This window comes from Flavonifractor sp. HCP28S3_F3 (assembly GCF_052065355.1).
Lineage (GTDB): Bacteria > Bacillota > Clostridia > Oscillospirales > Oscillospiraceae > Flavonifractor.
The window spans coordinates 1-56,286 of record NZ_JBQHUF010000005.1; the positions used below are offsets into that span (position 1 = coordinate 1).

Below are 56,286 nucleotides of genomic sequence, written 5' to 3' on the forward strand. Positions count from 1 at the left end.
AGTGACTGCCGCTTGAATGGTAATCCCACGCTGCCGCTCCAAAAACATGGTGTCCGTCCTCGTTGTCCCTTTTTCGACGCTCCCCGGTTCTGAAATGGCTCCGCTGGCATACAGCAGGCTTTCTGTCAGTGTCGTCTTGCCCGCATCTACATGGGCAAGAATCCCGATATTGATAATGTTCATGTCTATCCTCCATACAAGGCCCAAAAGGGCGCAAAAATCCCCAGCGGCAAATACTTTTACCGCTGGGGATCATGACTTCGGATACATAGAAACGCATTCAGCTAACATGAGCCGTTATCCGTCACGATATTTGATAAAAAGGCAAAAGCATTCTTAAATTGGGTACAAAAACCAAGCCCCTGCAAGGGGCAATTATTTTTGTGCCCATTATCAAATTTTATTTAAGAATACCTTGCCGCATGTTGAATAGACTCCTCAAATCAGGATGACAGCAGTATAGCATAGCACACTCTAAAATGCAAGAAGTTTTTACCCGCTGTCCCAAATAAATCAGGAGGGCATTCACCGGGACACCCTCCGATTTGGGGCCTCATGCGCAAATAATTTCTGTGTCCACGATTTCCGCCGCACACGCCCGAATATTGTTAGTCCCTCTGCAACTCATACCACAGACCGTTGCCCTCGTCAAAGATGTACTTTTCCATGAAATTACCTCCATTTTTTGTGATTATCGTGCGCCTACCCTTATTTTTGACCTTGCACCCCATTTCTGCTCCTTTTCGACCTGTTCCTGCTGGTAAGCTGCCTCCAGTATCCTGTCCGCCTGTTCCGGGCCAATGGCCCGTCTGACCCGCTCATAGTCCCTGACTTGCCCTTTCAAGCCGTCCCTCTCGGCACAAACCTCATAAATCCTGGCTGACAGGGAGCCGTTCTTACTGACCTCACGATCATAGGCGCTCTGCAACCGCTCAAACTTGCTCTTGAGGTCGAAGTAGGCCCGGTAGACGGAGCGCAGCACCTTGACGATCTTCTCCCAAAGGGGCTTGGCCTTTTTCTCCCGGTAGGACTTGGCCGATTCCAGCGGCCCCGCCTCCGGCAGCGTCCGCTCCGGGTCGTCGGAGAAGTCCGCCGCCAGTTTCTCCATGCCCTTGAGCAAGGGCGCTACATCGTCCAGCTTAGCCCTGGCCTGGGCCGCTTTCTTCTCAGCTGATGCTGCCTCCTTATTCTTTTTGTCGGCCTCAACCTGGGCCAGCGCCGACACCTCTTGAAGCTGTGCAAGCCGTTCCTGCTCACGCTCCGTCTTGAACTGCGTAACAGTCAAATGTTCTTCGGAACTACCACGTTCCCCACGCTCTACATCGTCATAGCCAGCGGAGCGCATATGCTCAAAGAAATCATCTTGCAGGACACTGTACGACTTTCGTAGAACGGGTTTGCCCTTAGCTGTGCGTAACGGCTCCCCGGTAGTTTCGTCCAGAATGGGCTTGGACGCCCACTTCTTGCTCATGCTCACCTGCATGATCGTTTCCTTGACCTTGCCCACCAGGGACTTGTCCTTGCACCGCTTTGTCCAGCGTATCTCCTTCTCCACTACCGGGATATAAACCACATGGAGGTGGTAGTGGTACACGTCCTCCCCCAGCGCCTCGGACATGGCCCGGTTGCGCTCGTCAGCGTGCATGACCGCCGACAAAATATACTGCTCTCCGCCCACGATTTTGATTGCGGCTTTATAGGCTTCGGTGTAAAATTGTTTTGCGAAGTCATACCCGCCGTGATTGTAGAAGTAAGCGGAGTTTACATCAAAGACCAACTCACCGTATCGAAAGGCATCCTCCTTGATGCCACGGGTGGAGATCACGCCGTCGGCCTCCATTTGAGCAAACATCTCCCGATACCCGGCAGACGGGGTTTTGAAATGGACATTGAGCGGCGTCCGCTCCAGTACAATGTCCTGATTGACATAGGAATCCTTCTCACGCTCGTTGTGCTGCTGGGTGTTACCGATCTTGGTTTCGGTCAGCCTCATATTTCTTGCGTTGGTACGGTCAATACCGTCGCCTCTCGCCATAGGCAAAAATCCTCCTGTTTCAGATGTTGGGTTGTTGAAAGAGGACGGGGGTTCGGGGGAGGCACTTCCTGCAGGAAGTGTAATAACCCACTATGACACTTTCATCCCTTCGGTCTGCAAAGTGTCGTGGGCTCTCCGAGGGGGTGTGGGGGCTTTGCCCCCGGCAACTGCGGTTGCCTCCCCCAGCAGGGCCGCCCTTTGAAAAGGGCACCCTGCACCCCGCCTAAACTTTGCTGCTCCCCGTGACAGCCGTGACGACCGTGACGATGTTTCAGACACCGCCGCCACTCTCAAAAAAGCCGTCACAGCCGTCACGGTCGTCACGCCTGGGACGGTTCCAGCGTCAGGCTGATACTTCTCCCGGCGTGGCTCCTGCTGTTCTCATAGCGGATGTGGTAGTCTATCAGCAGCTTCCCGGCCCGGACGTTTAGCCGCATCGCCAGGGCGTTGGGCTTCATGTCGGTCTGGAGCGCCGCTACCAGCTCGGTGGCCGTACCACCCCAGGTCGGCTTCTCCGCCGTCACAAGGGCGGCTATGGCCTCCAGCACCGGGTCGGGCGGCTCTGTCCATGCCTCCGTTTCCGTACGCTCCAGCGTCCATATCAGCCGTTCCTTGTCCCTGGTAAGATAGAATCGCTGGTCTTGCTGGTCACGCCCGGCCACGTCCAGAACGGCGCTGCCGTCTGTCCGCTTCTCCTTTTGAAGAAGAAAGGCCCCGTCCGCCGCTCCCAGCAGACCGTTGGTGCCGGAGATCATATCGAATTTGTCATCTGCCTGTTGCTTTCGAGTGTGGTGTACCAGCAGGAGGCAGACGCCGCAATCATCGGCAAGGCGTTTCAGCTTACCCACCACCTCGTAATCGTTGGCGTAGCTGTACTTATCCCCACCAGCCTCCCGGATTTTCTGGAGGGTGTCAATGATAATCAGCTTGGTGTTCGGGTGTTCCCGGACGAACTTCTTTAGCTGTTCCTCCAGGCCAACGCCAAGCTGTTTGGCGTAGACCGCAAAGAGCAGATTGTCGGTGCCCTCTGTGCCGAACATTCGGTATAGCCGCCCCTGCAAGCGGCGGTGGTCGTCCTCCAACGCCAGATAGAGGACAGTCCCCTTGTGGACAGGGTAGCCCCACAGGGGGAGGCCCATGCTGACATGGTAGGCAAGCTGGGCCATCAGGAACGACTTGCCCACCTTGGGCGCTCCCGCAAAGAGGTACGTCCCAGGGTAGAGCAGACCGTCTATTACGGGCGGTCTGCTCTGGTAGATGTTCTGGTAAAGGTCGTTCATGGAAACTGTGTGGAGGTAGGCTGGGTCGTTCATGCGCCGCATATCCCGGAGCATTTCCTCTAAATCTTTCTCTTGGGGGTTGTTTTCAGCCGTTTCCTCTGCTATACTTTGGGTAGTTGTTTGAGAATTGGGCTGTTCCCCGTCTGCGCCAACAGACGGAACCGGGACAGTCCTTTTCGTTTCTCTGGAATCCATCAATCTATCAATCCTCCTTCATGCCGCCCAGCGTCACTGAGATAAGGTCAATGGTGGCGAGAAGTTCATCCCCCACGTCGCCCCCGGCCTCAATGCGCCGCAGTTCCCCCAGGACGGCGGCGAGTTGGTCACGCAGGGCCTTGTAGACCCTGGGATTGCCCTGCACCACCACGGCCCGGTCTAAGAGCCGCCGGGTGATGTAGTCCTGCTTCGTCAGGCCAGAGAGCCGCACAGCGGCGTCAATCTGCTTGTTTTCCTCCGGGGATACCCGGAAGGCCACGGTCTTGTTCCTCCAGCGGTTGTGAGTGTCCAAATTCTTAGCTGACATTACGCTCCCATCCTTTCAAAGTCCAATTTGTCTGCCATTTCCGTCTGCTTGGACGGAAACAGGTGGGCATAGCGATAGGTGATCTCGATACTCTCATGCCCCACACGGTCAGCAATCGCCACAGCGGAGAAGCCCATGTCAATCAGAAGTGAGATGTGCGAATGCCGGAGGTCGTGGATTCTGATACGCTTGACCCCTGCCGACTTCGCCCCTCTGTCCATCTCATGGTGGAGATAGCTTTTCGTGATGGTGAAAATGCGCTCCTTCTTCTTGATACCGTAGAGCATCCCCAGGTAATCCTTCATCTCGTCACAGAGGAAGTTGGGCATTTTAATGGTGCGGTTGCTTTTCTTCGTCTTTGGCGTGGTAATGACGTCCTTGCCGTGGAGCCGCTGATAGGACTTGCTGATTTTCACCGTCCCGGCCTCAAAGTCAAAGTCTGCCGGGGTCAGGGCCAGCAGTTCCCCCTCCCGAATACCACACCAGTAGAGCATTTCAAAGGCGTAGTAGGAAACGGGCTTGTCCATCATGGCATCTGCAAACTTCTGGTACTCCGCTTTCGTCCAGAACAGCATTTCCTTCCGTTCCTCTGACCCCATGTTCCCAGCCTTGGCGGCGGGATTGGAGCGCAGCTCATAGAAGCGGACAGCGTGATTGAAGATGGCGCTAAGCTGGTTGTGCAGGGTTTTGAGGTAGGTAGCCGAGTAGGGCTTGCGCTTCTCGTCCCGGTAGGCCAGCAACTCGTTCTGCCATGCGATCACGTCCTTGGTGGTGATCTCGCTAATCTTCCGCTTGCCAAAGTAGGGCAGAATTTTCTTCTGGATGATGTTCTCCTTGGTCAGCCAGGTGTTCTCCTTGAGCCGGGGTTTCATATCCTTGGTGTAAAGCTCGGTAAAGGCTTCAAAGGTCATATCCAGGTCGCCGGAGGTCTGCATCTGGAAACTGCGCTCCCACTCCTGGGCCTCCCGTTTGGTGGCAAAGCCACGCTTGCACTTCTGTTTGCGCTCCCCCGTCCAGTCCTGATACCGCACCATGACGTACCATGTTCCTCTTGCTTCGTCCTTAAAGACTGGCATTTAGTTCCCTTCCTTTCTGGCCCCGTAGAGCCGTTCGTTGAAATACTGGCGGTTGACCCGCCCTGCGATGGTGATGAAGCCCTTGTCCTTCAATTCTTCGTTGAGCTGCCGGATGAGTTTATAGGCGTAGGGCTTCGATACACCCAGCTCGTCCGCAACTTCTTCCGCCCGGATGAATCTGTTCTCCATATGGATTCCTCCTTTCTTTTGATTTAACGCTATTTGCTTAACGTAGTCCTATTATACTAACTCTATTCCGTTATGTCAAGACCTTCCAACGAGAAAATATAAACAAATTTATTTATTTTTCTCTTGACTGGTCTAAACATATCTGTTATACTTCAAGTGTCCCCATTACATAGATTGGAGTTGGCAGTTATGGCGATTGGTGAACGTATTCGTTTCTTCCGCAACATGAAGGGCATCACACAGAAGTATCTTGGCATGGTGGTGGGTTTCCCGGAACGCTCCGCCGATGTGCGTATGGCACAGTATGAAACCGGGAGCCGCACCCCCAAGGCCGACCTGACAAAGACCCTGGCTGACTTCTTTGATATTTCCCCTGATGCCCTGACCGTCCCTGACATAGATACCGACATCGGCCTGATGCACACCCTCTTTGCTTTGGAGGATATTCGGGGGCTGACTATTGGGGAGATTGACGGCGAGGTTTGTCTGCGTCTGGACAAATCCAAAGGCAAGACCTATGCCAATATGCTTGATATGCTGTCCGCCTGGGCGGAGCAGGCCAAGAAGCTGGAGGCCGGGGAGATCACCAGGGAGGACTATGACCGCTGGCGGTACAACTACCCCAAGTACGACACCACCCTGCGGTGGGCAAAAGTTCCCTCACAGGAATTGAGTGATTTCCTGGTGGATGCACTCAAAGATAGCCCCGATACTGATGAATAGACAGCAAAAGCCCTTACCGACGTTGCCATCGGTAAGGGCTTTCTAATATGGTTGTCCTCACTTATAAGCCGCAAAAGAACATTCTTTACCCGCAATCCACTGGGGATACAGAATGATACGGCCTATGGGGAGCGTTATCAAATCGTTATCAAAAGAGAGATATAAAACCGCAAAATCGTTGTGCCGCAACGGGTTCGGAGTTTCAAAAACTCACTCCCACTCGATGGTTGCGGGGGGCTTACTCGTGATGTCGTAGACGATGCGGTTGATGCCTTTCACCTCGTTGACGATACGGGTGGAGATGCGATCCAGCACATCGTAAGGAATACGAGCCCAATCAGCGGTCATGAAGTCGCTGGTAGTCACCGCACGGAGAGCCAGGGTGTAGTCGTAGGTGCGGCCATCGCCCATGACGCCCACAGAGCGGGTATTGGTGAGCACAGCGAAATACTGGTTGATGTTCTTGTCCTCACCGGCGGCGGCGATCTCCTCCCGGTAGATGGCGTCGGCCTCCCGCAGGGTGTCCAGCTTCTCCTTAGTCAGGTCGCCAATCACACGGATGGCCAGGCCGGGACCCGGGAAGGGCTGGCGCATGACCAGATACTCAGGCAGGCCCAGCTCACGGCCCAGCTGACGAACCTCGTCCTTGAACAGCAGCCGCAGAGGCTCGATGATCTCCTTGAAGTCCACATAGTCAGGCAGACCGCCCACGTTGTGGTGGCTCTTGATGACAGCTGCATCACCGGCGCCCGACTCGATCACGTCGGGATAGATGGTGCCCTGCACCAGGTAGTCCACCCGACCGATCTTCTTGGCCTCTTCCTCAAAGACCCGGATGAACTCTTCGCCGATGATCTTCCGCTTGCGCTCCGGCTCAGACTCGCCGGCCAGCTTCAGCAGAAACCGGGCCTCGGCATCCACCCGGACAAAGTTGATGTCCCAGCGGGCAAAGGCGGCCTCCACCTCGTCGCCCTCGTTGAGGCGCATGAGGCCGTGGTCCACAAACACGCAGGTAAGCTGCTTGCCAACCGCCTCGGCCAGCAGAGCGGCGGCCACGGAGGAGTCCACGCCGCCGGACAGGGCCAGCAGCACCTTACCGTCCCCTACCTTCTCCCGGATCTCCCGGATGGCGGTATTCTTATAATCTCCCATGGTCCAGTCGCCGGTGGCACCGCACACCTCATAGAGGAAGTTGCGGATCATATCCACGCCGTGCTCAGTGTGGTTCACCTCAGGGTGATACTGCACGCCATAGAATCCCCGCTTCTCGTCGGCAATAGCCACGTTGGGGCAGGCGTCAGTGTGGGCGGTCAGGGCAAAGCCCTCGGGCACCTTGGCCATGTAGTCCCCGTGGCTCATCCAGGAGATACCCTTCTCCGGCAGGCCCTTGAAGATCTTGCAGGCGGTATCATAATAGGTCTCGGTCTTGCCGTACTCTCGGGCAGTGTCCTCCTGTGCGGCAGTGACCTGGCCGCCCAGAGTATGGGCCATGAGCTGGCAGCCGTAGCAGATGCCCAGCACGGGCACGCCCAGCTCGAAAATGGCGGGATCCACGTGAGGGGCCTTCTCGTCATAGACGCTGTTGGGGCCGCCGGTGAAGATGAAGCCGATGGGCTCCATGGCCTTCAGCTGCTCCAGAGGGGTGGTATAGGGCTTGACCTCGCAGTACACCCCGCACTCCCGGACCCGGCGGGCAATGAGCTGGTTGTACTGCCCGCCGAAGTCCAGCACGATCACGGTCTGATGGGACATTCAGGTTCCTTCTTTCTGTGAAATCTATGGTTACTCGGATCAAAGTCAAAATTTTTACGGTTTAGGATATCACATTTTCCCCGAAAACGCAAGGTTTCCGAAAGAAAAGCCGCCGGACTCTCTGGTCCGGCGGCTCTGTTCAGGGCTGCATTTCCGTTCCGCCCCACTCTACGGCGGTAAAGCCTACCCGCTCCGGGGCAGTAAGGCTCTGAGGCTCCACCTCCACCGGCTCGTCCAGGCCCTGCCAGGCCATGAACACGCGAATGAGGGTATCCGGGGCCGGGTCAATGGTCAGCACAGCGCTCTCGGTGTAGGCCTCCTGCTGGAAGGAAATCAGGTTATAGGCGTTTCCCTCCATCTTGGGCAGCCAGTAGATGATAAATTCGTTGGCCTCTTTTTCCGTCAGTCCCAGGTCGGCCAGCGCTTCTTCCAAAAAAGCGGCGGTGTCCGCTCCCGCTACACAGAACCCAGTGGAGAAATCATACTCTGTGTCCGCCTCACCCTCCCAGAACAGGCAGTAGTACTGCCGCCCAGTGTCCGGGTCAGTGAGAGTACCATCCGGGGCTGCATCCACTGTCCAGCCATCCTCATAGGAGGGGTAGGTGGAAGTAAGCCGGACGTCATAGTCCAGCTTGACGTTTACCCGGGTCTCCTCCTTCGGGTAGAGGTAGATCACCGGCTTGGCCGCCGGAACTCCCCTCCCACCAGGATCACCGCCGCATCCGGCCAGTCCCGCAGCCAACAGGGTCGAAGCCAGCATCAGCAGCAGCCATTTTTTCATCGCGCTACCTCCGTACCTCCCCACTCCACGGCGGTAAAGCCTACCCGCTCCGGGGCAGTAAGGCTCTGAGGCTGCACCTCCACTGGCTCGTCCAGGCCCTGCCAGGCCATAAATACCCGAATTAGAGTATCCGGGGCCGGGTCGATGGTCAGCACAGCGCTGTCGGTGTAGGCCTCCTGCTGGAAGGAAATCAGGTTATAGGCGTTTCCCTCCATCTTGGGCAGCCAGTAGATGATAAATTCGTTGGCCTCTTTTTCCGTTAGGCCCAGGTCGGCCAGTGCCCCCTCCAGAAAAGCGGCGGTGTCCACTCCCGCTACACAGAACCCGGTGGAGAAATCATACTCTGTGTCTGTCATGCCCTCCCAGAACAGGCAGTAGTACTGCCGCCCAGTGTCCGGGTCAGTGAGGGTACCGTCCGGGGCCGCATCTACCGTCCAGCCGTCCTCATAGGAGGGGTAGGTGGAAGTAAGCCGGCCGTCATAGTCCAGCGTGACGTTCACCCGCATCTCCTCCTCTGGGTAGAGGTAGATCACCGGCTTCTCCGAGGTCGCTTCCATGATACACCCGGACAGTCCCACGGTCAGAAGGCCCGCCGCCAAGGCTATCGCCAACCATCTGCGCATAAAAACTCCTCCTTTCAAATTCTGTCCTACCTATTATAACAGACGAATTTGAAAGGAGGAAGTTCCCAATTTATTTAGATCTGGGTAATATCGATAGGCCGCAGGTCAGAGGAACGGCCCTGGGTACGGACGGTGAGCATAGCCCGGGCGGTATCAATGGCGGTGATACAGGCCACGGAGTGCTCCACGGTGGAGCGGCGGATGCGGAAACCGTCGGTATCGTGGCGGCGGCCCCGGGTGGGCGTGTTGATGACCAGGTCCACGGTGCCGGAGGCGATCATGTCCAGGATGTTGGGGTGAGCCTCAGAGACACGGGCCACCTTGCGGGCAGGGATGCCGGCGGCGTTGAGGGCGTCACAGGTGCCGCTGGTAGCCAGGATCTCGATGTCCATGTCGGCAAAGCCCTGAGCGATGCCGATGAGCTCGCCCTTGTCCTCGTCCTTGACGGTGACGATGATGCGTCCGCCGCTCTTGGGGGCCTTCATATTGGCGCCCTTGAAGGCCTTCAGCAGGGCCTGAGGGAAGGACTCAGCCAGACCCAGGCACTCGCCGGTGGACTTCATCTCAGGGCCAAGGCCGGTATCCACGTCGGTGAGCTTCTCGAAGGAGAAGACCGGCATTTTGACCGCGTAGTAGTCGGCTTCCTTATAGATGCCGGTACCGTAGCCCAGGTCCTTCAGCTTCTGGCCCAGCATGACCTTGGTAGCAAGGTCGATGATGGGTACGCCGGTGACCTTGGAGATATAGGGGATGGTCCGGGAGGAACGGGGGTTGACCTCAATGACATACACAGTGTCGTCATAGATGACGAACTGGATATTCACCAGACCCACCACACCCAGCGCCTTGGACAGGTCGTAGGTGTAGCGATAGATGGTATCCTTGTGCTTCTGCTCGATGTGGATGGGAGGATAGACGGAGATAGAGTCGCCGGAATGGACGCCGGCCCGTTCGATGTGCTCCATGATGCCGGGGATCAGCAGATCCTCCCCGTCGAACACGCCATCCACCTCAACCTCACGGCCCATGAGGTACTTGTCTACCAGGATGGGATGCTCCTGCTCCACCTGGTTGATAATGCGCATGAACTCGATGATGTTGCGGTCGTTGTAAGCGATCTCCATGCCCTGGCCGCCTAGCACGTAGGAGGGACGCACCAGCACAGGATAGCCCACCTCGTGGGCAGCCTCCAGAGCCTGCTCAGTGGTGAACACGGTCTTACCGGCGGCACGGGGGATGTTGCACTGGTTCAGGATCTCGTCAAACCGCTCCCGGTCCTCAGCGGCGTCCACGCCGTCAGCAGAGGTGCCCAGAATGGGCACGCCCATGTCGGTGAGGGCCTTGGCCAGCTTGATGGCGGTCTGGCCGCCGAACTGCACCACGGCGCCCCAGGGCTTCTCCAGCTCTACAACGGCCTCCACGTCCTCGGCGGTCAGAGGCTCAAAGTACAGCTTATCGGCCACGTCGAAGTCGGTGGACACGGTCTCGGGGTTGTTGTTGATGATGATGGTCTCATAACCCAGGCGCTTGAAGGCCCAGACAGAATGGACGGAGCAGTAGTCGAACTCGATGCCCTGGCCGATGCGGATGGGACCGGAGCCCAGCACCAGCACCTTCTTTCGAGGCTCGGCAGGCCCGCGGCGGTGGGGTTCGGCCGTATTGGCAGACAGATAAGGGGCCTCCGGGATATGGGGGGCCAGCTCACCCACGTCGGGCAGGTTCAGCTCCTCAGCCGCCTCGTTCTCCTCGTCGTAGGTGGAGTAATAATAGGGGGTCTGGGCCTCAAACTCAGCGGCGCAGGTGTCCACCATCTTGAAGGCGGGCACGATGCCGTAGCTCTCACGCAGAGTCTTGATCTCTCCCCGCTCCTTGCCGGACAGGGCGGCAATCCAGGCGTCGGAGAAGCCCATCTCCTTGGCCTGCCGCAGGGTATCGGCGTCCAGATGGCCGTGGTCCAGCCGGTCTTCCATGTCCACGATGGCCTGGAGCCGGTCCAGGAACCACAGGTCATACTTGGTGATCTTGTTGATCTTCTCGGGAGAGAAGCCGCGGCGGAGTGCCTCCGCCACTACAAACAGCCGCTGGTCGTCGATGTTCACCAGACGGTCCTCGATCTCCTCGGTATACAGCTCGTCCAGGCCGGGCAGGCGGAGGGACTTTACAGGCAGTTCCAGGGAACGGATGGCCTTCATCAGGGCACCCTCGAAGGAGTTGCCGATGGCCATGACCTCGCCGGTGGCCTTCATCTGGGTGCCCAGGGTGCGACTGGCGGTGGTGAACTTATCAAAGGGCAGACGGGGAATCTTGAGCACGCAGTAGTCCAGAGTGGGCTCAAAGCAGGCGGTGGTCTTGCCGGTCACCGCGTTGGGGATCTCGTCCAGGGTATAGCCCAGAGCAATCTTGGCCGCCACCTTGGCGATGGGGTAGCCGGTGGCCTTGGAGGCCAGAGCGGAAGAGCGGGACACACGGGGATTGACCTCGATAACCGCATACTCAAAGGAGTCGGGATTCAGAGCCAGCTGCACGTTACAGCCGCCCTCGATCTCCAGGGCGGAGATGATATCCAGAGAGGCCTTGCGGAGCATCTGGAACTCCTTGTTGGCCAGAGTCTGAGTAGGAGCCACCACGATGGAGTCGCCGGTATGGACGCCCACCGGGTCCACGTTCTCCATGGAGCAGATCTGGATCACGTTGCCTGCGCCGTCCCGCATGACCTCGAACTCGATCTCCTTCCAGCCGGAGATGCACCGCTCGATCAGGACCTGACCCACGCGGCTCAGGTGGATGCCACGGTCAGCGATCTCCCGCAGGGACATCTCATCATAGGCAATGCCGCCGCCGGTGCCGCCCAGGGTGTAGGCAGGGCGAACAATAACGGGATAGCCGATGGACCCGGCAAAGGCCACGGCATCCTCCACGCTCTCCACCACGTCGGAGGTGACACAGGGCTGGCCGATAGCCTCCATAGCGTCCTTGAAGCCCTGGCGGTCTTCCGCCTTACGGATGGACTCGGGGCTGGTGCCCAGCAGCTTGACGCCATACTGCTGCAGGATGCCCTGCTCATGCAGGTTCATGGCCAGGTTCAGGCCGGTCTGGCCGCCCAGGGTGGGCAGGATGGAGTCAGGCCGCTCCTTCTGGATGACCTGCTCCACGCTGGCGATGTTCAGCGGCTCGATATATACATGGTCTGCGATGTCCTTGTCGGTCATGATGGTGGCCGGGTTGGAGTTGACCAGCACCACCTCCACGCCTTCCTCTTTCAGAGCGCGGCAGGCCTGGGTACCGGCGTAGTCAAACTCGGCGGCCTGGCCGATGACGATGGGGCCGGAGCCCAGCACCAGCACTTTTTTGATATTCGGATTCTTAGGCATTACCGATCCCCTCCCTTCATGCTGTCCACAAAGCGGTCAAAGAGATATTCCGTGTCCATGGGTCCGGGAGAGGCCTCGGGGTGGAACTGGACGGTGAAGCAGTTGGGCCGCTTGTACTTCAGGCCCTCCACGCTGCCCTCGTTGACGTTGACGTGGGAAATCTCCGCCACAGCGGGGTCCACACTCTCGGCGGTGACCACATAGCCGTGGTTCTGGCTGGTGATAAAGGCCCGGCCGGCAGCCAGATCCTTTACCGGGTGGTTGCCGCCCCGGTGGCCGAAGCGCATCTTCCGGGTCTCGGCGCCGGTAGCCAGAGCCAGCAGCTGGTGGCCCAGACAGACGGCAAACAGAGGCATCTTGGACTCGTAGAGCTTGCGTACCTCTTTAATGATCTCCACGTTATCCGCGGGATCGCCGGGGCCGTTGGACAGCATCACGCCGTCAAAGCCGCCGGTGAGGATGGTCTCCGCAGGGGTGTGGGCGGGATAGACCGTCACCTGGCAGCCCCGCTTCTGGAGGCAGCGGATCATATTCTCCTTCACGCCGTAGTCCATCAGAGCCACCCGGAACTGCTGAGCGGTGAGGGCGGGATAGACCTGAGCCTCCTTGCGGGTCACCTTCTCCACGGTGCCCTCCACCCGGTAGGCGCGGATGCGCTCCAGGCACTCCTCTACATGAAAATGCTCCGCACAGGTGATCATGCCATTCATGGTCCCCTGACTGCGGAGTATTCTGGTCAACGCCCGGGTATCCACGCCCTCGATCCCGGTAATATCATACTGCTTCAAATATGCGTCCAGCTCACCCTCGCAGCGGAAATTGCTTCCACGACGGGACAGATGACGGACAATAAATGCCTCCGCCCAAGGACGGGAGGACTCGTTATCCTCGTGGTTCACGCCATAATTACCAATGAGGGGATAGCTCATCACAATACCCTGTCCTGCATAGGAGGGGTCGGTCAAAATCTCCTGGTAGCCGGTCATGGAGGTGTTGAACACCATCTCGCACACCCGGTCTGCCGAAGAGCCGATGCTGACGCCCTGGAACATTGCGCCGCTCTCCAAGATCAAGGTCGCTTTCATCTCCTGCATCACGCCTTTCCCTTAATTATCTTTTTGAGTATACCCGAAAAAAATTCCTCTGGCAACCGACTTTTTCCTCTTTTTGAAAAATCGGAAATTTGGACAAAAAACGAAAAATTTCCGTGGATTTTTCCGCTCTTCAAGCCCAGATAATCAAAAATATTTTGTTTCCAACCATATTTTTATTTAGGTATTTTTTCTCAAAATTCATTTGGGATTACCGAATAATCCTTCGCTGACAGGATATTGCTTTATGAAAAAAACTGTGCTACTTTAAGACTACACAGTGAAGTTTTGCCCCAGAAAGGAAAGGAGAAAATTCTATTATGAGACAAAGCAGACGATTTTTGGCGGCTGCATTGGCAACGGCAATACTCCTTACCGTTCCTGTCTTTGCGGCAAGCACGGACGGCTTTAAAAACTTTCAGCCGGTCAACACCTATACCTCCGGTACCTTCCGGGACGTACCCGCCTCCAGCTGGTACGCGGAGAGCGTAGGAGCGGCCTATGAGCTGGGCCTCATGCAGGGCACCGGCAAGGGAGAGTTTGAGCCAGGCATGACCATCACCCTGGCTGAGACGGTGGCTCTGGCTGCACGCATCCACAGCATCTATCATACCGGAGCGGCGGAATTTGCCCAAGGCTCCCCCTGGTACCAGGTCTATCTGGACTATGCCGGAGAAAACAGCATCTTCACCGCAGAAGCCGCTACTTCCCCAAAGGCCTACGCCCACCGGGATCAGTTCGCTGCCATTTTGGCCAGCGCACTGCCTGCGCAGGCGCTGGAGCCCATCAACACAGTGGACGACGGCATGATCCCAGACGTGCCGGAGGGAGCGGCCAACTATGACGACATCTACCTTCTCTACCGGGCAGGCGTGCTCACCGGCAGCGACGGAAAAGGCACCTTCCACCCGGACACCGCCATTGACCGAGCCAGCGTAGCCGCCCTGGTCACCCGGCTGGTGCAGCCTGACCTGCGGCAGGCCATCACTCTGGAACGGCAGGAGGGAGACGAACGGGTATCCCTGGATCAGGACAGCCTCACCCTCACTGTGGGGGACAGCGCCCGGCTCACCGCCACGGCGGAACCAAAGGAAACAGCCTTGACCTGGACCAGCTCGAACCCCACCGTAGCCACTGTAGACGGCAGCGGAACGGTCACCGCCCTGGCGGCGGGTACCGCTACCATTATGGTTCGAACCGAGACCGCTTCCGCCGCCTGCCTGGTCAGGGTTGAAAATGAGCTGATCCCCGCCACCGGCGTGGGCATCTCCATCCGTCAGCTGGATCTGGACACGGGTGAGTCCTTCCGCCTTACCGCCGCCCCCATCCCCGGCAACGCCAGTAACAACAGCGTATACTGGGAGATCACCTTCCCCTCCGGCGGGGTCCAGGCGGTCTCTCTCCAGATGAATGAGGACCAGTCCTGTACCGTCACCGGCCTGGAGCCGGGCACTGCCACGGTGCGGGCCGTCATTGCCGGAGCGGGGACGGAATCCTGCACCGTTACCATCCACGACCCGGCAGAGGACCGTCCTTCCGCCGGTCTGCCCTTCTCCAAGCCTTTCCAGGCCTATGGCAATTCTGCATGTCCCCAGGTAGACGGTGCCTGGGTGGTCTGCCTGGAGGACGAGGCTCAGAACGCCCTGTGCGTCGACAACCCCAGCCAGCCTCACATCCCGTTCATCCCCTACTATTATGCCTGGTACTTTGACGCCGGCATGGACGGCCCGGTGGGGGCGGATGTGAACTACTCCGCCTCTCGGCCGGACGTTCTGAAGGTGGACCGGGACTTTACCGAGGACCGCAGCGCCGCCTTTGTGGTCACCGCCCTGTCCCCCGGTCGGTGTACCGTCACTGCCGAGGCCGACGGGGGAATCGTCACCATGGACTTTCTTGTGCCCGACACCAGTCTGACAGTGGCAGAGGCCAGTATGGACCGGCAGTTTGGCGGCTATCTGAGCGACACGATTACTGCTGGCGGTGTGACTCTCCGGAGCCAGTTTACCTTTGCTCTGACGGACTATGCGGATGACTTCGCCACCTATACGGTGACCCTCACCACCGACGGCCAGGTTCAGGCACCCGTCCAGCTGGCCCGGCTGACCCTCCAGACGGAAGACACCACTCAGGAGGTGGGCATCCTCACCGTGGACACGGCGCATGACGGCGACGGCGCAGTTCACACCTTCCAGGTGCAGGTGCCCCGTGGTATGAGCGGGACTTTGTGCCTTACAAAAGGATAACGGATCAAAAACAGAAGGGTCCGGCACCATGGTTCCGGCCCCGTCTGTTTTTTATGTCAATTCTATGATGACCAACAACCGCGGATTATAAAAACGGGGAACCCGGGTGCTCTCCCGGGCCAGTCCCCGGCTGACGATCAGAGTAGTGCCTTCCAGATCATATTCGCCGCCTGCGTACTGGGGAAAAATCCCCTGGTTGGGGGCAATGAGGCCGTTGATGAGGCCGGGCAGCCGCCACTGGCCTCCGTGAGCATGGCCCGCCAGCACCAGATCAAAGCCCCGGCCGGTATAGTCCTCTACCCGCTCAGGCCGGTGAGTGAGCAGGACGGAAAATACGTCCTCCTCCAGCGCTGCGGTGACAGTCTCCAGCTGCGCCTGCCAGGCCCGCTCCCCCACGTTGGGGTCATCGACCCCGCAGATCTGAATGGTCTGCCCTGCCGCTGTCACCAGCGCGGACTCCCCCTCCAGGATCACTGCGCCGCATTGGCGGAGCTCCGCCTTGATCTCGTCCACCCGGCCGCTCCAGAATTCATGGTTGCCGGTCACATAATAGACCGGCCACTGCTCCGCCAGCGCTTCCACGGTGGCCAGAGCCCGTTCCTCCGGCATGCGGGTTTCGTCGTCCACAATATCGCCGCTGAGGACCACTAGGTCAGGCTGCTGGGCTGCCACCGCGTCCAGCAGTTCCCGCTGGCCTTCTCCATAGTAGCAGCAGTGCAGATCGGTGAGCAGCGCCAGGCGAACCGGGCCGTCCACCTTCCCGCTCTCTATCGTATATTCCCGCACAGTCAGTTGGGAGTCCAGACCGGCCCACACCAGCAGGCTGGCCGCAATCCCGCCTGCCAGCAGCAGCGTTTTGCTTCTTTTTTTCAAGGAATGCTCCTTTCTTTCCGATCACAGCCGCATAATGGCGGCCTCCCAGGCCATACTGAATCAGTAAGCCCACGTTTGGGGAGGTCTGTTATGGTCATCGCCTTTCTGCGCACCATCATTCTGTATGCGTTCATCATTGCCGGTATCCGGCTCATGGGCAAACGGCAGGTAGGAGAACTGGAGCCCTCTGAGCTGGTGCTGGCCCTGCTTATCGCCGACCTGGCCGCCGTGCCAATGCAGGATTTCGGCATTCCCCTGCTCACTGGCCTCATTCCCATCCTTACCCTGCTGTGCATCACCATGGCCCTGTCGGTGCTCACCATGAAGAGCGTCCGGTTCCGGGCGGTCCTCTGCGGCCGGCCCAGCGTCATCGTGGAAAACGGAAAGCTGAGGCAGAGTGAAATGCGGAAAAACCGCTTTACCCTGGATGAGCTGATGGAGGAACTGCGGATGAAGGGGATCACCGATCTGACCACCGTAAAATACGCCATTCTGGAGACCAATGGACAGATCTCCGTCCTCCCCTACGCCGCCCAGCAGCCGGTCACCGCCCAGCAGATGGGCCTGAGGCCACAGGAACCGGGCCTGCCCATGGTCATCATCAACGACGGCCGGGTCATTACCCGCACCCTCCACAGCAGGGGGCTCAACGAGGAGTGGCTGGAAAAGCAGCTGCATCAGCATCACGTCCAGCGGACGGAGGATGTGTTTCTGCTGACGGTGGACGAAGAAAACACCGTCTATCTGGCAAAGAAGGAGGCGAGCAAGTGAAGCGCTTCTGGATCGCGCTGCTCCTTTTGGGGGCCATCTTTACCGGGACCCTGTTTCACATCCGTTCTCTCCACGGCTTCACCGATACCCTGTCCGCCCTGCTGGAACAGGCCGACGAGCTGGCGGCGGCAGAGCAGTGGGATCAGGCCAGGGACCTCACCGTCCAGGCTAAGGACACCTGGGGAGATCGGGACGTTTACCTCCACGTCCTCCTTCGCCACGCCGACACCGACAGCATTTACGCCGGATTCCGGGAGACCCTGGCTCTGCTGGACAGTCAGGAGTACGGCGAGTACGCCGCCGCCAACGCCCGGCTGGTCACCCAGATCCAGCTGCTCTATGAGGCGGAGCAGCTCACCTTAAAGAATATTTTTTAGCGGGAACGGCAGCCGTTCCCGCTTTTTTAATAGCCCCGCAGAGGCGCGGAGCCGTCGTCCTCACCCTTCTCGATGGAGAGGATTTTGGCATCGTAGCCGAAGCTGTCGTTGACCTGAATATGTACGGTCTCCCCCACCTTGCGGCCCAGCAGGGCTTTGCCTACCGGGGACTCCTTGCTGATCAGGCCGTGGAGGGCATCCTGCCGCATGGTGGTCACCACCTGGTAGGTCTCAGTGTCATCCTCATCCTCCAGATAGACCGTCACCTTGTCGTACAGGTTCACGCCGTCAGACACCGGCTCCTCCCGGAACACCCGGGCGGTGCGGATCATGTTCTCCAGATAGCGGATACGGCCCTCGTTGCGGTTCTTCTCCTGCTTGGCCGCCTTGTACTCAAAGTTCTCGCTCAGGTCCCCGAAGGCCCGGGCCTCCTTCACCGCCTCCAGCAGCTTGGGCCGGAGCTGGATCCGACGGTAGTCCAGCTCCTCTTTCATCATCTGAAGGTCCTTTTTTGTCAGTTCGTCGTGCATCAGGCATCTCTTTTCTTTACTTGGATTGATTGGGCCGGAATTTCCGGGGTTCCTCCCCCCGCAGGATCCGACCCAGTCCATGATAGTGACGGCTCACCATCAGCACCGTTAGTGCCAGGGTCAAAGCGCCTGCCTCCCAGCTATGGAAGAGGATGGACAGGGGCAGAAAGACGGTAGGGATAACCGCCGCTCCCAGAGGCAGCCAGCCGGTGATGACCGTCACGCCCAGGCCGGTGAGGCAGGCCGCCGTTCCCCACAGCGGAGAATAGAGGATCAGCCCCGCGCAGGTGACGGCCACGCCCTTACCGCCCCGAAACCGCTGCCAAAAGGGAAAATTGTGGCCCAGGACCGCCCCAAGGCAGGCCCACAGCAGGGCCAGCCGCCCCAGAGCGGCTCCGAACAGCAGCCAGGCCGCCAGGCAGGCCAAAGCGGTCTTTAAAATATCTCCCAGCAGCACCAGCAGCCCCCACCGCAGTCCCAGCTCATGGGACAGGTTGGCCATGCCCGGATTGCCGGTACCCAGCCGGGCGGCGCTTTCTCCGGTGCGCTGGCGTGCTACCAGCTCCCCGGTGAGAAAGCAGCCAAACATATATCCGATCACAAGGCAGATGATCCGTTCCACAGCAAGCACCTCTCGCTTCTGATATGGTGCCAGTTTGCCCCAAAACGGCGGTTTTAGCCCTCCTGGTCCTTCTTGTGGGCGGCCTGGCCCCGACGGATGGCCTCCCGCTCCCGGGCAAGCTCCTCCCGCAGCTGTAGGGAGTTCCACGTCCCGTTGGTGGGGGTGAGCACCGCCTTGAGGCCCACCCGAGGGATCTTGTTCCGCCGGAATCCCTGGAGGAAGCGGTCCAGCAGAGGGCCGGTGCAGTTGACCAACAGCAGCACCTCGTCAGTAAAGGGCTCCCCTGCCCAGGGGCTCTCCGGCGTCTTGCCCTCCACCAAGTCGTTCAGGGTCAGGCCATATTCGGCAGGCTCCACCAACCGGGCCCGCAGACCCAGCGGCAGGCACATGCGGCGGATCTTCGCGCCCTTTTCATTATTCAGATTATACAGTAATACCATAGGATGGTTCATAGAAAAATCCTCTTTTCCGTTCAGTGGTAACAGTCTATATTGTACCCGTCCGCTCCCCTGCCGTCAACAATTTCAGCCCGTCCTTGCAAAGGCCGGGTATTTTGTGGGATACTAAGGAAAAGGAGAGGATCGCATATGAAGATCGCCATTGTCACCGGCGCATCCTCCGGCCTGGGGCGCTCCTTTATCCGTGAGCTGGACAAACAGGGCGGACTGGACGAGATCTGGGGCGTGGCCCGCCGCCGGGAGCGGATGGAGGAGCTGGCCGGTGAACTGGCCACCCCTATGCGCCCGCTGGCCCTGGACCTGACCAAAATGGAGAGCGTGGAGACGCTGCGCGCCCTGCTGAAGGAGACGGGGGCCGACGTGCGGGTGCTGGTCAACTCCGCCGGCTTCGGCAAGTTCGGCACCTACGCCGACATGACCCTCCAGGAGACGGCAGACATGATCGACCTGAACAGCCGGGCCGCCGTACTCCTCACCGCCGCCGTCATCCCCCATATGAGCCGGGGAGCTCGCATTCTGGAGATCTGCTCCTCCGCCGCCTTCCAGCCTCTGCCCGGCTTCAACGTCTATGCCGCCACCAAGGCTTTCCTGCTGCACTACAGCCGGGCCCTGCGGTGGGAGGTAGCGCCCAGAGGCATCAAGGTGACGGCGGTATGTCCCGGCTGGATCAAGACGGAATTTATGGATGTGGCCAAGGACACCAAGAACGGCCGCACCGTCCGCAGCTACCCCTTCGCCCTCAGGCCGGAGACGGTGGCCCGGCGGGCTCTGCGGGACAGCCAGGTGCTGGCCGTCACCACCTGCGGCCTGCCCGCCCTGGTACAGCGGACCGCCAGCAAGTTACTCCCACACTGCTTCATCATGGCCTGTTGGGAGAGTCTGCGCCGGATCTGAACACTATAATACAAGGGACGCTCCGTCTGTTGGAGCGTCCCTTATATTATTATTTACTTTTGGATCGCACCGGTATTCAGGTAGTCCGTGATGCCCTGGGTGATACCCTCGGCCAGCTTCTGCTGGTAGGCATCCGACTTGAGCCGCTCCAGCTCCTCTACGTTGGACATAAAGCCGCACTCCACCAGCACCGCCGCCATGTTGGTCTCCCGCAGTACCACAAAGTTGGCCGATGCAATGCCCCGGTCAATGGCTCCGGTGGCCGCGCACACTGCGCTCTGTACCGCCTGGGCAAAATTCTTACTTCTGGTACTGGTGGGATAGTAATATGTGTACAGCCCCTGGAAGGTGGGTACAGTGCCCGAGGCGTTGATGTGGATACTGACGAAAAGGTCGGCATTCACCGAATTGGCCAGTTCACTGCGCTCATACAGATCGCCCGCCGTCTCCCCCGTCCGGGTCATCACTACGTTGTAGCCCGCCTTCTCCAGCTCGGTCTTCAGCTTATTGGAGATAGCCAGGGTCAGATCCTTTTCGTAAATCTTGGTGCCGCTGGCGTCGGGATACACCGCGCCCAGTGTGGTACCGTCATGGCCCGGGTCCACCACGATGGTGTACTTGTTGGGGTTCAGATTATAGTCCGGGGTCTCCGGCTCCTCCGGCGCCGTCAGGACGGCGCGGATGGCATTGGCACCCGATGTCACGCTGACATTTTCCGCATAGCTGGCGCCGCTTTTCAGATCCAGCACCACCCGGAGCGTATGGGGATAGCTGTAGCCCAGATCATCATCATGCTGGAGATAGCGGATTGACGAGATCGTCTCGCTGTCGGCGGCAATGGTCACCGTATTCTCTACCGCCTCGGCACAGTACGCGCCCAGCACGTCGATCACCACCCGGTCACCCAGGTCGATGACCCGGTACTCCGGCGTATGGTCGGTGGTGATGGTCACCACCTGGGTACTGGCGGAGAAGGAAATATCGGTAACCACACCCTTATCCGCATTGGCGGGAGGCACCGGGGTGGGACTGGGGGTGGGGTCAGGCGTAGGAGTGGGAGTCGGGGTAGGCGTAGGGGTGGGCGGTGTAGGAGACGTGATGACGGCGGTAAAGGTGGCGCCGTCCCAGGCTACCTCCGCCCCCAGCTGCTCGGAGACGAACCGAAGGGGCACCATGGTGCTCTCCTTCCCATCCCACTTTACCACTCCGGCGGGCACACCGTCGGGCAGTTCCACGCTCTGGCCATTCACCAGCGCGGTGGCCGAACCCAGGGTGAGTACGATGGTGCTCTCCTCCCGCATCAAAATCGCCTGCCGGGTCTCAGGCACCCAGGTCACAGTGGCTCCCAGAGCCTCGGCAATGAGCCGCACCGGCACCAGAGTACGTCCGTTCTTCCCTTCCGGATACTGCACCAGAGCAGGCACATCCTCCGGGGTGAGGGCCGCACCGTCCAGAGTCATATTGACCCGGTCGGTCTCCACCAGTTCACCATAACGTCCGGTGGTTTCATCATAAAAATAAACGGAAAGGGTACCAGCAGGCCCGGCGGCCACAATAGGTACCATTCCGATCAGCAATACGATCACTAAAAGCAGGGAAATGGCCTTTTTCATAGCAGAACTCCTCGGCAAAATATGAATTTATTCTACCGTATTCCCGCCAAACCGTCAAGGCGGCCGGGCAAAAAAGTTGACATAAATTTTTGGTCATTCTTATTTGCAAGTCCACGCAAAACGGCTTGCACTTATGTCAAAATCTTGGTATGATAGATGTAATTTGAATCACAACGGAGGGATACCCATGCTGAAGATCACAACGGAGGGCGTATACTACAAAAACGGCGCCTTTCTGCCCGCCCAGGACGGACCCGCAGCCGGCCTGCCCGCCCCGGAAGAGGCCAAAAAAGGCACCATGGCCTACGCCATCCTGCAAGCCCACAACACCAGCGGTTCCATGGACAGCCTGGCCATCAAATTTGACGCCATGGCCTCCCATGACATTACATATGTGGGCATCATCCAGACCGCCCGTGCCTCCGGCATGAAGGAGTTCCCGCTGCCCTATGTGCTGACCAACTGCCACAACTCCCTGTGCGCCGTGGGCGGCACCATCAACGAGGATGACCACGTGTTCGGCCTGTCCGCCGCCAAGAAGTACGGCGGCGAGTTCGTCCCCGCCCACCAGAGCGTCATCCATTCCTACATGCGGGAGCGGTATGCCGCCCCGGGCAAGATGATCCTGGGCTCCGACTCCCACACCCGCTACGGCGCCTACGGCACCATGGCCATCGGCGAGGGCGGCCCCGAGCTGGCCCGTCAGCTGCTGGAGAAGACCTATAACATCTCCTATCCCAAGGTCATCGCCATCTACCTCACCGGCGCCCCCATCCCCGGCGTGGGTCCTCAGGACGTGGCACTGGAGCTCATCCGCTCCACCTTCAAGGACGGCATTGTGAAGAACGCCGTCATGGAGTTCTTCGGCCCCGGCGTGGCAAACCTCTCCATGGATTACCGTTCCGGCATCGACGTGATGACCACCGAGACCACCTGCCTGTCCTCTGTCTGGCCCGCCGACGACACCCTGAAGGATCACCTGGCGGTACTGGGCCGGGGCGGCGAGTTCAAGCCTCAGGCTCCCGCCGACGGCGCCTACTATGACGGAATCATCGAAGTGGAGCTGGACAAGATCCGGCCCATGATCGCCCTTCCCTTCCACCCCTCCAACGCCTACACCATCAAAGAGTTTAAGGAGAACATGGAAGACCTGCTCCACCAGGTGGACGAGGACACCATGCATCAGCTGAAGCTGAAGAGCAAGCCCGCCTCCCTGCTGGACAAGGTGGTGAACGGCCAGTTCCATGTGGATCAGGGCGTCATCGCCGGCTGCTCCGGCGGCACCTACCAGAATATCGTCCGGGCGGCTCAGATCCTGGACGGTCACGCCATCGGCGCCGACGAGTTCTGGCTGTCCGTCTACCCCACCAGCCAGCCCGTCAACCTGGAGCTGACCCGGAAGGGCTACATCACCTCCCTGATGGCCGCCGGCGCCTCTATCCGCTCCTGCTTCTGCGGTCCCTGCTTCGGCGCCGGCGACGTGCCCGCCAACGGGGCTTTCTCCATCCGTCACTCCACCCGGAACTTCCCCAACCGGGAGGGCTCCAAGCCCTCCGACGGCCAGGTATCCTACGTGGCTCTGATGGACGCCCGCTCCATCGCCGCCACCGCCCTCAATGGCGGCGTGCTCACCGGGGCCGACGAGCTGCCCAGCGCCCCCGTGGATCCCGCTGTGGAGCCCTTCGCCTATGATCCCACCCCCTACAAGGCCCGGGTGTACTTCGGCGTGGGCAAGGCCGATCCCAGCCAGGAGCTGGTGTTTGGCCCCAACATCGCCGACTGGCCGGAGCAGGTGGCCCTGCCAGAGAACCTGCTGCTCACCGTGTGCTCCGCTATCTATGACCCCGTCACCACCACCGATGAACTCATCCCCTCCGGTGAGACCTCTTCCTACCGCTCCAACCCCATCAAGCTGTCCGACTTCGCCCTGAGCCGGAAGGATCCCCAGTATGTCCCCCGCGCCAAGGAGATCCTGGCGGTGGAGAAGCTGCGCCGCACCAATCCCGAGGCCCCTGAAGTGAAGGACGCCCTCATGGGCCACGACGGAAAAGATACCGGCCTGGGCTCCCTGGTGATGGCCCTCAAGCCCGGCGACGGCTCCGCCCGTGAGCAAGCCGCCTCCTGCCAGCGTGTGCTGGGCGGTGTGGCTAACCTGGCCGCCGAGTACGCCACCAAGCGCTACCGCTCCAACGTGGTGAACTGGGGCATGCTGCCCTTCATCGCCGAGGGTGTGAAGGACTGGAACATCCAGCCCGGCGACAAGCTGTACATCCCCGGCGTCCGCTCCGCCGTGGACAGCGGCGCGGAGGATATCTCCGCTACCCTGATCCAGAACGGCACGGAAAAGGCCGTCACCCTGAAGCTGCCCGGTATGACCCGGGAAGAGCGGGATATCGTCCTGGCTGGCTGCCTGATCAACTACTACGCCAAGTGAGGATATCGGATATGGAAACCCATGAACTGTCCTGTGCGGACTGCGGCAGCAAAGCATGCTCCAGCGGAATGGGAACATTCCCCCCCTTCTGCACCACATCGGCACTCGAGCCCGGCGAACTGGACGAGGCGCTTTCTCTCTCCACGCAGGAGGAGAACCAGCGGGTTCTTCAGACTGCCGCACAGGTAGAGTATGAAGGCTACTGCAAGTGGACGCGGGTGGAGGAAATCATGCAATTTGCCCGCCGCATGGGCTTTCAGAAAATTGGAATCGCTACCTGTGTCGGTCTGTTGAAAGAAAGCCATGCACTGGCACGGATCCTTCGGGCAAACGGCTTCCAGGTATATTCCATAGCCTGTAAAGCCGGAATGACAGACAAGACCGCAATCGGAATCGATGAAGCATGTAAGCAGGTCGGGGCGAATATGTGCAATCCTATCCTGCAGGCCAAGCACCTCAACCGGCTTGGCACGGAGCTCAACATCGTCGTCGGTCTGTGCGTGGGACACGACAGCATGTTCTACAAATACGCGGAGGGCCTCACCACCACCCTGGTCACCAAGGACCGGGTCACCGGCCATAATCCGGCCGCCGTGCTCTACAACCTGGACAGCTATTACAAGCGTCTGCTGGACCCGCCCAAGTCTGAGGAAGCATAATTTTTCTCTCCCGCAATCATTGCCCCCTCTCAGGTGTGTATAGATCAGAAAGCACTGGAAGGAGGATCTGCCATGAAGCGTCTGCTCCGCACTCTTCCCTGTCTTCTGCTCTGCCTGCTCCTGCTGGGGAGCTCAGCCTCCGCCGACATGGGACCCAAACAGTCCGTCACTATCACGGTGACCAACGCCCCGGAGGGGGTGTACTATCTGGACCTGCTCCACCAGGCTGATTGGGACTACAGCAATGTGGATCTGGAGGAATATGACCCGGACCTGATCCAGGGGCTTCGGAGCTGGGAGGACGAGGGCTGGTATCCCGCCCTGGCTCACGGCACCAACCTACCCCTGTTCGGCGATCTGACGCCGGGGACGGACGGGACCCACACCTTTTCCTATGTGGGCCTGCCGGACACCTTCCGCATTGCGGTGTCCTCCGCCGATGGGGCTCAGGCCACGGAGGAGCCTTTCACCCGAACGGTGTTTCATACCGAGCTGGTGTACGACTACGCCACTAACACCGTCACCAAGTCCACCTCCACTGTGGGATATTACCTCACTCAGTTCCTCTCCACCTTCGTCCCTACGCTTGTGGTGGAGGGCATCCTGCTGTGGCTGTTCGGATTCCGCACCAGACGGAGCGTGGTGGTATGTTTCATCGTCAACCTGGCGACCCAGGCGGCCCTCCACATCCTGCTGGGCTCGGCCATCCTGGCTGTGGGTGCTCACTACCTGTACTACCTGATGCTGGTGCCGGTGGAGGTTCTGATCCTGCTGGCGGAGGCCATCGCCTACGGCCTGCTGCTGCGGGAGCATACGCCCCGCCGCCGGGTGGGATACGCCGTATGCGCCAACCTGACCAGCTACGCCGCCGGTTTCCTGCCTCTCTACTTCATCGCCCAGTTCCTTCTGGGCTGGTGGTAAAGAATTGTTTTACAGAACGGCCAAAATGCGTTATAATACGATACGCCGGGTAGGAATTACCCGGCGTATCGTATTTTTAATTAGACAAGGGGATCTCTATGAAAAAACTGCTCGCGGCGGCCTGTACCCTGGGCCTCCTGCTCTCCGCCTGCTCGTCGCCCGCCGCCTCCCAGCCTGAGGACGACGGCAAGCTCCATGTGCTTGCCACCACTTATCCAGTCTACCTGTTCACCACGGCGGTGGCCGAGGGAGTGGACAATGTGGAGGTCAGCCTGCTGGTCAACCAGCAGACCTCCTGCCTCCACGACTACACGCTCACCGTCAGCGATATGAAGGCCATTGAGGGTGCCGACGTCATCGTAATGAACGGTGCCGGGCTGGAGGACTTTATGGACGACGCCCTGGCCGCCTCCGACGCGCCGGTGATCGACTGCTCCGAGGGGATCGATCTGCTGCCCGCCCTGGGCCACGAGGGCCACGACCACGACACCGAGTATGACCCTCATATCTGGATGAACGAGGAATCCGCCGCCGTAATGATGAACAACATCGTCCATGGCCTGGGAGCGCTTGATGGGGCACATCTGGAGCAGTACAACGAAAACGGCAACGCCGCAATCGCGCTGCTGCCCGGCGACGATCCCCGGCTGGAGGAACTGGCCTGCCCCTATCTGATTACCTTCCATGACGGCTTCCAGTACTTCGCTCTGGACAATGGCCTCACCCTGCTGAAGGCTATTGAAGAGGAAGAGGGCTCCGAGGCTTCCGCCGCCGAGATCAAGGAGATCGTGGCGCTTATCGAGGAATACGATATCCCGGCCATCTTCACCGAGGTCAACGGCTCAGACGCCACCGCCCAGGCGATCTCCCGGGAAACTGGCTGTGAAGTATACCAGCTTGACATGATCATGAGCGGCGACGGTACGGGCATCCAGCCCTATGTGGACGCCATGGAGAAAAATATGGATACTATTCTGGAGGCTTTGGGATGAGCGTACACAAACACGGCGATTCCGGCCCGGGCTGCGCCGGTTCCTGCTGCCTGAAAGTAAATGACCTGGGGGTCAATTTCGGCAGCGAAGAGGTGCTCCACGACGTCTCCTTCCACCTGCACTGCGGGGAGATCGTGGCCCTCATTGGTCCCAACGGAGCGGGCAAAAGCTCCCTGTTCCGCACCATTCTGGGGCAGATCCCTCACACCGGCACCATCGAGTTCCAGCGGGCCGGAGGCGACAAGACCCGCCCCCTGATCGGCTATGTACCCCAGTCCCCCAGCTTTGACCGGGGTGACCCGGTAAGCGTGTTCGACTTTTTCTCCGCTGCCATCTCCAAGTGGCCGGTGTTCCTCCCCTCCCCCAAAAAGCTGCGAGAGCGGGTGGCGGGCTGTCTGGCTCGGGTCCACGGGGACGCTCTCATTGACAAGCGGATGGGGGCACTGTCCGGCGGTGAGCTCCAGCGGGTGCTGCTGGCCCTGGCTCTGGAGCCTCTGCCTCACATTCTGGTGCTGGACGAGCCTCTCTCCGGCGTGGACATCGACGGAGAAAAACAGCTGCTGGACATGCTGGACGAGATCCGCACCAGCTATGACCTGTCCATTCTCCTGTCCACCCACGACTTTGCCACTCTGGATCAGTACGCCGACAAGGTGCTGCTGCTCAAGCATCAGATTCTCAAGGTCGGCCCCCCTGCCGAGGTGCTCGCCTCGCCGGAGTTCCAGGAGGTCTTTCATCTGGATCTGCGGAAAGGAGGGCGGCAGTAGTGGAATGGTGGTATTCCCTGGTGGAGCTGCTGCCCTTTGATTGGGCGGCCCCCGGCTCCATGTATTTTATGAAAAACGCTCTGCTGGCGGTGCTGGTCATTTCTCCCCTGTTCGGCCTGCTGAGCACCATGGTGGTCACCAACCGGATGAGCTTCTTCTCCGACGCGCTGGGCCACTCCGCTTTTACCGGCATCGCCATCGGCACTCTGTGCGGTTTTGCCGACCCCATGTGGATGGCGGTGCTGCTGGCTGCTGTCTTTGCCCTGCTGTTCACCTATGTACGCCGGAAGTCCCACATGGCCAGCGATACGGTGATCGGAGTGTTCTCCTCCACCGCGGTGGCGCTGGGCATCTTCATCGCCACCCTGGACGGAGGCAGCTTTACCAAATTCAACAGCCTGCTCATTGGTGACATTCTCAGCGTGGAGCCCGCCAAGATCGGCCTGCTGGCAGTGATCCTGCTGGTGGTGGTGCTGCTGTGGCTGGCCTCTTTCAACGGCCTGATGCTCTCCTCCATCCACCCCGCTCTAGCTGACAGCCGGGGTGTGAAGGTGTTCTGGCAGGAGGCGATGTTCTCTATTGCCATCGCCGTGGTGGTCACCGTGTCCATGACCTGGGTGGGTCTGCTGGTCATCAACTCCCTGCTGGTCCTCCCCGCCGCCGCCGGGCGCAACCTGGCCCGGAACATGCGGCAATTCCATCTGTTCTCCATCTTGGCCGCTGTGGTGGCGGGTATCGCGGGACTGATGACTTCCTACCACATCGGCTCCTCCGCAGGCGCCTCCATCACCCTGTACCTGGCCCTGTGGTTCGCAATCACCTTCCTGTTCCGGCAGTCCAGAATGTAAAAGCACCGGCCCGGCGTTTCAAACGCCGGGCCGTATTTTTTTACCCGGGACTTGTTTTTTGGGCCTGCTTGTCCGTTATACTACCAGAAGAAAGGGGGTATGGGTCATGTTTCAGAGCGAAGATGCGCTGCTGCGGCGGATGGCTGCCGGCGACGAGGATGCGCTGGAGGAATTGGTAGACCGCTGGTACCCCCGAATCTACGCCTACGCCCTGCGAACCACCGGCCGGGAGCAGGACGCCCAGGACGTGACCCAGGAGACCTTTCTGGCCCTGCTCCGCCACCGGAAGTCCTTTGTCCGGAAAAACTTCCAGAGCTGGCTGTTCACCATCGCCCACCACAAATGCGTGGACCTCTTCCGGCTCCAGGGCCGGCTGGCCGCCGCGCCGGAGGAGTTGGAGCGGCTGAGCGACCCCGACTCCAGCGGACAGGTGTTGGACCGGGCCGCGCTGGAGCAGGCGCTGGAGCGGCTGCCGCCCCTCCAGCGGGAGGCGGCGGTGCTCCACTACTTTCACGGCTTCACGCCCAGAGAGATCGCCGCCATGACGGACAGCCCCCTCTCCACCGTGCGCTGGCGGCTGACCGCCGCCCGGCGGGCCATGGCGGAGATGCTAAAGGAGGATGGATATGGATAGACAAGCGCAAACGGTCCGGTGGCTTAGGGCCTCCCTGCCCCGGAAAGCCCCCAGGATAAGGCTGGCTGAACTGTTGGGTCCCGCTCTGGCCGAACTTAGCCCCGGCCTGTTTCTGGGGGCTGTGGGACTGTCCCTGCTGGCCGGGCTGCTGGCAGGCAATCTGACTGTCCCCTTTACCGCCACCTTCTGTGCCGCTCCTCTGCCACTGTTCCTGCTCTATTTCCGCTATTTCTGGCGGAACGAGCCCCGGATGCGGGAGCTGGAGCGCACCTTCCGCTTCTCCTTCCATCAGATGTGTCTGGCCCGGTTCACAGTGCTCTTCAGCTGCACAGCGGCTGCCCTGCTGGCCCTGTGCCTCACCGCTGCCCGGAGCGGTGCCTCTGCCCTGGCCCTGGCCCTGTGCGGAGCCTCCTCCGCCGCCCTGCTGGGAGGCGCTCTGCTGCTGCTCTCCCTGGGGTTGCGCACCAGCGGCCTGGGCCTGATGGTCGGGACCCTGTGGATGGGCCTGTGTACTCCTCTGGTGGGGCTGCGTCTGGAGCGCTGGCTAGCCGCCCTGCCCCTGTGGGGATGGATGGTCCCCCTGGCCCTAGGGTGCCTGATGGGGAGCACAGCCCTGACTGGGCGTTGTCCCTCCCCGGGAACGGAGGACAGTTTATGGTGACACTGAACAGTGAGTGGCACAAGTTCCGCTCCGTCCGGGAACTGTGGGTGGGGCTGGGGTTTGCCCTGCTGCTGACCCTTTTGGACGCCTGCTCCAGCAGCCTTGGACTGGCCGCTCCCGTTGACTGGCTGTGGCTGGACGCGGCAAATTATCAGTTTGGCATGCTGCCCCTCCTTCTCCCCGTGGCCCTGATTCCCGGCCTGGCCAGCAGCTTCTGCGGAGAGCGCAGGGGGCCCTGGGGGCCCCTGCGCTGCACCAGCCGGGGATTGGCGGAGACCTTTTCCACCAAGGTCTTTCTGGCCCTGCTGCTGTCCGCAGGAGCCGCCGTCCTGCTGTGCGTGACAAACCTGGCGGTGATGACTGTCCGCTATGACCATGGGATCTCCCTGCTTTTGCGGAACGACTTTATCATGAGCAGTCCGGGACTGCGCCAGGGCACCACCATTCTGGAGGGCTGGCTCGCCCAGATGGGTTACTCGGTGCTGGGCGCCTGCTGCCTGTCCGGTCTGGTCCTTCTCCTCTCCTGCCTGCTGCGCCGCCCTCTCTCAGTCATGGCGGCCGCCCTGCTGCTCTATGGCCTGCCCGCCTGCGTCCACTATGGCCTGCTGCCGGGAAGTCTCGATGTGCTGAACACCGCCGCCTGGTCCTGGGTGGGGATGCTCAGCTATGACTGGCCCCGGACCGTGGGCGCCCCGCTGTGGGCCTTTCCGCTCTACATGCTGGCAGTGCTGGCGGCGGAGCTGGCCCTGGTCCGGCTGGCCTGGCGCCGCCGGGACACACACTGAGGAAGGAGGTCCCTATGGGTATCTTGTCTGCTGAATGGAAAAAATTCATTACCTTCCGGGAGGTATATGCGGCGCTTGTCCTTTCCGTAGTCATGGCGCTGTGGGGCATTCTCCCCCTGCAGGGTGATTTCTGGACCAACGTCTACAATTTCAATGCCGGTGTGGTGCCCGTGCTTATCCTCTTTCTCCAGGCGGCCGGTCTCTCCCGGCTGTTCTGCTGGGAGCGGTCCGGGCGGACCGACCCTCTGCTCCGGGTGGGGCGGTTCGGCCTGCGGGATACGTTTGGGGCAAAGCTGGCGCTGGGACTGGGCTATGGGGCGGCTGCCTCTCTCTTCCCCATCCTGCTGGGCTTCTGCCTCCACGCCCTGCGCTGCGGCGGCATACCAGCGTCCACCGGCGCGGGGGCCGTCTCAAGAATCCCCCTCTGGGAGACAGCGGGACCGCTGGCCCTATGGGGTTGGGAGCTGCTGTTCTCCCTGCTGGGCGGGCTGTGCGCCGCAGGGCTGGTGCTGCTCTGCTCCGCCCTGGCCCGCCGCCCGGTATCCGCCATGCTGGGCGCTGGCTTGTGCCTGGCCTTTCCTGCCGCACTGCGGATAGGGGTGGTAGCACTCTTCTCCCGTTTTCCTCTGCCTCAGGCGCTTATCGCCATTCTGGAAGGGCTCTACCGGCTCAGCGGATACGCCTGGTCCAGTATCCTGAGTTACGACGCCCAGCTATTAGGGGAAAACGGCGCTCTGCTCTGGCAGCCGATTCTGTACTGCCTGTGTCTGCTGGCAGCAGAGCTGACCCTGACCTGGGCGGCATGGACCAGGAGGGCGAGGACATGATGCGGGAACTGCGGCGGCTGTGGGCCGCGCCTTTCACCTGGCTGCTGGTCCTTGGCCCTACGGCTATGAGCGGCGTCCTGGCGCTGTTTCAGCGGCGTTACGGACCGGAGGCCTATTGGAACCTCATGGGCCAATTCTGGGACAAACTGGGGCTGGCTGCGGTGACCGCTCTGGTGCTCACCACATGCCTCTCCCTGATGTCCTGCGATAGAGCCTGCCGGACAGAGGATCTGATGCTCACCACCCGGCTGGGACGGAAAACGCTCTTCCTCCGCCGCCTGCTGGCCTGCGCCCTGGGGACGGCAGTTTTTTCCCTTGTCCTGGCGGGGGTAAATCTTCTGTGGGGGCTGGCATTGTCCCAGGGTCTCCCCCTCCCGGCGGGCTGGGCAGCCCCCTACCTGGGCCACACCCTGCTGGCTGCGGCAGGTGGAGCGCTCCTGGCTCTGGCCGCCTGCGGGCTGTGTGAGGCCTTCCGTTCCCTGCCTATCGCCTTTCTCCTGACTGCTGTGGTGCTGCTATTCAGTGCCCTGACAGCCGATATGAAAGGGGAACCGCTGGGCTGGTACATCCTGGCCAACGGCTTTTTCGCCAAGCTGATCCGGGGAAGAGCCCTCACAGGCTGGGCTTCCTACAGCCCGCCCTGGGGCGGCGAGTGGTGGCTCTGGGGACCCTGGCACCTGTGCCTCACCGCCCTGTGCGCGGGATGGGCCATCCGTAAAAGAAAGGAGCGCAATCAATGGTGACTTTACAGGTAGAACGGGTGAGCAAGCTGTACGGCGCCTTCGTTGCCCTGAAGGAGATCAACCTGGAGCTGGGCAGCGGAGTATACGGCCTGCTGGGCCCCAATGGAGCGGGCAAGACCACTCTCATGCGCATCATGACCGACCTGCTGATCCCCTCCCGTGGGCGGGTACTGTGGGACGGAAAGGACATTCATGCCATGGGGGCGGACTATCGGGATCTGCTGGGCTATCTGCCTCAGGATTTCGGGGTGTATCCCAACTTCACAGCGGAGAGCTTTCTGCACTATATCGCCCGGCTGAAGGGCCTGGACAAGGACACGGCCAGGCATAAGACCTCAGAGCTGCTGGAGCTGGTGGGGTTGTCTGACCGGCGGAAACGAAAGCTGGGTGGCTTCTCCGGCGGGGAGCGCCAGCGGGTAGGCATCGCCCAGGCCCTGCTCAATGATCCCCAGATCCTCATTCTGGACGAGCCCACCGCAGGGCTGGATCCCCAGGAGCGTATCCGTTTCCGGGGACTGCTCAACCACTTGGGCAAGGACCGTCTGGTGCTCCTTTCCACCCACATCGTCTCTGACGTAGAGAGCGCCGCCGACCAGGTCATCCTGCTGCGGCGGGGCGAGATCATCGGGCAGGACAGCCCCGGGGCGCTGCTGGGGCAGCTGGAGGGAAAGGTGTGGTCTGTGCCGGTCTCTCCCAGGGAACAGGAGGACCTGGCTGCCCGTTATCCCTGCAGCAATGTATCCCGTCAGGATGGAGTCACCTACATGCGGCTCATTGCCGACACTCCGCCTATTGCTTCGGCTAAACAGGTCCCGGCCAATCTGGAGGATCTGTATCTTTATCATTTTGGAGGGAAATAAAAAATGGCCGCCGAATGGCGGCCATTTTTCTGGCTTCAGATGGAAAACACATATTTGTCCAGCCGGTCAAAGGCCTCCTGGACACGGGAGAGGGGCAGCGCCAGATTCATGCGGATATGGCAGGGCCCATGGAATTTCGTGCCGTCCTGCCAGGCCACGCCTACATCCCAGCCCGCCTTCAGCACTTCCTGAATGGTCTTTCCGTGGGCAGCGCACCAATCGGTGCAGTCGACAAACAGCATGTAGGTGCCCTGGGGCTTGGCGACCTTGGCTCCATCAAAGTGCCGGGCAATATAATCGCAGGCGTAATTCACGTTGCCGGTAAGTACCTGCCGTAGCTCGTCCACCCACTCATGGCCCTCCGGCTGGTAAGCGCCCATCAGGGCATGCATGGACAGCACATTCATCTCATTGTAATGGCTCAGGGATGCCTCCTTATCGATCCGCTCCCGCAGCCAGCGGTTGTAGATGATGTGGTAGCTGCCCACCAGTCCGGCCAGGTTAAAGGTCTTGGAGGGCGCATACATGGCCACGGTGCGCTGGCGGGCGTCCTCGCTCACCGACTGGGTGGGAATATGCTTGTACCCCTCCAGGATCAGATCCGACCAGATCTCGTCAGAGATCACATAGACGTCATGCTTCCGGCACAGCTCCATAAATCGCTCTAGCTCCCAACGCTCCCACACCCGGCCGGTGGGATTGTGGGGAGAGCAGAGAATGGCGGCGTGGATCTGGTTTTCCGTGATCTTCCGCTCCATATCAGCAAAATCCATGCGCCAAACATTGTTCTCATCCAGCACCAGGGGACTGTGGACGATATGGTAGCCGTTGTTGGTCAGGCTGCTGGTGAAGCCTACATAGGTGGGAGAATGAACCAGCACATTATCACCCTTGGAGCACAGCACATTGAGGGCGGAGGTCACGCCGCCCAGCACACCGTTTGCATAGCCGATATGTTCCTTACTCAGACCGGTGACGCCATTGCACGTCTCATGCCAGCGGATGATGGCATCATAGTAATTGTCCATGGGAAAGAAATAGCCGAAGGCCGGGTGTTCGATCCGACGCATGATGGCCTGTGTCACGGTAGGCACAGTTGGAAAATTCATATCTGCCACCCACATGGGAATGGCATCAAAGCCCTCCTTGGGCGGCGCCGGCGCAAATCCCTGTCCGCTTCCCAGCCCGTCCACTGCCAGTGCGTCTTTGCCCCGGCGATCCATGACAGAGGTAAAATCGTATTTCATCTTAACCCGTCCTTTCCAGACAACTCCCCTGTTCGTATAAAAAGAAAAACCGGAAGCACCCTGCGATGCTTCCGGTTTTCTGGCAGCGGGAGAAGGATTCGAACCCTCACATACAGAGTCAGAGTCTGCTGTGCTACCCTTACACAATCCCGCTATTTCTTGGCCGCTCTCTTGAGCGCAGGTGTTATTATACGCAAAAGAGATCGAATTGTCAATAGGTTTTCCAAAATATTTTTAAAAATTTTCTTCCCCATATACAGGGCGTATAATATAGGGATTTTGGCGGACAGCCTGCAAAAATTCAGCGACTTCTATTTTAGCCCGGTCAGTTCAATAAAAAGCTTCACATAAAAAATGGTTTCCTCTTTCCCCGCTTTTCCCCCATTTTTCCCGCTACTCTTAATCTGGAATTTTATGCCGCAACTTAACATAATACATCCTCATAACCGCTTTTACAGATAGTTATTCACATTGTCCACACACTTTTCCACATGCCTATCCCCCTTTATTTTCAGTCATTTGTCCACTTATCCACTTTGTTTTCCACATCTATTTTCTTAAACTACACCCCCCTCCCCTCCCGCCACTCCGTATACATAATGCCTTTTTTCGCCCTCAATGCACCTTTTCTGTCTCTCTCCTTCAAATCAAAAAGGGCTGACTTTCGTCAGCCCTTTTTGATATCACGATTGGCATACGCGTTCAGGTCCATACCGGCCCGGTTCCCTGCCAGATACTCATAATAGCCCTGGCAGCCGATCATGGCTCCGTTGTCTCCGCACAGGGAGAGCTGAGGCAGATAGAGACGGATCCCATCCGCGGCACAGGCACGCTCCAGGTCGGCACGAATGCGGGAATTTGCCGCCACGCCGCCGGCCACCGCCAGCTTGCCGTAGCCTTTCATCCTGGCCGCCTCCATGGCACGGGGCACCAGAGAGTCGCTGACAGCTGCGGAGAAGGACGCCGCCAGATCCTTCAGGTCCAGCTGCTCTCCCTTCTGGGCGGCATTGTGGGCCAGATTGAGTACGGCAGTCTTCAGACCGGAGAAGGACATGTCCAGAGGCGCATCGGCCACATGAGCCCGGGGCAGTTCGTACCGTTTGTCGTTCCCGCCCTGAGCCAGCCGGTCCACCGGAGCGCCGCCGGGATAGCCCAGACCCAGCACCCGTGCCACTTTGTCAAAGCACTCCCCCGCCGCGTCATCCCGGGTAGCTCCCAGGATCTCCATGTCGGTATAATCCTTCACATCTACAATGAGGGTATTGCCTCCCGAGACGCACAGGCAGACAAAGGGCGGTTCCAGGTCGGGGTGGGAGATGTAGTTGGCGGCGATGTGCCCCCGGACATGGTGGACGGGCACCAGAGGCACATTCAGGCCGAAGGCGGCAGACTTGGCGAAGTTAACCCCCACCAGCAGGGCTCCGATCAGGCCGGGGGCATAGGTCACCGCCACAGCGTCAATGTCGGCCTTGGTGACCCCCGCCTCTGCAAGTGCCTGGTCCGCCAGGCCGGCGATAGCTTCGATGTGTTTCCGGGACGCGATCTCAGGCACTACGCCGCCGTAGATGGCGTGCATGTCCGCCTGGGAGGCGATGGCGTCGGACAAAACGGTGCGTCCGTCCTTTACCACGGCCACCGCCGTCTCGTCGCAGGAGGATTCAATGGCAAGTATGTTCATGGTTCATTCCTTCTTTCCGCAGTCAGGGGCCGGAATATGGATCATCCGGCGAAAGAGAAACGGGGGCATATGGCTTTTGTAAAGCCCCCGGTGAGCTGCCTGGAGGGTCTCCGGCTCCAGTGTACAGGATGCCGGCCATACCATCATGGCATAGCGCACCCCAAAGATCAACGTCTGGTAATCCAGCAGGCGAAAACCGGCTCGCTGATAGAAGGCCAGGCGCCGCCTGCGCTGTCGGTCCGCATCTGGCGGAATGCCTTCTGCCGGAGCCTCCGCCTCCACCAGCAGCGGGCAGTCCGGCCCGTATTTGTCTTTCAGCAATTCCAGCACCTGGGCCCCTCTCCCCTGCCCCCGGCTCTCCGGGTATACCGCCAGGTAGTCCAGCAGGGCACAGCGCCCCTCCTCCGTCCGCCACACAAAGGCATAGGCCAGCAGTTCATCTTCCTCATAAGCGCCCCAAGTATCATAGCGGCCCGTCTGGCACAGGCTCTCAATGGAAGACAGGGGCCGCCGCTCGCTGCGGGGAAAGTCACGCTTAATATAGGTGTGATATACCCGGCGGAGCTGCTCCGTGGTCAAAAGACGCAGCTCAGTCATGGTGCTCAAACTCCACGGTCATCAGCAAGGCGTCCTCATGTTCCTCCCGGTAGTAGTTCTTCCGGCGACCTACCTCCCGAAAACCCAGCTTCTCATACAGGCGGATGGCAGGGGTGTTGCTCTCCCGAACCTCCAGCGTGAGGAAAGCCAGGTGGGCCTGCCCCAACCGAAGATAGGACTTCAGGATCTCCTCCGCCACGCCCTGGCGGCGGAACTGAGGCGCCACGGCGATCTTTTCCAGGGTGCCCTCGTCCAAAATGGCCCGCACCTCACCGTAGCCCAGCACAGTGCCGTCCTCCCCCTCGGCTACCACCAGGGAGATCATATCGTTATACAGCTCCTGCTCCAGCAGAGTCGCCGACCAGGGGTGGGAAAAGCACGCCCGCTCGATGGCCTCCACCTGGCTCAGGTGGGATTTATCCATGGGAACCAATTTATAATTCATGTGGGTCATTCTCCTTCTTTCATCCAGGCAGGCGGCCCGGGCGGCGCTTCATCCGGTCCCAGGGGCACCTTCACATCGGTGCGCTCAGGGCCGTAAATAGCTCTGTGGAGGGCCATAACAGGGGTCAGGTCCTGAGGCAGGTATGGCAGAAAGGTGGTAAAGCGCATGCCGCAGGTGGCCATATCGTAGGCTGGCACAAAGCCGCACCGCTCATAAAAGGCCAGGCGGCGCTGCCGGATCGCATTTTCCGCCGGGTCGTCCCCTTCCACCGGGCGCTCGGCCTCAATGAGCAACAGGGACTTGCCTTCCAGCTGCTCCGCCAGCATCCGGACAATCCGACCACCCAGGCCGCCGTTCCGCCGGGCGGCGGTGACCCCCAGGTAATCCAGCAGGATGCAGCTTTTATCTGTGGGCTCCATCCACAAGGTGGCATAGCCCAGCAGCGTGTCCCCCTCGAAAAGGCCCCACACCTCGTACCGCCCGGCGGCCATCAGAGCCCGGATATCGGGCAGGGGCTTGCGCTCGTTGGGGGGAAACGCCTCGCTCAACTCCCGGACGTACCAATCCTCTAGGGCCTTTCCTGTGATGGGACACAGCTCCATAACATGCTCCTTTCAGCCCTTGGCCTCCGCCCAGCTGCGGCCCGCATGGGCCTCGGCAATCAGGGGCAGGGCCAGCTCCACGACCCGTTCCATCTCGGTCTCCAGCAGTTCCTTCACCCGGTCGGTCTCCTCCTCGGGGCACTCCACGATCAGCTCATCGTGGACCTGGAGCACCAGCTTGGCCGCCAGGCCTTCCTCCGCCAGCTTGTCCCGCACCCGGATCATAGCCAGTTTGATGATGTCGGCAGCGGTGCCCTGGATGGGCATATTCAGGGCCACCCGCTCCCCGAAGGAGCGCATATTGAAGTTGGAGGACTTCAGCTCAGGCAGCCAGCGGCGGCGGCCGAAGATGGTGGACACATAGCCGTCGGCCTTAGCCTGCTCCACCACCCGGGTCATATAGGCGTGGACGCCGGAGTACTTTTCAAAATACTTCTCCATATACTCCTTGGCCTCAGACCGGGTAACCCCGATATCCTGGGACAGGGAGAAGTCGGAGATGCCATAGACGATGCCGAAGTTCACCGCCTTGGCCCGGCGGCGCATCTCGTGGGTTACATCCTCAGGCGCCACCCCGAACACCTGGGAGGCAGTGACGGTGTGGATGTCCTCCCCGGAGCGGAAGGCGGCGATCATGTGCTCGTCGCCCGCGATGTGGGCCAGCAGCCGCAGTTCGATCTGGGAATAGTCGGCATCCACCAGCATCTTCCCCGCCGGGGCCACGAACATCTTCCGCAGCTCAGCCCCCAGCTCGGTGCGGACGGGAATGTTCTGCAGGTTGGGCTCGGTGGAACTGAGCCGTCCGGTGGCGGTGACGGTGTTCTGGAAGGAGGTGTGGATGCGCCCGTCGGGGGCGATGACCTTGGTGAGCCCGTCCACGTAGGTGGATTTCAGCTTGGCCAGCTGCCGGTAGTCCAGCACCGCCTCCACAATGGGGTGCTTGTTCCGCAGCTTCTCCAGTACCTCGGCATTGGTGGAGTAGCCGGTCTTGGTCTTCTTCACCGGGGGCAGGCCCAGCTTGTCAAAGAGGATGTGGCCGAACTGCTGGGTGGAGTTGATATTGAAGGTCTCTCCCGCCAGCTCGTAGATCAGGGACTCGTCGGCCTTGATGCGCTGGTCCAGCATCTCTCCAAAGGCGGTGAGGGCGCCCCGGTCCACCAGCATACCCAGGTGCTCCATCTCGGCCAGCACAGGGCACAGGGGCAGCTCTATCTCATAGTACAGCTTATCCATGCCCAGCTCGGTTAGGCGGGGAGCCATAGCCTCCTTCAGCGCCCCAATCAGGGCGCAGTGGGACAGGAAGGCACCCAGCACCGCCACCTGGTCGGCCAGAGGGGTAAAGGCATCCTTGGCCAGATAGGTGTCCTTGGCCTTGTCAAACTCGTGGTTGAACCATCGCATGCCCAGGGTCTCCAGCTCATAGCTGCCGTCGGTGGGCGAGAGCAGATAGGCGGCGATGGCGGTATCAAAGACGAAGCCGCCTCCCTGGATCCCCTCGTCCAGCAGCCGGGACAGGAGGGTCTTTACATCGTGGGTATTTTTCTTGATATCAGGGGCAAAGAGAGCCTTCAGAACGTCGTTATACCCCTCCAGCTGGTCGGCGCGGAGGATGGCAGCGTGGCTGTCGCTTTCGGTCTCCCAGTGCTCCACTACTACCACGTCCAGGGAGGGCAGGGCCAGCACATCCACGCTGTCCTTTGTCCGCCAGACCGCCAGCAGCTCCTCCGCCCGGGCCCGCTCGGTGACGTCCTCGCTGGTGCAGGTGCCGGTAAACTGCTCCTCCTGCTGCTGCACCTCACCCTGGGGGGCCTTCAGACCCAGCTTGTCAATCAACTTGTTAAATTCCAGCTTCAAAAACAGGTCGTACAGAGCGGCTTCATTTGGCTCCTGTCGCACATTGGCCTCGGGAGTAAAGGCGATGGGGGCGTCGGTGTGGATGGTGGCCAGGTCGTAGGACAGCTTGGCCTGCTCCGCACCCTCCGCCAGCTTCTTCAGCACGGCGGGCTTGGCCTCTATATGCTCCAGGTCTCCATAAATCGTCTCTACGCTCTGGTAGCGCTGGATCAGGTCCATGGCGGTCTTCTCCCCGATGCCCTTGACGCCGGGGATGTTGTCGCTGGAATCTCCCATCAGGGCTTTCAGGTCGATGATGTGGATGGGGTCAAATCCATAAACCTCCCGGAAGGAATCCGGGGTCATCTCCTTGGTGGTGGTCTGACCCATGCGGGTGGACACCAGCTTCACCCGAGTGGTATCGGTGACCAACTGGAGGGAATCCTTGTCACCGGTAACGATAACGGTGTCCCAGCCCGCCGCCGTGTCCTTCACGGAGATGGTACCGATCAGGTCGTCGGCCTCCCAGCCGTCCAACTCGTAGCGGGGGATATTCATAGCCTCCAGCACATTCTTCAGCACCGGTAGCTGGGCAGCCAGCTCGTCGGGCATGCCCTTCCGCTGGGCCTTGTAGCCCTCGTAGGCCAGGTGGCGGAAGGTAGGGGCCTTGCGGTCGAAGGTGACGCACAGAGCCTCCGGCTTCTCCTCGTCCAGCAGCTTGAGCAGGATGTTCACAAAGCCATAGACGGCGTTGGTGGGCTGGCCGTCCTTGGTGGTAAGCAGCCGGATTCCGTAAAAGGCCCGGTTGATAATGGAATTGCCGTCAATGACCATGAGTTTCATGGAAGATCCTCCCGTTCTGGAAATGCCCATAAGTAGTTATATTATACCACATAACGAGGAGATAGTCAAAAACCGGGCGGCCCTGCGGGGCCGCCCGGTCTGGCTTATTCTTCCGTGGTTGTGACGACAGATTCGGTGACCATGGATACCTCGCTCTCCCCCATTTCAGTGCCGGCGGGCACAATGCTGGTGACAGCCTCAGGCTTGCCTTCCTCATTCAGGGTGACCTTCACCTGGACGGAAGCGCCCTCGTCCTCATACTCCCACAAGTAGCTGCCCGTCTCATTCAGCTCGTCGGTAATATCGGTCTCCTGGCCGTCAATGGTCAGAATCACCCTGCCTTCCCGCTCCTCCAGGCTGACCTCAGGGTAGCTCAGGCCAATGACATATTCCCCGGTATCCAGAGTCATATCCTGGCGGTACTCGCCTATGGCGATGGAGGACCGAATGGTGGATACGATCCCCTCCAGCACCTCCGGATTGGCGGCGCTGACCGAGATCACCAGCAGGGCGCACAGGGCGGCGGCGACCAGGCCCACGCGCAGGGGGCGGCGGGCGGATTTTTTCTTGGCTTGCTCTGTCATGGAAATGACCTCCTGCAATTTTTCCTCGGAGAGATGCAGCTCAGCGCATCGCTCGCGGTACGCGTTCAGGTCGAACATATGGGTTCCCCTCCCCTTCTTCTTCCGATTCGGACAGTGTTTTCCGCAGCCGGTCCCGGGCCCGCTGCAGCCAGGTCTGGACGGTGGACGGCTTGACGCCCATGGCTGCGGCCGCCTCTTTGACGGAACAGCCCTCGTAATAGTAGAGATACACGCTCAGACGGTACTTGGCGTCCAGGGCCATCACCGCCTGAAAAACCTCGTCCCCCCGGGTATCTCCCGGCGGAGGCAGCTCGTCACGCTCTTCCAGCGGCACGGCGCGCCGCCGCCAGAAGGAGCGCAGCAGCTTCCGGCTCTCATTCACCGTCACCCGTAGCAGCCAGTGCTTGATATGCTCTTCGCTTTCAAAGCAGGCTTCCTGCTGGTACAGCTTCAGCAGCGCGGTCTGGACCACGTCCTCCGCGTCCGCCCGGTTCTTCAGCGCGTGATAGGCCACCCGGTAGAGCATGTCGCCATAGGTCCGGGCCGCTTGTTCAAATGTCTCATCCGTCATGGGAACTCCCTTTCTTCCTGATGGTCTGTGAAAGGCCTTTCACTAGGAATACCCGCCAACAGGTCAAAAAATCTCACCCGGAGTAAAAAAATTGCGGAGCGCTCCGGAGAGCACTCCGCATAGGTTAAGCTTCCGCTTTTTCCAGGCGTCGATACACCACCACATACATGGTGAGCAGGCAGGCCAGGCCGCCGATCACGTTGGAGATGGGCTCCGCCAGGAATACCCCGTTCACGTCCAAGCCCAGCATAGGCAGCAGCAGCGTCAGTGGGGCCACAATAAAGGCCTTGCGCAGTAGGGAGAAGAATACCGCCTGCTTGGAGCGGCCCAAGGCCACAAACACCGACTGTCCAATGAACTGGAACGACATGCAGAAGAAAGTGGCAAAGTAGATACGGAAAGCCGGGATACCAGCGGCGATCAGATCCGCTTCGTCATTAAAAATGCGGATCAAGAACTCAGGGAACAGCATCACTAGTGCCCACACCGCCAGAGAGTATCCGATTCCCAGGCAGGCGGTGAAGCGGATGCCCTGACGCACCCGGCGGTATTCCCCCGCACCGTAGTTGTAGCCCAGCACCGGCTGACAGCCGTTGGTGATGCCTTGGATGGGCATGGAGATCACCTCGCGGATGGAGTTGATCACCGTCATCACGCCCACATACAGTTCCCCACCCCAGGCCTGGAGGGTGGCGTTGCACAGTACCTGAACCAGGCTGTTGGTCATGGACATGGCAAAGCCCGACGTGCCCAGAGACAGAATCCGGCGCACTCGTCCGGCGTGCAGGACCATAGCGGACAACCGCAGCTTCAAAATAGCACGCCGTCCGGTGAGGAACTTGAGCACCCACACCGCCGAACAGGCCTGGGAGATCACCGTAGCCAGGGCCGCTCCCCGCACACCCATGCCCAGGCCAAAGATGAAAATGGGATCCAGCACGATGTTCACCACCGCACCTACCGTCACCGTTACCATACCCATCCTGCTGAAGCCCTGGGCGTTGATGAAGGGATTCATCCCCAGTCCGATCATTACAAAAACCGTGCCCAGGATGTAGATGGTCAGATAATCGTTGGCATAGGGAAAGGTCAGGTCACTGGCGCCGAACAAATACAGAATGGGCCGCCGGAAGATCAGGCACAGTGTAGTCAGGCTCAGTCCGAAGAGGATCAGCAGGGCAAAGGAGTTGCCCATGATCCGCTCCGCCTCGTCGTTCTCTCCCCTGCCCCGGTGGATGGAGCACAGGGGTGAGCCGCCCATGCCGCACAGGTTGGCAAACCCCATGAGAATGGAGATAATGGGCAGGCAGAGGCCCAATCCGGTGAGGGCCAGATGGCCCGGCAGGCGGCCCAGATACATTCGGTCTACTACATTATAAAGAATATTGATCAGCTGGGCCACCGTCATGGGGACCGCCATATGGACGATGTTGCGGGCCATACTGCCCTTTGAGAAGTCGTTGGTTGCTTGGGACTGCGTGGTGCTCACCTCATTTTCTTTCTTGCAAAGCCGCCGCTTTTGCCATATAGTAAAGAATAGTATTTTTATTATATAACAACGGGCATAGCCCCGCAAGCAGGAAAGGATGCGAGAAGCGTGGAACTGCTGAAACAGGCAGAGGCCATGGCGGAGGAGCTGCGCGGCTTCAAGGACGAGCTGCACCGCCGTCCGGAGCTGAGCTTTCAGGAAATACGGACCACGGCGCTGCTGAAACAGGCGCTGACCGATCTGGGTCTGGAGCTGATCGAACTGGGAATGGATACCGGAGCGGTGGCCCTGCTCCGGGGCGGAAAGCCGGGCGGTACGGTGGCTCTCCGGGCCGATATCGACGCCATTGCCCAGCAGGAGGCCCCCCATGAGGGGGTCGTATCCCAGGTAGGCGGAATCATGCACGGCTGCGGTCACGACTTCCACACCACCGGGCTGTATGGAGCCGCCAAGCTGCTGGCCGGGCGGCGGGAGACGCTGGCAGGCAATGTGGTCTTCCTGTTCCAGCCCGCCGAGGAGGTCACCCAGGGTGCCCAGGCCATGCTGGACCACGGCCTGTTGGACAAGCTGCCCGAGAGGCCCCGGTATCTGTTTGGCCTGCACAACCGGCCGGAGCTTCCCGCCGGCACCATCGCGGTGATGGAGGGGCCGGTGATGGCAGGCAAAAGCCACTTCACCCTGACTCTCCACGGAAAATCCGGCCATGGCGGCTCCCCCCACAAGTGCACCGATGTGATTGTGGCAGGGGCCGCGGTGGTAAACGCTCTCCAGACCGTGGTGAGCCGGGACACCGACCCGCTGGACAGCGTGGTGTGCTCTGTTCTCTCCATTCACGCTGGCACGCCAGACAATTTTGTGCCCGACACCCTGACCATGACGGGGAGCATCCGCTTCCATCAGGAGTGGGCCCACCAGAAAGCCTGCAAGCGCCTGGAAGAACTGACAGTGGGCGTGGCCGCCGCCTACGGCTGCACGGCGGAGGTCTCTTTCCACCCCGGCGTACCCGCCACCATCAATTCCCCAAAGCTCACCGCTCTGGCCCGAAAGGCCGCCCTGGCTCTGGTGGAACCGGACAAGGTGGTCTCGCCTCGGCCCGATATGGGCTCGGAGGATTTTGCCGTCTTTGGACAGCATATCCCCGCCTTCTTCTACTGGTTGGGCTCCGGCTTCCCCGGCCGGGACAACCCCTGCTGGCACAACGAGCATTTCCGCACCGACGACTCCGCCCTGCCTCTGGCCGCTGCTCTGCTGGCACAGTCTGCTCTGGTTGGACTGGAGGAGTTGGCGCAATAACATCTGACAGGAGGATACAGCTATGAGTCTGTACACCTATTTTACCCCCACAAAGGTGATCTTTGGAAAAGGGGCAGAGGATCAGGTGGGTTCTCTGATCCAGGGACAGGGCTGCAAAAAGGTCCTGCTCCACTACGGCGGCGGCAGCGCACGGCGCTCCGGCCTGCTGGACCGGATCGAACGCTCTTTGGAATGTTCCGGGATCTCTTACGTGTCTCTTGGGGGTGTGGTCCCCAATCCTCGGCTGAGCCTGGTATATGAGGGTATCCGCCTGGCCAAGGAAGAGGGCGTGGATTTCATCCTGGCCATCGGCGGCGGCAGCGTCATTGACTCTGCCAAGGCCATCGGTTATGGCGCGGCCAATGACGGGGACGTGTGGGATTTCTTTACCGGCGCCCGAAAGCCGTCGGCCTGCCTGCCCATCGGCGCGGTGCCTACCATCGCCGCCGCGGGCAGTGAAATGAGCTGGTCCTCCGTCATCACGGAGGAGACCCACGGCCTCAAGCGCTCCTGCAACAACGACCTCAGCCGCCCTGTCTTTGCGGTGATGGATCCGGAGCTGACCATGACCCTGCCCCCCTATCAGACTGCCTGCGGCTGCGCTGATATCCTGATGCACACCATGGAGCGCTACTTCAATCACAGCGACAATCTGGATCTGACAGATGGCATTGCCGAGGCTCTCCTGCGCACGGTGCTCCACCATTCCCTGGTGCTGCGGGATCATCCCGACAACTATGAGTCCCGGGCGGAGATCATGTGGGCGGGCAGTCTGTCCCACAACGGCCTCACCGGCTTCGGTACAGACGGCGGCGACTGGTCTACTCATAAGATGGAGCATGAGCTCAGCGGTATGTTCGACGTGGCTCACGGCGCCGGCCTCACCGCTGTTTGGGGCAGCTGGGCCCGCTATGTGTGCCGGGAACGGCTGGACCGCTTTGTCCAGTTCGCCCTGCGGGTCATGGATGTTGCACCCGCCGGTGACGACTACCAGACCGCCCTGGCCGGCATCGCGGCCATGGAGGAATTCTTCCGCTCTATCGGCATGCCCACCTCTCTGACGGAGCTGGGCGTCTCCCCCACTGACGCTCAGCTGGAAGAGATGGCCGAGAAATGCATCCAGGCGGTGGGCGGCAAAACCCTGGGTGTGGTCAAGCCGCTGGCCATGCAGGATGTGGCGGCCATCTATCGGGCGGCAAAATGACAACAAAAAGCACCGGATCTTTTGATCCGGTGCTTTTTTCTGTATCACACCCGAGTCCAGGTGGTACCTTCCTTGCTGTCTTTGATCTCCACGCCCATGGCCTTGAGCTGGTCACGGATGGCGTCGGCCTTGGCCCAGTCCTTAGCCTTCTTGGCCTCCAGGCGCTGGGCGATCAGAGCCTCGATCTCCTCAGCACCCTCCACGGGAGCGGACGCCTTCTCCCGGAGCGCGGCGGCCTTCTCCAGCAGGTCCAGCCCCAGCACCTGGTCAAAGCTGCCGATGAGGGCCCGCTTGGTGGCGTCGTTCACGTCAGCCTTCAGCACATCATACACGGCGGTGACACCCAGAGAGGTGTTCAGGTCATTGCCCACCGCCTCGATGAAGGCAGCCTTGTACTTGGCGGCAGCTTCCTCGTCCACGGCCCCAGGCTCGTCGGACAGGGCGGCGATACGGCTCACCAGCTTTTCATAGGCGGTTTTGGCGTTGTCCAGGTTCTCCCAAGAGAAGATCAGGCTCTTGCGGTAGTGGGACTGGAGGCAGAAGAAGCGGTAGACCAGAGGATCATACCCCTTCTCCTCCAGCAGGGAGACGGTGAGGAACTCGCCCTTGGACTTGCTCATCTTGCCGTTGGTGGTATTCAGGTGATGGACATGCATCCAATATTTGCACCAGGGGTGGCCCAGGTATGCCTCAGACTGAGCGATCTCGTTGGTGTGGTGGGGGAAGGCATTGTCAATGCCGCCGCAGTGGATATCCAGGTACTCCCCATTGTACTTCATGGAGATGCAGGAGCACTCGATATGCCAGCCAGGATAGCCCACACCCCAGGGGGAATCCCACTTCAGGGCCTGGTCTTCAAACTTGGACTTGGTGAACCACAGCACAAAGTCGTTCTTGTTGCGCTTGTTCAGGTCCTCCTCTACGCCTTCCCGGACGCCCACCGCCAGGTCGGCCTCGTCGTGGTCGTTGAACACATAGTACTGCTTCAGCTTGGAGGTATCAAAATACACGTTGCCGCCGGCAAAGTAGGCGTAGCCGGTGTCCATCAGCTTGGTAATGACCTTGATATAGGAGTCAATCATGCCGGTGGCGGGCTGCACCACGTCGGGGTACTTGATGTTCAGCTTCTTGCAGTCAGCAAAGAAGGCGTCGGTGTAGAACTGAGCGATCTCCAGCACGCTCTTGTGCTCCCGCTTGGCGCCCTTCACCATCTTATCCTCGCCGGTGTCGGCATCGGAGGCCAGGTGGCCCACGTCGGTGATGTTCATCACCCGGTTCACGTCATAGCCGTCATAGCGCAGGAACTTCTCCAGCACATCCTCCATGATATAGCTGCGCAGGTTGCCGATATGGGCAAAGTGATACACCGTGGGGCCGCAGGTGTACATGGATACCTTGCCGGGGGTGTGGGGCACAAACTCTTCCTTCTTATGGCTGGCAGAATTGTATAGTTTCATCTTAATCTGACTCCTTTTATTGATTTTGGTCTTCCATACTCTGGTCCATCAGCTTTTCCAGCCATTCCAGCCGGGAGCTGAGGGCCTGCAATTCCTTCTGAACCGGGTCGGTCACATGGATCTGATCCACCTGGCTGGTGTAGTCCACCTTTTCTCCCGCAATGCGCACCACACGGGCGGGCACGCCCACGGCGGTGGCCTCCGGCGGGATCTCCTGCAGCACCACGGCGTTGGCCGCAATGCGGGAATTGTCCCCCACCTTAAAGGGTCCCAAGACCTTGGCTCCCGCCGACACCATCACATTGTTTCCCAGTGTGGGGTGGCGCTTACCCTGATCTTTGCCGGTGCCGCCCAGGGTGACGCCGTGATAAATCAGGCAGTCATCCCCGATCTCCGCCGTCTCGCCGATCACGATGCCCATACCGTGGTCGATCACCAGCCGTCGGCCGATCTTGGCGCCGGGGTGGATCTCGATCCCCGTCCAGCAGCGGCTCCACTGGCTCACCAGGCGGGCCAGAAAAAACAACTTGTGACAGTACAGAAAATGAGCGATCCGGTGATAGATAACGGCGTGCACGCCGGGATACAGCAAAAAGATCTCCAGCCGGCTGCGGGCTGCCGGGTCGCGGGCCTGGTAGGCCCGAAGGGTCTCGCCAAGACGGGTCAAACAAACACCTCCCAGAAACAAAAACGCCTCTTATGCGTAAACGCATAAGAGGCGATCAGGTCGCGGTTCCACTCTCATTTCTCACTCGATGGCCGGTAACGGTGCCAACCGGAGGGCTTCCACATCCCCCGCGCTCCCGGACGCACGTTCTCCAGTTACCCCCTGGGACCGCTCTCAGCCGGTGACGTTCCCTCTCTGGCGGGTACTCGCTGGGTACTCTTTCCGTTCTTCGCGCTATTCAACTGTCTTAGTATATTATCATCTTCTCCGGGGTGTGTCAAGAAGGACTCAGACCTTGCTCCAGTCGATGACGTCCTTGTTGTTGATAAAGTACTCCACGCCGGAATAGATGGTGGTGGCGATGATCAGGAAAATGCAGATTCCGTCCAGCACAGGGTGGACGATCACCAGCATCAGGCAGATACACACCATGGTGGAGGCGGTCTTTACCTTCCCCGACCAGGCCGCGGCGATCACCCGGCCCCGCTCCACGGCAATGAGGCGCAGGCCCGTAACCGCAAACTCCCGCACAATGACGATGAGCAGCGCCCAGGCCGGGAACCGGCCGGACTCCACAAACCACACCAGCGCAGCCATTACCAGCATCTTGTCCGCCAGCGGGTCCATAAACTTTCCGAAGTCGGTGACCATATTGTAGTGGCGAGCAATATAGCCGTCCACAAAATCGGTGACGCTGGCCAGGATGAAGATGATCAGCGCGTAAAGCATGTGGAAAGGAACGTCCAGATAAAGCACCACCAGAAACACGGGAATCAAAATGACCCGCAGCATGGTTAGCTTATTGGCGGTATTCATGGTATGTCACTCCTCAATCTCTCCGGTCAGGTCGCCGTCCTGGGTACCGGTGATCCGCACGTTAACAAATGTGCCCGCGGGGATCACGCCCGCAGCCGTAAAGTAAATATGGTTGTCAATATCCGTGGAGTCCGCATAAGAACGCCCGGCATAGCAACCCATGTCAGGGTCAAAGCCTTCACAGAGAACCTCCAGGGTCTCCCCCAGCCGTGCCTCGTTCCACTCGTCCATCACCCGGCTCTGCAGCTCCACCAGCAGCTCTACACGGCGCTGGGCCACCTCTCCGGGCACCTGATCGGGCATAACGGCGGCAGGTGTTCCCTCCTCGGGTGAAAACTGGAAGATGCCAGGCCGCTCCAGCTTGGCTTCCCGCAGGAACTCGCACAGCTCCTCAAACTCCGCCTCACCCTCGCCGGGCAAGCCGCAGATCAGGGAGGTGCGCAGCACCACACCGGGAATGCGATCCCGGAGCTTGGCCAGCAGGGCCCGGATCTCACCGCCGGTAGAGCGGCGGTTCATAGCCTTCAGGATCCGGTCGTTGATATGCTGGAGGGGGATGTCGATATATTTGACGATCTTATGCTCATGGGCAATAACGTCAATGAGCTCGTCGCTGAGCAGGTCGGGATAGAGATAGTGCAGCCGGATCCAGTGGAAGGGCAGCTTGCACAGCTCTTTCAGCAGCTCAGCCAGCATGGGCTTCTTGTAGAGATCGATGCCGTAGCGGGTGATGTCCTGGGCGATGACGATAAGCTCCTGCACGCCATTCTCCGCCAGGCCCCGGGCCTCCTCGATCAGAGACTCCATGGTGCGGCTGCGGTAGCGGCCCCGGAGGTAGGGAATGATGCAGAAGGCACAGCGGTTGTCACAGCCCTCAGCGATCTTCAGATAGGCGGTATAGGGCGGTGTGGTCACCATCCGCTCCCCGTCCTCGTAGGTGTGGCTGATATCCCCAAACCGGCGGGGATGGCCGCCGGCGGCTACCTCCTCCACGGCGGAGACGATATCAGTATAACTGCCGGTACCCATGACGCCGTCAACCTCGGGCATCTCCTTTGTCAGCTCGTCCTGGTAGCGCTGAGACAGGCAGCCTGTCACCAGCAGCTTACCCAGCTTCCCCTGGTCCTTCAGCTCAGCCAGCTCCAGGATGTTCTGAATGGCCTCGCTCTTGGCAGAGTCAATAAAACCGCAGGTATTGAGCACTGCTACGTCAGCGCCCTCAGGGTCGCCGGTGACGGTGTGACCGGCAGCCTTTACCAGAGCCATCATCTGCTCGGTATTCACCAGATTCTTGGCACAGCCAAGCGAAATAAATGCAACCTTCAAGTAACTTTCTCCTTACACGATGGTATAGCGTCCGTCCCGGCGGGGAGGCAGCTTGCCCTCCTGATCCGGATAGCCCAGTGTGATGGCCGCCACAAACTCGCCCTTTCCCGGCGCAAACCGCTCCTGGAAAACAGGTCCGAACCCCATCCGCTGAGGCGCGGACAGCCAGCAGGAACCAATTCCCTTGTCCCAGGCCGCCAGCAGCACATTCTCAATGGCGGCGGAAACGGACTGCATGGCGCCGTCCCGGTCGGGGTAGTCCGGCTTGAGCATGAACACCAGCACGCACACCGGTGCGCCCCCCAGGGTGGCGAGGAATTTGTTGGTGATCCCGATCTGCTCGGGATTGCGGGCAAAGCGCTGTTTCAGCACGGGGGTGAATTTCTCCACCACACCGCCCATGATCTGCCGCACCTCTTCCATGGTGTCCGGGTTCTGGACCGCCACAAAATACCAGTGCTGCAGGTTGATGGCGGAAGGGGCATACAGCCCGGCCTCCAGGATCTCACGCAGGTCGGATTCGGGGATGGGATCGCTCTTGTAGCGGCGGATGCTGCGGCGGGTCAGCAGTACTTCGCGGGTGTCCATCAATAATCCTCCTCCATGGCCCCGCCGTACCGGCGCAGGCCGTCTTTGATATCCTCCCACCGAAAGCCCCGGCGAGCCAGAGCGTCGGCGGCGCGTTTATAGCTTTTGGGATCGGTGAGATCCGCCCCCCGGAGTTTCTTCTGTAAAAAGGCGTCGATGGCTTCGTCTGGGGCCTCCAGCCCCTCCAGAGCCTCGTCCCAATAGTCCCGGGGTACTCCCCGGCGGTAGAGTTCCTCCCGGATACGGCTGGGGCCGCAGCCCTTGGCGGCGTAATGCTCCGCCACCGTATGAGCATAGGCCTGGTCATTGAGATAGCCCAACTCCTCCAGCCGGTCGGCCGCCGCTTCGGCGGTCTCCCGGTCGGCCAGGGGCTCCTTCTCCTTGTTCCGGGGTCTGGCAGTGAGCTTGTCCACCAGTTCCTTCCTGGAAAGGGGCCGGGCGGAGAGGAGGTCTATGGCCTTCTCCCGCACCGCGGCGGCTTCGGCAGCCTTCTTGATCGCCTCCAGCTGCACTTCCGTCAATTCAAGATCAGAGCACAGGCCGAAGGCCACCACTTCATTTTCACTGATGCGCAGGATGGAACCGTCCTCCATGTGACAAAGCCACCGGCCTGTCACATGCTGGGACGGGACCAGCTTACTGATCCGCATCCGCGAAGTCCTCGGCGGAAATATCCACCGCGCGGCCGGCGGCGCGGGCGGCGGCACGGGCCTGGCTGCTCATCAGCTTGTAGGAGTTCTTGCGGATATCTGCCTCCAGCTTGTCGCACACCTCCGGGTTGTCCTTCAGATACTGCTTGGCAGCATCCCGGCCCTGACCCAGGCGGGTGTCACCCATGGCAAACCAAGAGCCGGACTTCTGCACCAGATCCAGCTTAGTGGCCAGATCCAGGATCTCGCCCACCTTGGAAATGCCTTCGCCGTACATGATATCGAACTCGGCCTCCTTGAAGGGAGGAGATACCTTGTTCTTCACCACCTTGGCCCGGGTGCGGTTGCCGATGATCTCCGAACCGTTCTTCAGAGACTCGATACGCCGCACGTCAATCCGAACGGAGGCGTAGAACTTCAGGGCACGGCCGCCGGTGGTCACCTCCGGGTTGCCGTACATGACGCCCACCTTCTCACGCAGCTGGTTGATGAAGATGACCACGCAGTTGGTCTTGGCGATGGAGCCGGCCAGCTTGCGCAGGGCCTGGCTCATGAGGCGGGCCAGCAGACCCACATGGGAATCGCCCATGTCGCCCTCGATCTCCGCCCGGGGAGTCAGCGCCGCTACCGAGTCCACCACCACCACGTCGATGGCACCGGAGCGGACCAGCGCCTCACAGATCTCCAGGCCCTGCTCGCCGGTATCGGGCTGAGAGATCAGCATGGAGTCGATGTCCACGCCCAGAGCCCGTGCATAGTAGGGATCCAGGGCATGCTCGGCGTCGATGAAGGCCACCTCGCCGCCCCGTTTCTGGGCTTCCGCCACAATGTGGAGAGCCAGGGTGGTCTTACCGGAGGACTCAGGGCCATAGATCTCAATAATACGTCCCTTGGGGACGCCGCCGATACCCAGGGCCAGGTCCAGAGACAGAGAGCCGGTGGGGATGGCCTCCACTACGATATCGGCGTTGTCGCCCAGGCGCATGATGGAGCCCTTGCCATAGGTCTTCTCGATCTGGGCCATGGCGGTCTCCAGCGCTTTTTTCTTATCAGAGGCGGGAGCGGCGCTCTCCACCACAGATTTCTTTTTATCTGCCATATTGTATATCTCCTCTCAAACGGCGTCAGTGATTCATGACGCCCTCTACCACCCGCCAGATTCCCTGGGTGTCCTGGGTGGTCTGGATCTGTTCAAATCCATTCATGGCCAGAATCTGTTCCACATCGGGGGCCTGGCCGATCCCCACCTCGAACACCAGGGAGCCTCCCAGACGGAGGGCCTTCCCCCACCGCTCCGCGATGGCACGGTAAAAGTCCAGTCCGTCGGCACCCCCGTCCAGAGCGGAGCGAGGCTCATAGTCCCGCACGCTGACGTCCAGTCCGGCTATATCCCCGGTGGGGATATACGGCGGATTGCAGGCGATCACGTCAAAGTCCCACAGAGCGGCGGCAGGCGGCTCCAGAGCGTCGGCATGGACACAGGTCACCCGGGCGTTCAAATCGCACCGGCGGATATTCTGCTTGCACAGCTTCAAAGCCGCCTCGCTGACGTCGGCCAGCACCACCCGGCACTCGGGCACATTGGAGGCCGCTGCCAGGCCCACGCAGCCGCTGCCGGCGCACAGGTCCAGTACCCGGGCTCCTTCACCGGCGGCACGGGCCAGCAGGATGGCCCGCTCAGCCAGCACCTCCGTATCCATGCGGGGGATCAGCACATCAGATGACACTTCCAGGGACAGGCCGTAGAACTCCCACTCCCCGATGATGTAGGCCACCGGCTCTCCGGCCAGGCGGCGTGCTACCAGCTCCCTCAGCTTCTCCTCCACCTGATCGGAGGCATAGAGGGCCATATCCCGGTAGAACTGCTCCCGGCTCTTGCCGGCGGCACAGCAGACCAGCTCCCTGGCCTCCAGCTGCGCCCCCTCCACCCCGGCCTGGCGCAGGCGCTGCCTGGTATCCAGGTAGAGGTTGTTGTAGGTGGTCGCCATGAAACCACACTCCTGTTTTCAATCTCTCTTTCTCTCACACACGCGGGGTTACCACTGATCCTTCCCTTCCTCCTGAGGAAGCACCAGTGTAAAGGCACGGATGCCTACTTCGATCATGCTGTCGTCCGGCTCAAAGGTGGTCCAGTTCTGGAGCCACAGGCCGGGAGCCGTCATCAGGCGGGTAAACCAGTTGTCGTACCGACCCACCAGGCGGTTGAATTCGTAGGTCAGGCTGACGATCAGCGGCAGCAGCAGCAGATGCAGTCCCATCCGGGCAAAGGTATTGGTCACGGATACGTAAGTAAACACCACACTGGAAAGCAGGATGCTCACTACGATGACCACGAACAGGAAGCTGGTGCCGCAGCGGGGATGATGCCGGGGTTGTTTACGCACATTCTCCACCGTCAGGGGCAGGCCGTGCTCATAGCAGAAAATGGTCTTGTGCTCCGCGCCGTGGTACTGGAACACCCGGTGGATGTCCTTGGTGTGGGAACAGAAGATCAGATACCCCACAAAAATCACAATGCGCACCACGCCCTCCAGCAGGTTGCGCACCCACATGGCCAGAGGCACCGCCCGTCCAAACAGCCCCACCAGGGCCGTAGGCAGCAGAATGAACAGCGCCACGGAAAAGAGGATACCCAGTACCACCGCGAAGGTGACCAGGGCGGAGGCCGCCTTCTCGCTGCCCAAGTGTTCGTCCAGCCAACGCTCAAATTTGGAGGGCTCCTCCGGCTCCTCCTCGTCCTCCGGCATAAAAGATGCGGAGTACATCAGTGCCTTCACCCCGTTGGCCATGGAGGAACAGAAATTGAACACGCCCCGGATAAAGGGCACGCCCAGCAGCGGGTGCTTGTCCTTGATCAGCACCCGCTCCTCTACCTGCTCCTCCAGCTCCCCGTCAGGCTTGCGGACTACCACGGCCTTCTTCTCCGGGCCCAGCATCATGATGCCCTCGATGAGTGCCTGGCCGCCGATCATGGTCTTATAGGGGGTCTGGCAGGCTTGTTTCGTCTCGTTCGACATGCAGTTTTTGTTCTCCTTGCTGTTGGAATCTGATATATCCTGTATATTGTACCAAACCCGCGCCCTGATTGCAAGGGGCGCGGGTTTGGTTTTTAGAACTTATGTTCTATTTATGTCTGAGAACGGATGGGCAGACGGATAGTGACGATACAGCCGCCGCCCTCCGCGTTGCCGATCTCCAGGGTACCCTCATGGCGGCCGATGATCTCGTCGCACACCGCCAGACCGATGCCGGAGCCTCTGGCCTTGGAGGAACCCTTATAGAATTTATATTTGACGTGGGGCAACTCGTCCTCGGGGATACCGGGACCATAGTCCCGGATGGTAATGACCACCTGGTCGCCCTCCCCCCGGATGGCGGTGTCGATCCGCTTGCCGGAGCCGCCGTGCTTGGCGGCATTGTCCAGCACGTTGCAGAACACCTGCCGCAGCCGCTCCGGATCGCCGGAAATGAGGGGGAACTCCTCCTCACAGTCGAAGTGGTTGAGTTCGATCCCCTCCCGGCGGAAGAACTCCCGGTAGGTGTATACCGCGTCCTCCAGTTCCGCCTTGATATCCATAGGCTCCACGGACAGTGTAAACCGGCCGTCCTGGATGCGGGAGAATTCCAGCAGCTCTTCCACCATGTTGGTCAAACGCCGGGCTTCGGACACAATAATGCCCATGCCCTTTTTTACATCGCCGCTGTCCCGCACTTCCCCGTTCATAATGGTCTCTGCCCAGCCGTTAATGGCAGTAAGAGGGGTGCGCAGCTCATGGGAGACGGAGGAGATGAACTCGTTCTTCATCTTCTCGCTCTGGCTGATTTTCAGCGACATATCGTTGATGGCATCGGTGAGATCACCGATTTCGTCATCAAACCGCTTCTCGATCTGCACACCGTAGGATCCGGCGGCAATGTGCTTGGCGGTCTCCGTAATGCTGGCTACCGGCTCCACAATGGAGCGGACAAAGTACAGGTTGGAAAAGTACACCATAGCCAGGATCCCCAGCCCAATGCCCAAGGACATGGCCACGATGAGAATGATCTGCCTATCCACGATGCGCAGAGAAGTGACGTAGCGCATGGCGCCTACCACTTCCCCATTCATGATCAGCGGGCTGGAGGCCGCCATGATGTGCTCCCCGGTGCTGGGGTCGGAGCCGGACCAGCACTTGGTCTTGCCCTGGCTCAGCGCCTCGGCGATGTCCGGCGTATTGGGTGCACGGAAGGCGGTCAGATCAGAGCTGGAAAAGCGGATCTGGCCGCTGGCGTCCAGAAACTCCACCTCCAGCTTATCTCCCGACTGGTCCCCCGCCACCAGAGAACGGGCGTATTCATAATAGCTGTCCTCCGACAGAAAGTAGCTGAAGCTCTGCACCGCGTTTTCCGCCTTCTGGGTCAGTGATTCGCTGAGGGTGGAATAATAGTAGCTCCCCATGGCGGCGGAAAAGGCCGACACCGCCAGCAGGACGATAAACAGCACCACACTGATGGAGTTCACCATCCAACGCTTGCGGATCCCGCGGATGCCTTTGATCTTCTTCATATGTTATCCTCTCACCACCTGGGTTTTTTGCGCATTTTTGGTCAAATCAGAAGCCCCACTTGTACCCGTAGCCCCAGACAGTCGTGATAAACGTGGGATTGGTGGGATCATCCTCGATCTTGATCCGCAGACGCCGGATATTCACGTCCACGATCTTCAGCTCACCGAAGTAGTCCCGGCCCCACACAGAGTCCAGGATCTCTTCCCGGGACAGCGCCTTACCCGGATTGTCCATAAACAGCTTGATGATGGAGTACTCCACCTGGGTCAGCTTGACCCGCTGTCCGTTCTTCTCCAGCGTCCGGTTGCGGGTATTGAGCAGGAAGGGCGGCTGACTGATCTCGCCGGAATCCACCGGGTCCCCGCCGCCGGTACGGCGGTACAGGGCGTCGATCCGGGCGGTCAGCTCCGCCGGAGAGAAGGGCTTGGTCACATAGTCGTCCGCTCCGGTCATCAGGCCGGTGACCTTGTCCATCTCCTGGGTGCGGGCGGTGAGCATGATGATACCGATCTTATTGTCCCCCGCCCGAATCCGGCGGCAGACCTCAAAGCCGTCCATATCGGGCAGCATGATATCCAGCAGCGCCACCTTGATGTCCGGATTGCGCTTGAGCTGGGCCAGCGCCTCCTCACCGGTCTCAGCCTCAATGGCTTCGTAGCCGGCACGCTTCAGATTGATGACCACAAAGCTGCGGATGTTGGCCTCATCCTCCAGCACGAGCACCTTTTTCATGTCCGCTTCCTCCCGCTTTCTATTAGTCGTAAGACCACTCGTTGGTGATCAGAGCAAAGTTCGCCTTCACGCCCTCCTCGTCCAGGCCGCAGTCCCAGTCGCACTGGAGCAGCCGGGCGGCATAAATCGTATCGCTGTCGGTATCGTCAGGCAGCAGCCGG

56 protein-coding genes and 1 tRNA gene (1 of these 57 only partly in view) are annotated in these 56,286 nt (G+C 60.1%); 19 read left to right on the forward strand and 38 right to left on the reverse strand.

Features of this window, described 5'->3' with window-relative positions; all coding sequences use genetic code 11:
- The 6 genes from ACTNB1_RS06225 to ACTNB1_RS06250 form a co-directional block, all read right to left on the reverse strand.
- The coding region (locus ACTNB1_RS06225; protein WP_441168399.1) for a GTP-binding protein at positions 1-183 on the reverse strand (183 nt) is incomplete at its 3' end.
- Between the two features lie 508 nt (positions 184-691).
- Positions 692-2,035: a plasmid recombination protein gene (locus tag ACTNB1_RS06230; RefSeq protein ID WP_036376036.1), complete on the reverse strand. Its 1,344-nt coding sequence runs from the start codon at positions 2,033-2,035 to the stop codon at positions 692-694.
- A 320-nt stretch (positions 2,036-2,355) separates the two neighbouring features.
- A complete protein-coding gene (locus tag ACTNB1_RS06235; RefSeq protein WP_031583915.1) occupies positions 2,356-3,510 on the reverse strand; it encodes a helicase RepA family protein in 1,155 nt (384 codons plus the stop codon).
- A gap of 7 nt (positions 3,511-3,517) precedes the next feature.
- Positions 3,518-3,838 carry a plasmid mobilization protein gene (locus tag ACTNB1_RS06240; RefSeq protein WP_019541684.1) on the reverse strand — a complete coding sequence of 107 codons (321 nt, stop codon included), beginning with the start codon at positions 3,836-3,838 and terminating at the stop codon, positions 3,518-3,520.
- The gene (locus tag ACTNB1_RS06245; RefSeq protein ID WP_019541685.1) at positions 3,838-4,914 is read right to left on the reverse strand and encodes a site-specific integrase; all 1,077 of its coding nucleotides are present in this window, start codon (positions 4,912-4,914) and stop codon (positions 3,838-3,840) included. Before ACTNB1_RS06245 ends, ACTNB1_RS06240 begins: the two co-directional genes overlap by 1 nt.
- A complete protein-coding gene (locus ACTNB1_RS06250; protein WP_016412724.1) occupies positions 4,915-5,103 on the reverse strand; it encodes a helix-turn-helix transcriptional regulator in 189 nt (62 codons plus the stop codon). It abuts the gene before it with no gap.
- A 189-nt stretch (positions 5,104-5,292) separates the two neighbouring features.
- On the opposite strand from ACTNB1_RS06250, the gene ACTNB1_RS06255 reads away from it, so the two are divergent.
- Positions 5,293-5,826: a helix-turn-helix domain-containing protein gene (locus ACTNB1_RS06255; RefSeq protein ID WP_019541686.1), complete on the forward strand. Its 534-nt coding sequence runs from the start codon at positions 5,293-5,295 to the stop codon at positions 5,824-5,826.
- Positions 5,827-6,036: 210 nt separating this feature from the next.
- Here the strand turns inward: ACTNB1_RS06255 and guaA are convergent, their stop codons facing one another.
- The 5 genes from guaA to ACTNB1_RS06280 all read right to left on the reverse strand — a co-directional run bounded on the left by guaA (position 6,037) and on the right by ACTNB1_RS06280 (position 13,438).
- Positions 6,037-7,578 (reverse strand): glutamine-hydrolyzing GMP synthase, encoded by a 1,542-nt coding sequence (gene guaA / locus ACTNB1_RS06260; protein WP_441168400.1) that lies wholly within the window; start codon positions 7,576-7,578, stop codon positions 6,037-6,039.
- Positions 7,579-7,717: 139 nt separating this feature from the next.
- The gene (locus ACTNB1_RS06265; RefSeq protein WP_441168401.1) at positions 7,718-8,359 is read right to left on the reverse strand and encodes a hypothetical protein; all 642 of its coding nucleotides are present in this window, start codon (positions 8,357-8,359) and stop codon (positions 7,718-7,720) included.
- Positions 8,356-8,982, reverse strand: a complete 627-nt coding sequence (locus tag ACTNB1_RS06270; protein ID WP_441168402.1) for a hypothetical protein — start codon at positions 8,980-8,982, stop codon at positions 8,356-8,358. The genes ACTNB1_RS06265 and ACTNB1_RS06270 overlap by 4 nt, the downstream gene beginning before the upstream one ends.
- Positions 8,983-9,056: 74 nt before the next feature.
- Complete coding sequence (gene carB / locus ACTNB1_RS06275; RefSeq protein WP_441168403.1) at positions 9,057-12,353, reverse strand: carbamoyl-phosphate synthase large subunit; 3,297 nt, start codon at positions 12,351-12,353, stop codon at positions 9,057-9,059.
- A complete protein-coding gene (locus ACTNB1_RS06280; protein ID WP_441168404.1) occupies positions 12,353-13,438 on the reverse strand; it encodes a carbamoyl phosphate synthase small subunit in 1,086 nt (361 codons plus the stop codon). Before ACTNB1_RS06280 ends, carB begins: the two co-directional genes overlap by 1 nt.
- 326 nt (positions 13,439-13,764) lie before the next feature.
- Between ACTNB1_RS06280 and ACTNB1_RS06285 the strand changes: the two genes are divergently transcribed.
- Positions 13,765-15,687 carry an Ig-like domain-containing protein gene (locus ACTNB1_RS06285; RefSeq protein WP_441168405.1) on the forward strand — a complete coding sequence of 641 codons (1,923 nt, stop codon included), beginning with the start codon at positions 13,765-13,767 and terminating at the stop codon, positions 15,685-15,687.
- 51 nt (positions 15,688-15,738) lie between these two features.
- Here the strand turns inward: ACTNB1_RS06285 and ACTNB1_RS06290 are convergent, their stop codons facing one another.
- Positions 15,739-16,560: a metallophosphoesterase gene (locus ACTNB1_RS06290; RefSeq protein ID WP_441168406.1), complete on the reverse strand. Its 822-nt coding sequence runs from the start codon at positions 16,558-16,560 to the stop codon at positions 15,739-15,741.
- Positions 16,561-16,650: 90 nt separating this feature from the next.
- Here ACTNB1_RS06290 and ACTNB1_RS06295 point away from each other — a divergent pair, with 90 nt between their 5' ends.
- The gene (locus ACTNB1_RS06295; RefSeq protein ID WP_441168407.1) at positions 16,651-17,331 is read left to right on the forward strand and encodes a DUF421 domain-containing protein; all 681 of its coding nucleotides are present in this window, start codon (positions 16,651-16,653) and stop codon (positions 17,329-17,331) included.
- A complete protein-coding gene (locus ACTNB1_RS06300) occupies positions 17,328-17,708 on the forward strand; it encodes a DUF4363 family protein (RefSeq protein WP_441168408.1) in 381 nt (126 codons plus the stop codon). The genes ACTNB1_RS06295 and ACTNB1_RS06300 overlap by 4 nt, the downstream gene beginning before the upstream one ends.
- Positions 17,709-17,734: 26 nt before the next feature.
- On the opposite strand, the gene ACTNB1_RS06305 is transcribed toward ACTNB1_RS06300, so the two are convergent.
- Genes ACTNB1_RS06305 through ACTNB1_RS06315 form a run of 3 tightly spaced genes read right to left on the reverse strand, consistent with a single transcriptional unit; the run spans position 17,735 to position 19,312 of the window.
- Positions 17,735-18,238 carry a GreA/GreB family elongation factor gene (locus tag ACTNB1_RS06305; RefSeq protein ID WP_441168409.1) on the reverse strand — a complete coding sequence of 168 codons (504 nt, stop codon included), beginning with the start codon at positions 18,236-18,238 and terminating at the stop codon, positions 17,735-17,737.
- Between the two features lie 16 nt (positions 18,239-18,254).
- Positions 18,255-18,860 (reverse strand): glycerol-3-phosphate acyltransferase, encoded by a 606-nt coding sequence (locus ACTNB1_RS06310; RefSeq protein ID WP_441168410.1) that lies wholly within the window; start codon positions 18,858-18,860, stop codon positions 18,255-18,257.
- Between the two features lie 53 nt (positions 18,861-18,913).
- Positions 18,914-19,312, reverse strand: coding sequence for a DUF3783 domain-containing protein (locus ACTNB1_RS06315; protein ID WP_441168411.1), 399 nt, complete (start codon positions 19,310-19,312; stop codon positions 18,914-18,916).
- A gap of 135 nt (positions 19,313-19,447) precedes the next feature.
- Between ACTNB1_RS06315 and ACTNB1_RS06320 the strand changes: the two genes are divergently transcribed.
- On the forward strand, positions 19,448-20,212 hold the full coding sequence (locus tag ACTNB1_RS06320) for an SDR family NAD(P)-dependent oxidoreductase (protein ID WP_441168412.1): 765 nt from the start codon (positions 19,448-19,450) through the stop codon (positions 20,210-20,212).
- Between the two features lie 53 nt (positions 20,213-20,265).
- Here ACTNB1_RS06320 and ACTNB1_RS06325 read toward each other — a convergent pair whose 3' ends face one another.
- On the reverse strand, positions 20,266-21,825 hold the full coding sequence (locus ACTNB1_RS06325) for an N-acetylmuramoyl-L-alanine amidase (RefSeq protein WP_441168413.1): 1,560 nt from the start codon (positions 21,823-21,825) through the stop codon (positions 20,266-20,268).
- A 187-nt stretch (positions 21,826-22,012) separates the two neighbouring features.
- On the opposite strand from ACTNB1_RS06325, the gene ACTNB1_RS06330 reads away from it, so the two are divergent.
- The 12 genes from ACTNB1_RS06330 (at position 22,013) to ACTNB1_RS06385 (ending at position 32,956) form a co-directional block, all read left to right on the forward strand.
- Positions 22,013-24,259, forward strand: coding sequence for a hydratase (locus tag ACTNB1_RS06330; protein ID WP_441168414.1), 2,247 nt, complete (start codon positions 22,013-22,015; stop codon positions 24,257-24,259).
- An 11-nt stretch (positions 24,260-24,270) separates the two neighbouring features.
- Positions 24,271-24,918 carry a DUF1847 domain-containing protein gene (locus ACTNB1_RS06335; RefSeq protein WP_441168415.1) on the forward strand — a complete coding sequence of 216 codons (648 nt, stop codon included), beginning with the start codon at positions 24,271-24,273 and terminating at the stop codon, positions 24,916-24,918.
- Positions 24,919-24,990: 72 nt separating this feature from the next.
- The gene (locus tag ACTNB1_RS06340; RefSeq protein WP_441168416.1) at positions 24,991-25,839 is read left to right on the forward strand and encodes a hypothetical protein; all 849 of its coding nucleotides are present in this window, start codon (positions 24,991-24,993) and stop codon (positions 25,837-25,839) included.
- Positions 25,840-25,937: 98 nt separating this feature from the next.
- Entirely contained in the window at positions 25,938-26,831 is an 894-nt protein-coding gene (locus ACTNB1_RS06345; RefSeq protein ID WP_441168417.1) for a metal ABC transporter substrate-binding protein, read from the forward strand.
- Positions 26,828-27,598 (forward strand): metal ABC transporter ATP-binding protein, encoded by a 771-nt coding sequence (locus ACTNB1_RS06350; RefSeq protein ID WP_441168418.1) that lies wholly within the window; start codon positions 26,828-26,830, stop codon positions 27,596-27,598. Before ACTNB1_RS06345 ends, ACTNB1_RS06350 begins: the two co-directional genes overlap by 4 nt.
- Positions 27,598-28,446, forward strand: coding sequence for a metal ABC transporter permease (locus ACTNB1_RS06355; RefSeq protein WP_441168419.1), 849 nt, complete (start codon positions 27,598-27,600; stop codon positions 28,444-28,446). The genes ACTNB1_RS06350 and ACTNB1_RS06355 overlap by 1 nt, the downstream gene beginning before the upstream one ends.
- Before the next feature lie 106 nt (positions 28,447-28,552).
- Positions 28,553-29,080 (forward strand): RNA polymerase sigma factor, encoded by a 528-nt coding sequence (locus ACTNB1_RS06360; protein ID WP_441168420.1) that lies wholly within the window; start codon positions 28,553-28,555, stop codon positions 29,078-29,080.
- The gene (locus ACTNB1_RS06365) at positions 29,073-29,741 is read left to right on the forward strand and encodes a hypothetical protein (RefSeq protein ID WP_441168421.1); all 669 of its coding nucleotides are present in this window, start codon (positions 29,073-29,075) and stop codon (positions 29,739-29,741) included. Before ACTNB1_RS06360 ends, ACTNB1_RS06365 begins: the two co-directional genes overlap by 8 nt.
- Positions 29,735-30,526, forward strand: coding sequence for a hypothetical protein (locus ACTNB1_RS06370; protein ID WP_441168422.1), 792 nt, complete (start codon positions 29,735-29,737; stop codon positions 30,524-30,526). Before ACTNB1_RS06365 ends, ACTNB1_RS06370 begins: the two co-directional genes overlap by 7 nt.
- A gap of 14 nt (positions 30,527-30,540) precedes the next feature.
- Complete coding sequence (locus tag ACTNB1_RS06375) at positions 30,541-31,353, forward strand: hypothetical protein (RefSeq protein ID WP_441168423.1); 813 nt, start codon at positions 30,541-30,543, stop codon at positions 31,351-31,353.
- Positions 31,350-32,096 carry a hypothetical protein gene (locus ACTNB1_RS06380; protein ID WP_441168424.1) on the forward strand — a complete coding sequence of 249 codons (747 nt, stop codon included), beginning with the start codon at positions 31,350-31,352 and terminating at the stop codon, positions 32,094-32,096. Before ACTNB1_RS06375 ends, ACTNB1_RS06380 begins: the two co-directional genes overlap by 4 nt.
- On the forward strand, positions 32,090-32,956 hold the full coding sequence (locus tag ACTNB1_RS06385) for an ABC transporter ATP-binding protein (RefSeq protein WP_441168425.1): 867 nt from the start codon (positions 32,090-32,092) through the stop codon (positions 32,954-32,956). Before ACTNB1_RS06380 ends, ACTNB1_RS06385 begins: the two co-directional genes overlap by 7 nt.
- Before the next feature lie 35 nt (positions 32,957-32,991).
- Here ACTNB1_RS06385 and ACTNB1_RS06390 read toward each other — a convergent pair whose 3' ends face one another.
- From ACTNB1_RS06390 to ACTNB1_RS06435, 10 genes are all read right to left on the reverse strand, one after another.
- A complete protein-coding gene (locus ACTNB1_RS06390; RefSeq protein ID WP_441168426.1) occupies positions 32,992-34,203 on the reverse strand; it encodes a MalY/PatB family protein in 1,212 nt (403 codons plus the stop codon).
- Between the two features lie 80 nt (positions 34,204-34,283).
- Positions 34,284-34,357: transfer RNA gene (locus ACTNB1_RS06395), tRNA-Gln, on the reverse strand.
- A gap of 513 nt (positions 34,358-34,870) precedes the next feature.
- Positions 34,871-35,881, reverse strand: coding sequence for a tRNA (adenosine(37)-N6)-threonylcarbamoyltransferase complex transferase subunit TsaD (gene tsaD / locus ACTNB1_RS06400; protein WP_441168427.1), 1,011 nt, complete (start codon positions 35,879-35,881; stop codon positions 34,871-34,873).
- A gap of 3 nt (positions 35,882-35,884) precedes the next feature.
- A complete protein-coding gene (locus ACTNB1_RS06405) occupies positions 35,885-36,478 on the reverse strand; it encodes a GNAT family N-acetyltransferase (protein WP_441168428.1) in 594 nt (197 codons plus the stop codon).
- Positions 36,471-36,923: a ribosomal protein S18-alanine N-acetyltransferase gene (rimI, locus tag ACTNB1_RS06410; RefSeq protein WP_441168429.1), complete on the reverse strand. Its 453-nt coding sequence runs from the start codon at positions 36,921-36,923 to the stop codon at positions 36,471-36,473. The genes ACTNB1_RS06405 and rimI overlap by 8 nt, the downstream gene beginning before the upstream one ends.
- A gap of 5 nt (positions 36,924-36,928) precedes the next feature.
- Entirely contained in the window at positions 36,929-37,525 is a 597-nt protein-coding gene (locus tag ACTNB1_RS06415) for a GNAT family N-acetyltransferase (protein ID WP_441168430.1), read from the reverse strand.
- Between the two features lie 12 nt (positions 37,526-37,537).
- A complete protein-coding gene (polA, locus tag ACTNB1_RS06420; RefSeq protein WP_441168431.1) occupies positions 37,538-40,201 on the reverse strand; it encodes a DNA polymerase I in 2,664 nt (887 codons plus the stop codon).
- Between the two features lie 104 nt (positions 40,202-40,305).
- Complete coding sequence (locus ACTNB1_RS06425) at positions 40,306-40,785, reverse strand: hypothetical protein (RefSeq protein ID WP_441168432.1); 480 nt, start codon at positions 40,783-40,785, stop codon at positions 40,306-40,308.
- A 40-nt stretch (positions 40,786-40,825) separates the two neighbouring features.
- On the reverse strand, positions 40,826-41,356 hold the full coding sequence (locus tag ACTNB1_RS06430; protein ID WP_441168433.1) for an RNA polymerase sigma factor: 531 nt from the start codon (positions 41,354-41,356) through the stop codon (positions 40,826-40,828).
- Positions 41,357-41,480: 124 nt separating this feature from the next.
- Positions 41,481-42,797, reverse strand: coding sequence for an MATE family efflux transporter (locus ACTNB1_RS06435; protein ID WP_441168588.1), 1,317 nt, complete (start codon positions 42,795-42,797; stop codon positions 41,481-41,483).
- Positions 42,798-42,953: 156 nt separating this feature from the next.
- On the opposite strand from ACTNB1_RS06435, the gene ACTNB1_RS06440 reads away from it, so the two are divergent.
- Together ACTNB1_RS06440 and ACTNB1_RS06445 are read left to right on the forward strand one after the other, a co-directional pair.
- Positions 42,954-44,138, forward strand: coding sequence for a M20 family metallopeptidase (locus ACTNB1_RS06440; protein WP_441168434.1), 1,185 nt, complete (start codon positions 42,954-42,956; stop codon positions 44,136-44,138).
- Positions 44,139-44,160: 22 nt separating this feature from the next.
- Entirely contained in the window at positions 44,161-45,342 is a 1,182-nt protein-coding gene (locus ACTNB1_RS06445; protein ID WP_441168435.1) for an iron-containing alcohol dehydrogenase, read from the forward strand.
- A gap of 44 nt (positions 45,343-45,386) precedes the next feature.
- On the opposite strand, the gene cysS is transcribed toward ACTNB1_RS06445, so the two are convergent.
- The 12 genes from cysS to ACTNB1_RS06505 form a co-directional block, all read right to left on the reverse strand.
- Positions 45,387-46,799 (reverse strand): cysteine--tRNA ligase, encoded by a 1,413-nt coding sequence (cysS, locus tag ACTNB1_RS06450; protein ID WP_441168436.1) that lies wholly within the window; start codon positions 46,797-46,799, stop codon positions 45,387-45,389.
- A 16-nt stretch (positions 46,800-46,815) separates the two neighbouring features.
- Positions 46,816-47,466 (reverse strand): serine O-acetyltransferase EpsC, encoded by a 651-nt coding sequence (gene epsC, locus ACTNB1_RS06455; RefSeq protein ID WP_441168437.1) that lies wholly within the window; start codon positions 47,464-47,466, stop codon positions 46,816-46,818.
- A gap of 288 nt (positions 47,467-47,754) precedes the next feature.
- Positions 47,755-48,282, reverse strand: coding sequence for a CDP-diacylglycerol--glycerol-3-phosphate 3-phosphatidyltransferase (gene pgsA / locus ACTNB1_RS06460; RefSeq protein WP_441168438.1), 528 nt, complete (start codon positions 48,280-48,282; stop codon positions 47,755-47,757).
- Positions 48,283-48,288: 6 nt separating this feature from the next.
- On the reverse strand, positions 48,289-49,608 hold the full coding sequence (rimO, locus tag ACTNB1_RS06465) for a 30S ribosomal protein S12 methylthiotransferase RimO (protein WP_441168439.1): 1,320 nt from the start codon (positions 49,606-49,608) through the stop codon (positions 48,289-48,291).
- 12 nt (positions 49,609-49,620) lie between these two features.
- Positions 49,621-50,196, reverse strand: a complete 576-nt coding sequence (locus ACTNB1_RS06470) for a nitroreductase family protein (RefSeq protein WP_441168440.1) — start codon at positions 50,194-50,196, stop codon at positions 49,621-49,623.
- On the reverse strand, positions 50,196-50,846 hold the full coding sequence (locus ACTNB1_RS06475) for a regulatory protein RecX (RefSeq protein ID WP_441168441.1): 651 nt from the start codon (positions 50,844-50,846) through the stop codon (positions 50,196-50,198). The genes ACTNB1_RS06470 and ACTNB1_RS06475 overlap by 1 nt, the downstream gene beginning before the upstream one ends.
- Positions 50,833-51,945 (reverse strand): recombinase RecA, encoded by a 1,113-nt coding sequence (recA, locus tag ACTNB1_RS06480; protein ID WP_441168442.1) that lies wholly within the window; start codon positions 51,943-51,945, stop codon positions 50,833-50,835. Before recA ends, ACTNB1_RS06475 begins: the two co-directional genes overlap by 14 nt.
- Before the next feature lie 25 nt (positions 51,946-51,970).
- Positions 51,971-52,834 (reverse strand): peptide chain release factor N(5)-glutamine methyltransferase, encoded by an 864-nt coding sequence (gene prmC, locus ACTNB1_RS06485; protein WP_441168443.1) that lies wholly within the window; start codon positions 52,832-52,834, stop codon positions 51,971-51,973.
- 48 nt (positions 52,835-52,882) lie between these two features.
- Positions 52,883-53,863 carry a DUF1385 domain-containing protein gene (locus tag ACTNB1_RS06490; protein WP_441168444.1) on the reverse strand — a complete coding sequence of 327 codons (981 nt, stop codon included), beginning with the start codon at positions 53,861-53,863 and terminating at the stop codon, positions 52,883-52,885.
- 110 nt (positions 53,864-53,973) lie between these two features.
- Positions 53,974-55,392 carry a sensor histidine kinase gene (locus tag ACTNB1_RS06495; protein ID WP_441168445.1) on the reverse strand — a complete coding sequence of 473 codons (1,419 nt, stop codon included), beginning with the start codon at positions 55,390-55,392 and terminating at the stop codon, positions 53,974-53,976.
- Between the two features lie 46 nt (positions 55,393-55,438).
- Positions 55,439-56,125 (reverse strand): response regulator transcription factor, encoded by a 687-nt coding sequence (locus tag ACTNB1_RS06500; RefSeq protein ID WP_130868673.1) that lies wholly within the window; start codon positions 56,123-56,125, stop codon positions 55,439-55,441.
- A 22-nt stretch (positions 56,126-56,147) separates the two neighbouring features.
- Positions 56,148-56,286, reverse strand: partial view of a hypothetical protein gene (locus ACTNB1_RS06505; protein ID WP_441168446.1) — the final stretch only. Its footprint extends 1,268 nt past the window's final position; 139 of the gene's 1,407 nt are visible here — the last part of the coding sequence; the start codon falls outside the window, past its right edge; the stop codon is at positions 56,148-56,150.

Bases quoted from the DNA above. Each gene is read 5' to 3' on its own strand.
- ACTNB1_RS06370 (WP_441168422.1), top strand. From the start codon at position 29,735: ATGGTGACACTGAACAGTGAGTGGCACAAGTTCCGCTCCGTCCGGGAA.
- ACTNB1_RS06285 (WP_441168405.1), top strand. From the start codon at position 13,765: ATGAGACAAAGCAGACGATTTTTGGCGGCTGCATTGGCAACGGCAATA.
- carB (WP_441168403.1), bottom strand. From the start codon at position 12,353: ATGCCTAAGAATCCGAATATCAAAAAAGTGCTGGTGCTGGGCTCCGGC.
- ACTNB1_RS06390 (WP_441168426.1), bottom strand. From the start codon at position 34,203: ATGAAATACGATTTTACCTCTGTCATGGATCGCCGGGGCAAAGACGCA.
- ACTNB1_RS06240 (WP_019541684.1), bottom strand. From the start codon at position 3,838: ATGTCAGCTAAGAATTTGGACACTCACAACCGCTGGAGGAACAAGACC.
- ACTNB1_RS06500 (WP_130868673.1), bottom strand. From the start codon at position 56,125: ATGAAAAAGGTGCTCGTGCTGGAGGATGAGGCCAACATCCGCAGCTTT.
- ACTNB1_RS06270 (WP_441168402.1), bottom strand. From the start codon at position 8,982: ATGCGCAGATGGTTGGCGATAGCCTTGGCGGCGGGCCTTCTGACCGTG.
- ACTNB1_RS06490 (WP_441168444.1), bottom strand. From the start codon at position 53,863: ATGTCGAACGAGACGAAACAAGCCTGCCAGACCCCCTATAAGACCATG.
- ACTNB1_RS06245 (WP_019541685.1), bottom strand. From the start codon at position 4,914: ATGCCAGTCTTTAAGGACGAAGCAAGAGGAACATGGTACGTCATGGTG.
- ACTNB1_RS06415 (WP_441168430.1), bottom strand. From the start codon at position 37,525: ATGGAGCTGTGTCCCATCACAGGAAAGGCCCTAGAGGATTGGTACGTC.
- ACTNB1_RS06265 (WP_441168401.1), bottom strand. From the start codon at position 8,359: ATGAAAAAATGGCTGCTGCTGATGCTGGCTTCGACCCTGTTGGCTGCG.
- polA (WP_441168431.1), bottom strand. From the start codon at position 40,201: ATGAAACTCATGGTCATTGACGGCAATTCCATTATCAACCGGGCCTTT.
- ACTNB1_RS06425 (WP_441168432.1), bottom strand. From the start codon at position 40,785: ATGACAGAGCAAGCCAAGAAAAAATCCGCCCGCCGCCCCCTGCGCGTG.
- ACTNB1_RS06255 (WP_019541686.1), top strand. From the start codon at position 5,293: ATGGCGATTGGTGAACGTATTCGTTTCTTCCGCAACATGAAGGGCATC.
- ACTNB1_RS06295 (WP_441168407.1), top strand. From the start codon at position 16,651: ATGGTCATCGCCTTTCTGCGCACCATCATTCTGTATGCGTTCATCATT.
- guaA (WP_441168400.1), bottom strand. From the start codon at position 7,578: ATGTCCCATCAGACCGTGATCGTGCTGGACTTCGGCGGGCAGTACAAC.
- ACTNB1_RS06330 (WP_441168414.1), top strand. From the start codon at position 22,013: ATGCTGAAGATCACAACGGAGGGCGTATACTACAAAAACGGCGCCTTT.
- ACTNB1_RS06280 (WP_441168404.1), bottom strand. From the start codon at position 13,438: ATGAAAGCGACCTTGATCTTGGAGAGCGGCGCAATGTTCCAGGGCGTC.
- ACTNB1_RS06385 (WP_441168425.1), top strand. From the start codon at position 32,090: ATGGTGACTTTACAGGTAGAACGGGTGAGCAAGCTGTACGGCGCCTTC.
- ACTNB1_RS06445 (WP_441168435.1), top strand. From the start codon at position 44,161: ATGAGTCTGTACACCTATTTTACCCCCACAAAGGTGATCTTTGGAAAA.
- ACTNB1_RS06495 (WP_441168445.1), bottom strand. From the start codon at position 55,392: ATGAAGAAGATCAAAGGCATCCGCGGGATCCGCAAGCGTTGGATGGTG.
- ACTNB1_RS06235 (WP_031583915.1), bottom strand. From the start codon at position 3,510: ATGGATTCCAGAGAAACGAAAAGGACTGTCCCGGTTCCGTCTGTTGGC.
- ACTNB1_RS06380 (WP_441168424.1), top strand. From the start codon at position 31,350: ATGATGCGGGAACTGCGGCGGCTGTGGGCCGCGCCTTTCACCTGGCTG.
- ACTNB1_RS06430 (WP_441168433.1), bottom strand. From the start codon at position 41,356: ATGACGGATGAGACATTTGAACAAGCGGCCCGGACCTATGGCGACATG.
- ACTNB1_RS06345 (WP_441168417.1), top strand. From the start codon at position 25,938: ATGAAAAAACTGCTCGCGGCGGCCTGTACCCTGGGCCTCCTGCTCTCC.
- ACTNB1_RS06335 (WP_441168415.1), top strand. From the start codon at position 24,271: ATGGAAACCCATGAACTGTCCTGTGCGGACTGCGGCAGCAAAGCATGC.
- ACTNB1_RS06230 (WP_036376036.1), bottom strand. From the start codon at position 2,035: ATGGCGAGAGGCGACGGTATTGACCGTACCAACGCAAGAAATATGAGG.
- ACTNB1_RS06475 (WP_441168441.1), bottom strand. From the start codon at position 50,846: ATGCGGATCAGTAAGCTGGTCCCGTCCCAGCATGTGACAGGCCGGTGG.
- ACTNB1_RS06305 (WP_441168409.1), bottom strand. From the start codon at position 18,238: ATGCACGACGAACTGACAAAAAAGGACCTTCAGATGATGAAAGAGGAG.
- ACTNB1_RS06250 (WP_016412724.1), bottom strand. From the start codon at position 5,103: ATGGAGAACAGATTCATCCGGGCGGAAGAAGTTGCGGACGAGCTGGGT.
- recA (WP_441168442.1), bottom strand. From the start codon at position 51,945: ATGGCAGATAAAAAGAAATCTGTGGTGGAGAGCGCCGCTCCCGCCTCT.
- prmC (WP_441168443.1), bottom strand. From the start codon at position 52,834: ATGGCGACCACCTACAACAACCTCTACCTGGATACCAGGCAGCGCCTG.
- cysS (WP_441168436.1), bottom strand. From the start codon at position 46,799: ATGAAACTATACAATTCTGCCAGCCATAAGAAGGAAGAGTTTGTGCCC.
- ACTNB1_RS06325 (WP_441168413.1), bottom strand. From the start codon at position 21,825: ATGAAAAAGGCCATTTCCCTGCTTTTAGTGATCGTATTGCTGATCGGA.
- ACTNB1_RS06435 (WP_441168588.1), bottom strand. From the start codon at position 42,797: ATGGCCCGCAACATCGTCCATATGGCGGTCCCCATGACGGTGGCCCAG.
- ACTNB1_RS06315 (WP_441168411.1), bottom strand. From the start codon at position 19,312: ATGAACCATCCTATGGTATTACTGTATAATCTGAATAATGAAAAGGGC.
- ACTNB1_RS06470 (WP_441168440.1), bottom strand. From the start codon at position 50,196: ATGGACACCCGCGAAGTACTGCTGACCCGCCGCAGCATCCGCCGCTAC.
- pgsA (WP_441168438.1), bottom strand. From the start codon at position 48,282: ATGAATACCGCCAATAAGCTAACCATGCTGCGGGTCATTTTGATTCCC.
- ACTNB1_RS06320 (WP_441168412.1), top strand. From the start codon at position 19,448: ATGAAGATCGCCATTGTCACCGGCGCATCCTCCGGCCTGGGGCGCTCC.
- ACTNB1_RS06365 (WP_441168421.1), top strand. From the start codon at position 29,073: ATGGATAGACAAGCGCAAACGGTCCGGTGGCTTAGGGCCTCCCTGCCC.
- ACTNB1_RS06350 (WP_441168418.1), top strand. From the start codon at position 26,828: ATGAGCGTACACAAACACGGCGATTCCGGCCCGGGCTGCGCCGGTTCC.
- ACTNB1_RS06360 (WP_441168420.1), top strand. From the start codon at position 28,553: ATGTTTCAGAGCGAAGATGCGCTGCTGCGGCGGATGGCTGCCGGCGAC.
- ACTNB1_RS06340 (WP_441168416.1), top strand. From the start codon at position 24,991: ATGAAGCGTCTGCTCCGCACTCTTCCCTGTCTTCTGCTCTGCCTGCTC.
- tsaD (WP_441168427.1), bottom strand. From the start codon at position 35,881: ATGAACATACTTGCCATTGAATCCTCCTGCGACGAGACGGCGGTGGCC.
- ACTNB1_RS06375 (WP_441168423.1), top strand. From the start codon at position 30,541: ATGGGTATCTTGTCTGCTGAATGGAAAAAATTCATTACCTTCCGGGAG.
- ACTNB1_RS06405 (WP_441168428.1), bottom strand. From the start codon at position 36,478: ATGACTGAGCTGCGTCTTTTGACCACGGAGCAGCTCCGCCGGGTATAT.
- rimI (WP_441168429.1), bottom strand. From the start codon at position 36,923: ATGAATTATAAATTGGTTCCCATGGATAAATCCCACCTGAGCCAGGTG.